Genomic DNA, 48,936 nt, shown 5'->3' with positions numbered 1-48,936 from the left:
AAGCTCGTGCTCGTCGTGATGTTCCTCGTCGCGATCACCCAGGTCTCCGCACCGATCGACGCCGACCTCGCCTCGGTCAGCGATCCCATCGCGGGGATCGTGCTGATGGCGATGGCCGCATTCGCGCCCTATCTCACGTACAAGTTCATCGCGTTCGTCGGATTCGACATGTACCACGCGATCGGCTCCGAGCAGGACGCCAAGAGCGCCCTCAACCGGCCGATCCCCGTCCCGTCCAAGCCGCAAGGCGGCGGCGATCCGAAGAAAGTGCTCGACGGAACCAGCAGCGGCGGTAGCGCGGGCGGAGGCTCTGGTGGAGGAAGTAGCGCACCGCCACCGCCGAAGACCCCGGCACCGGCACCCGCCGCGAGCGGCGGAGGTGCAGCCGGTGGTGGAGCTGCAGCAGCAGGCGGGGGTGGCGCAGCGGCGGCCGGTCCCGTCGCGGCGGGTGTGGTGGTCGGGGCGAGTGTCGCCAAGGGTGCCGCGACCGCAGGGCCGAAGGCCGGAACCGCGTTGGGAGCCCAGGGCGAGCACGCCGCCGACGCAGCCGCGCAGACACCGCCACCGCCCGCCGCCACAGCAGCGGCACCGCCGTCGAGCCCGGCACCACGCCCGCCGAGCACCGACCCGTCACCGCCGCCGAAGCAGCCCCCGCCGCCCGCGCCACGCTCACCGAAGGAGTAGACGATGAGCAGCACGAACCACGACCGTCCCACCGCGGGCGAACTCGTGCCGGTGAAGTTCTCCCGCCTCACCCGCCGCGGCGTCCTCCTCGGCCTGTCGCTGACCCAGCTCATCACGCTCGCCATCGGCGGTGCCACGCTCATCGGCGCGTTCTACGCCGGCGGCGGGATGCTCCTCGCCTACACCGCCCCCATCTGGGTACTCGCCGCCGCGCTGACCTGGATACCCATCGCAGGCAGGCCCATCGTGGAGTGGCTGCCCATCGCCTGCTGGTGGCTGTGGCGCACCACCGGCGGGCAACTGCTGTACCGGCGCAGGATCGTCGTCCCGCGCCCCGTCGGAACCCTCGCCCTGCCCGGCGACATGGCACGACTGCGCGAGTACACCGACCCCGACACAGGTGCCGGGATGATCCACGACCCCCACGCCGCAACCTTGACCGTGGTGTGCGAGGTCACCCATCCCGCGTTCGTGCTCCTCGATCCCGGCGAACAGGAACGCCGCGTCAGCTCCTGGGGCCGCGTGCTCGCCACCGTCTGCCGCTCCGGGCGGATCGCGACGCTGCAAGTCCTCGAACGCACCCTCCCTGACTCCGGCACCGGACTGGCCGAATGGTGGGCCACCCACGGCACCCCGGACTGCTCGTGGGCGGCCGACACCTACGCCGAACTCATCGACCGCGCCGGACCTGCCGGCGAACGCCACGCAACCACGCTCTCGCTGTCACTGGACATGAAGACCAGCGCTCGGCAGATCAGGACCGCGGGAGGCGGGATACGCGGTGCTGCCGCCGTGCTGCGGCAAGAGATGAAGACCCTCGTCGCAGCGCTGCGCTCTGCCGATCTGTCGCCATCAGGGTGGCTGACGCCTGGACAGATTGCGGTGATGCTGCGCTCTGCCTATGACCCCGCTATCGCTGCCACGTTGGAACGGCATGGGAGGCTTGGCCAGTCGCTTGCGACTGCGGGGCCGGTTGCGGTCACCGAGACCTGGGGCAGGCTGCGCACCGACTCTGCTCACCACGCGGTGCTCTGGGTCAGCGAGTGGCCCAGGTCGCTGGTGTATCCGGGGTTCCTGTCGCCGGTGTTGCTGTCCACCGGCATCCAGCGGTCGTTCTCACTGATCTGCACTCCGATGCGCTCCGATGCTGCTGCTCGCGACATCCGCAAGAAGAAGGTCGAGCACATCTCCGACCAGGCCCAGCGCGCGAAAATCGGCCAGATCGAAGACGCCACGCAGACCGCCGAGTACCACGACGTGCTCCAGCAAGAAGCCGACCTCACCGCCGGACACGGCATCCTCCGCGACACCGGCCTCATCGCCGTCTCCGCACCCACCATCGAGGAACTCGACGCCGCCGTCGCCGCCATCGAACAAGCCGCGATCCAGGCATCCTGCGAAACCCGGCTCCTCGTCGGACAGCAAGCAGCCGCGTTCACCGCCGCCGCGCTTCCGCTGTGCCGTCGGGTCTGACGATCAACCAACGTGGAAGTCTTGTACGTTCGGCTCGCCGTTCTCGGTCCAGCGGATACGGAGGATGTCAGGGTCGCCGCCGCCCATGTGGTGGAAGACATTGATCCTTCGTGTCTGGCCGGCGTGGATGACGGTGGGCGTATCAGCTCCAGCGAGCATCATGCTGGAGTCGTCACCAACAGACTCGAAGACGACGTCTGTGGCGTCCTTGTCACCGGAGTTGGTGACTTCGATCCAGTGACGATTCGAGTAGCGAGGTTTCCCCTTATTGTCGTAGCTCTTCACCTCGCGTTCCTGCTGCGGCTGCGCTGAGAATCGCACGCCACGGGTTCCTGACTGTAGGACTGGCACACCGAGGTCAAGCTGCGCGATGTCGTACTCGATTGCCTTCCACACCTCGTGTCCGAGCTGCGCAGTGGTGGCAAACTCACCCAGCAGTCCACGCTGGCTGATCTCGGCTCGAAACTCGCGGAGACCATCCAGCTGGCGCGTATCGACATCGTTAGGGAGCGCTGCCGTCGAGAAGTAGAGGTGCACGGGCTTGCTGCTATCCACCGCGCGCTCAACCTCCTCCACCGTTCCGGACACCGCATCCGGGGTCGGAGAGCCGAGCCGGCTGCCGAATAACGCGAACACGATGTCAGATTCGTCGACGCCCTGAGCGTTGATGAGTGACTGCGGGTGGTCACCGAGGACGGGGACCGAGGAGGTCTCCCACCGCCAAGGAAGCAGCACCACTTGCTTGCTCTTTGCGTTGGCATTGTTCCAATCGTTGATCGCTGCCTCAACGGCATCGCGGGCATCGGGGATGTCCGACGGTGAGGCGATCATGACGCGCAGCACGGAGGCAGAGAAACTCATGCCTTAAGGCTATGGGGCGGCACTGACATCGGCCTGGAGGGCGCACCTGGATGGTGACCCAACTCCGGCGATCCAGGAGGCCGACCATGCCCACGTTCTTCGATTCGACTGCCGATGCTGCTGAGGCGTCCGAGGCGCTGCGGGGCTTGGCCCACGCGAGCTGGGGGTTCGATCAGCCCGCCGAGATGTATGGGGTGATCGGTGATCTGTCCTCGGGGATGCGGTCGCTGCGGCAGGTGCTCGATCAGATCGCCGACGTTCATGAGCGCAAGGCCGCGCACGCCTTCAACGACGCTGGCAACCACGAGGCAGGAGTGCGGGACGCGCTCGCTGCTGCGGAAGAGCTACGGCAGGCGGCGAACCTCGTCGACCGGGCCTATGACCGGCTCGCGGAAGGCTTCGTCGCTGCGGGACGGATCGCCTGGCACCCCGAGCCCGCCGTCGAGGAGGCCGCGCCGTCGCGGTGGGTCAACGTGGTGTTCCTCCAGGGCGAGGAGGCCGACAGGCCGTTGCGCATCCTCGGCGAACTGGGGCATGTCGATGCGGTGGACTACCTCGCGCAGTGGGACTACGGCGACGAGACTACGCAGGCCGCGCTGGAGAACGGGTACGTGTACGACGAACCCGGCGAGGGCACCAACGACCGGGTGGCGCTCTCGGGCGACTACGCGCTGGTCGTCAACCCGCACGTCGGCTACGTCTCGCTGCTGCGTCGTTACACCGAACCGGAGGCAGAGTCCCAGGATGCTGAACAGGTCGAGCCCGAGCCGGTGCAAGGCTGGGCCGGAGCTGCTGGTGTCGTACTCGTCACCGGGTGCCCCGGAACGCGCCGACCTGCCGACGGCGAAGCGGGATGGGTCGTGGTTCGAGCCGGCCAAGATCACGGCGGTCAAGCAGGCGCGGGGGCTGGGACTGTGACCGAGGATCGGGAGCGGCTACACACCGCGGTTCTGGTGACCCCGTCGAAGGAACGGCGGAAGCTCCGCAAGCAGCGCCGCAAAGCACAGGCACGGCTCCACGCTGAGCAGCGAAGGACCGTGCTCGCCGTCGCGAAGGCGAAGGCTGAGGAGGAGCAAGCGGAGCGGCGCGCCACGGTCTACCTGCCGAAGGCGGGCGAGCCGGGTGCTGCGCGGTTGCGCACTCCGGGCCGGTTCCATCTGACGCGGCATCAGGACACGTCGGCGACGTTGGCGGGCGCGTACCCGTTTGTCGCCGAGGGCGGTCTCGGTGCCGATGGCGTGTTCGTCGCCAGGACCTCTACTCGGGTGGGAGCTTCGTCTACGACCCGTGGGTGCTCTACGCACGCGGCATCATTACCGCGCCCAACGTGGTGCTGGCCGGGATCGTCGGTTCCGGCAAGTCATCGCTTGCGAAGTCGCTCTACACGCGGTCGCTGCCGTTCGGGCGGCGCGTGTACGTGCCCGGAGACCCGAAGGGTGAACACACCGCGGTCGCTAATGCCGTCGGCGGACGCGCTATCGTGCTCGGGCACGGCCTCAACACTCGTCTGAACCCGCTCGACGAGGGCCACCGGCCCAGCGGGCTGCCGGACGAGCAGTGGGCCCCGACAGTCGCTGCCCGGCGGCGTGACCTGATCGGTGCGCTCGCGGAGACCGTGCTCGCGCGGGGTTTGTCGCCGTTGGAGCACACCGCGATCGACATCGCCCTGACTCAGACGGTGCGGGAGAACGATGTGCCGACCTGCCGATGGTCGTCGACCGCATCCTCGCCCCGAGCGCAGATGCCGACGGCAGGCTGGCCGAGGACGGCAGGCTCGTCGGCCACGCGCTGCGCCGTCTCGTGGCCGGTGATCTGGCCGGGTTGTTCGATGGGCCCTCGACGGTCGAGTTCGATCCGTCGTTGCCGATGATCTCGCTCGACCTCTCGCGGGTCACCGAGAACTCGACCCTGATCTCGGTGTTGATGACGTGCTCGTCGGCGTGGATGGAGTCTGCGCTGCTCGACCCGAACGGCGGGCAGCGGTGGGTGATCTACGACGAGGCCTGGCGGCTCATGTCCCATCCCGCGCTGTTGCGGCGGATGGATGCGCACTGGCGACTCGCCAGGCACTACGGGATCGCGAACATGCTGATCTTCCACAAGCTCACCGACCTCGACAACGTGGGCGACCAAGGCTCCGCCATGCGCTCCCTGGCCAACTCACTACTCGCGAACGCCGAGACGCGGATCGTGTACCGGCAGGAGTCCGACCAGCTCGGGCCGACCGCGACCGCGCTCGGCCTGACCGGCACCGAGCAGCAGCTCTTGCCGAACCTCGGCGTCGGCCAAGGCCTGTGGCGGATCAAGGCCAGGAGCTTCGTCTGCCAACACCAGCTCCACCCCGACGAACTCGCCCTGTTCGACACCAGCAGCCGCGCAGCAGGAGGCCACCGATGAACCTCACCGACCCGCGCCGATCAGGCCCAAGCGACGAAGATGCCGCGGCTCCCGTCGAGCTGCCGCACGTCCTCGTCACCGTCGCAGAAGACGGCACCCTCACCGCCACGGTCGATGGGACACCGTTCGCGTCGCCGGACGGGAGCGCTTGGACGCGGGCGACGTTCGGGCCGCTCATGGATGCCATCACCAAGGACCGCACCATCGCGGTCCGGGTCGAAGTGCGCGAGAACGATGGCAGCGTCTTCATCGAGATCCTCCGCACCCGCAAGCCCCGACGCGCAGCGGCACCGACCGAGAACCCGGTGCCGGAGACTCGTCGGAGCCGTCACGCCCGACGGATGCCGCGCTTGGCCGAGGTCACCGCGGGCGGGTTCGTCCCCGGCGAGGATGTCGCCGTCGCGACGATCGTCTCCCACACCGACGCCACCGGAACCGGCGAAGCCCGGACGCTCATTGACCTCGACGATCTGCCCGACGCGAGCACGTGCGAGGTGATCCTGTTCGGGCGCACCTCGGGCACGTTCGCGGTGCGGCCGTTGACATGAACCAGCGGCAGGCCGGGGGCATGGGCGACGAACTCACCAACGCCGCCCTGATTGGCCTGATGGGCATGTTCGGGATCGCTCTCGTTCTCCGCGCCGCTGGCAACGTCGCCGCGTTCCTTACCGGCACACCCCAGCCCGAGGCCGGCGCAGCGGCGGGGCTCGCTGTGTTGTTCAACCCGGGCGACCCGGCGACCGCGCTCGGTGCAGACGGGCTCAACCCGGTCGTCTACTGGCTCGTCAGCGCGGCGCTGCTCGGCGGACTCGCCGCCGGGATCGTCTGGGTATGGATCGTGCTACGCCGACACACGCGGAAGACAGAGACCGACCCGCACCGACTGGCCGGGATCGCGACCAGCCATGAAGTCAAGACCGCAGCATCCGCCAAGGCACTGCTTCACCGCGCGGCCACCCTGCGGCCCTCCTTGCAGTCGCCAGCACCACAGGATGTCGGCTACCTGCTCGGTGCCAGCCGTGGAACGAAGGTCTGGGCATCGGTCGAAGACTCGATCCTGCTGATCGGCCCGCCCCGCTCAGGCAAGGGCCTGCATGTCGCCATCAACGCGATCCTCGACGCACCCGGAGCGGTCGTCACCACCAGCACCAGGCCCGACAACCTCACCGCGACGCTTCGCGCCCGACGCCGCAGGGGCCCGGTCGCCGTGTTCGACCCCCAGCGCCTGGCCGAAGGCATCCCCGCCGGGCTGCGCTGGTCACCCATTCGCGGTTGCGACGATCCACTGACCGCGATGATCCGCGCCAACGGACTCGCCGCTGCTACGGGTCTCAGTGCTGGCGGGGTCGAGTCCGGCGGGTTCTGGGAAGGCAAGACCCGCACCGCGCTCCAGAGTCTGTTGCACGCTGCCGCGCTCGACGGTCGTCAACCGGCCGAGCTGTTCAGGTGGACCCTCGACCCCAGCGCTGCGTCGGAGGCCGTCGCCATCCTCAACTCACACCCGAACGCGGCGATGGGCTGGGACGACTCGCTGGCCGCGATGATCGACGCTGACCCCAAGACCCGGGACAGCATCTGGCAAGGCGTCTCCCTCGCCCTCGCCGCCCTCGCCGACCCGCGCGTGCTCGATGCGGTCACGCCGGGCCCGCACGAGCACTTCGACCCCGAGACCTTCCTCACCGAGCAAGGCACCCTGTACCTGCTCGCCACCGGCGCCGGAGCGGGAGCCTCCGCATCGTTGGTCGCGGCATTCGTCGAAGACCTCATCGAAACCGCCCGCCGACTCGCCGCACGCTCACCCGGAGCGCGGCTCGACCCGCCGCTATTGCTTGCGCTTGATGAGATCGGAAACCTCGCCCCGCTGCCGTCCCTGCCGACGCTCATGGCCGAAGGCGGCGGCACCGGGATCACGACGATGCCGGTCTTGCAGTCCCTCGCCCAAGCGCGCGACAGGTGGAGCGAGCATCAGGCCGGGGCGATCTGGGACGCCAGCATCGTCAAGATCATCCTCGGCGGCGCGTCGAACAGTCGCGACCTCCAAGACCTCTCCACCCTCATCGGCGAGCGTGACGAGTACACCGACAGCGTGACCCTCGGCGACCACGGCACCCGCTCCAACCAACGCTCGATCCGCCGCGTCCCAGTCCTGCCGCCCGACCGCATCCGCACCCTGCCGTTCGGCACCGGCATCACGATGCTTCGCTCCGCACCACCCATCGTCACCGATCTGCGCGCCTGGCCGACCCGCCCCGACGCCGCGCAGCTCCGCAGCGACCGCGACGAACTCGAAGCACTTCTGCGTCACCGCCCCGCGTCCTGACGACGCTTGGGAGACCGGGGCGCACCTGCCTGGCAGAGCGACCACACGCAGTTGGTCGCCCAAGTCAGGAGGAGGCCATCATGGCCATTCACACCCAGGAATCGCTGTCAGGCTTCATCGCGTCGGAGCCGTTGCTCACCGAGACGGCGAAGGGAGACGCTCGGTTCTTCGCCCGTATCGGCAAGGAGCACTTCCGTCGCGAGGACAACGGCTCGTTCACGCAGACCGAGACGACCTACCACCACCTGGTGATGTTCGGGCGTTCCGCCGAGCACGCGCACGCGAACTTCGCCCAGGGTGACAACTTCGTCGCCGAGGGCTACACGCGACCGGTGAACTACGAGCGCAACGGTCAGGCGATCGAGGGCGAAGAGTTCGTCGCCAAGAAGATCGGCCACGACGCCGCCCGGACCCGCTACGAGGTGGACCGGACGCCGCGCAATGGAGTCGGCCGGGACGCAGCGGTGTACGACCCGACGCAGCGAGCAGCAACCGCGGCGCACGCCCCGGTCAGCATGTGAGTTCGGGAGCCACAGCACCATGAAGGATCAGCATGAGATGGATGAGCCGGACGTCTTCGACGGGCCGCCCCGCGTCACCAACGCGGACATGCCCGAACCGCCGCACCCCGTGAACTGGAACCTGCTGACGGCGCACGAGCTGGAGCAGGAATGGCTCGCGCTGAACCGGTGGGTTGACTGGTTGCGACGCACCTACGGCCTCACCGTCGCGGTGGTGCCGCCGTTCTGGCACCACCACCCGGAGATGGTCTGGGAGCTGTCGGCGCTGCACCTGCATTGGCTCGGCGCCTACGACCCCGAGCAGAACGCATCAGCGCCGCTCGGCTGGCACCGCGACTTCGCCGACGCGCGCGAGCGGCTTCGCTACTGGGTCACCGCTTGCGGGACTCGTGGGGACCGCGACCGCCCGACCCGGCAAGCTGCATGGCCCGGTGAGGACCCAGCGCCCACCATCCAGGACTTCACCTTCACCGACCGCGACACCGAGTTCGTCGAGTTCGTCATCGCCCAAGTCCGCAAGCGCCAGGAGGCCGAAGACGAGTTCTACGCCAACCTGGCCGACGACGAGGGTCCGTAGACCGGTGAGCCGCTATGCCAAGAAGACCGACCGTCGCCCCTACGAGGAGCGGTCGTTCTCCGTCCGGGCCGTCCACCGCGAACGCGCCGACCTGCACAAGCTCGCCGAGGTTCTCATCCGGCTGACGTTGCAGGAGACCGGCGAAAGCCGCGCGGTCCGCGAGGCCGAGCGGGTGCCCGACACCTACCGGGCGGCACCGGATGGCCTGGCCGCCTCTGAAGCCGCCCGGTAGAATGAACCCTGCAAGCCTCGCGATGCGGGGTGTTGTGGCCCAAACCTCGCCGCTCGGCGGGCAACACGCACCGAGACCATCGGGTCTCGCCCTACAGCCTTCACAGGCTGCTCTCACGATCAACACTCCTCCCATCAACAGTGGGAGCGCGAGGGTCGAACCGCGTGAGAGTGAGCCCCCGATGACCACCATTGCCGACGATCCGGCAGCCAGCCTCATCGACCCGCCCAAGACTGCGGCTGCCGCCGTGTCGTACCTGCGGGTCTCGACCCGCGAGCAGGCAGAGAAGGGCGGGACCGACGAGGGCTTCTCTATCCCCGCCCAGCGCGAAGCGACCCGGCGTAAGGCCGAACAGCTCGGCGCCGGCATCGTCGAGGAGTTCGTCGACGCGGGAGCCTCAGCCAAGTCGTCTGACCGGCCCGAGCTGATGCGGATGATCCAGTACGTCAAGGCCAATAAGGTCGCGTACTGCATCGTTCACAAGGTCGACCGGCTCGCCAGGAACCGCGCCGACGACGTGAGCATCCACCTTGCACTCCAACAGTGCGGGGTCATGCTCGTGTCCGCGTCCGAGAACATCGACGAGACCCCCTCGGGGATGCTGCTGCACGGCATCATGTCCACGATCGCCGAGTTCTACTCCCGCAACCTCGCCACCGAGGTCGCCAAGGGTATGAACCAGAAGGCCATCGGCGGCGGCACGAACGGGCGCGCGCCCATCGGGTACCTGAACGTTCGCAAGCGCGATGAGCTCGGCCGTGAGGTTCGCACCATCGAGCTCGATCCCAAGCGAGCGCCGATGATCGAGTGGGCGTTCAAGGCCTACGCCTCGGGCAACTGGAGCGTCAGCCAGCTCCATGACGAGCTCACCTCGCGCGGGCTTCGCAGCCTGCCCACGCCGAAGAGGCCGGCGAAGCCGCTGGCGGTGTCCACCATCCATCGGCTCCTGACCAACCCTTACTACAAGGGCGATGTCATCTACCGAGGCACCCGCTACAAGGGCAACCACCCGGCGCTGGTGCCCGCCGAGGTCTGGTACCAGGTCCAGTCCGTGCTCACCGCGCACCAGTGCGCCGTCGAGGCAACCCAAGTCCACGGCCACTACCTCAAAGGCACCATCCACTGCGGCCAGTGCGGCTCCAGGCTCATCGTCTCCAACGCGAAGAACCGCCACGGCAACGTCTACTGCTACTTCGTGTGCTCCGGTCGGCACTCCAAGCGCACCGACTGCACACGCCAGGCGATGCTCATCGAAGATGTCGAGAAGCTCATCGAGGACTACTACACCCGCGTCCAGATCACGCCCGCCCAGCAGGACGCGCTCGCAGGGATGCTCCACCATGAGTTCGACCGGCTCATGGCTGCTGAAACCGAGGAACTCGAACGCCTCACCACCAACCGCGACCGGCTCGAAGGCGAGCAGGACCGCCTCATGCAAGCGCACTACGCCGACGCGATTCCACTCTCGGTGCTCAAGCGCGAGCAGGACCGCATCGTCGCCGAACTCGACCAAGTGACTCGCCGCATCGACGCCCACTTCGGCGACTACGCCGACGCCCGAGCCCACCTCGACGACGCCCTCGGCCTGCTCGCCAACTGCGCCGACATCTACACCCGCTGCGACGACACCAACCGGCGTCTGTGCAACCAGGCGTTCTTCACGAAGGTCTTCATCGACGAGGACAACGAGCTTCGCGTCGAGCACAACCGCCCCTTCGAGATGCTGCTCGATCCGCAGGTCAACGCCAACGCTCTGACCTGGGCCGCGGACGCGAACAAGGCCCGAACCTCGACCAACGTTTCCGTTGGCAAGGGTTCGAGCCTTGTGCGTGCGGTGGGCGCAGAGGGACTCGAACCCCCGACATCCTGCTTGTAAGGCAGACGCTCTAACCAACTGAGCTATGCGCCCGGGCGAGACAAGGTTAGCCAGTTCCCGACCGATAGGCCACTCAGGCCGCGCAGTACGGGACGTGATCCCGCAGATCTGTCGGCACCTTCACCCGGCCGACCCATTCGCAGATCGTCGACGGGTCCGCCCCCGCGTGTGCCGCGTAGGCCCACTCGCCGCCGCTGAGGCGGAAGAACGCCGTCGAGTAGTACTGCTCTCCGGACGGGTGCGTCACGACGAAGTCGGCGGCGGCCCACGTGTTGGCCTCGGCGGACCGCTCGCAGGACTGCACCACGGTGTCATTCACCCCGGTGGCGGTGCGGACCTGCGCCTGCGTCACCGGGCAGGCCACTGGGGTGATGTGGACGATGTTGTTGAACACGAACTTGTTGGTGGTCCGGTAACCTTCGGCGGTCTTCTCGACAACGGTGGCCACCAGCTGTGAGCGACACCCGTTGGTGCCGGTCCAAGAGCTGTCGCACTCGGTCTTCCAGGTCCGCCCGTCGACGATGTGGGTCCCGGGGGTGACGAGTGGATTCCATTCCTGCCAGGTTGCGCGGCTGCTGGGCTTGTAGGTGAGGTTGTTGAATGCCCAACCGGTCGACTCGACGTAGCTGCGGCCGTCGAATGCGACGGTCGTGGCCCAGATCTCGGTGCGGCACCGGTCGACATTCGAGGAGTACTTTGAGCACGTCGTCTGCCATTGCCGACCGTTGACAGTGTGCTCGCCCGGCGTGGTGTAGACGTCGACCTCGGCACTTGCCGACTGGGAGGCCAAGGCCCCGAGGAGGCCGAGCAGGACTGCCACAGACAGGTTCAACCAACGACGCGACACGTTCGAGATCTCCTTCGATCGGGGGTGTCGACGAGGCTAACGGACCCCTCACAGGAGGCGAAAGTCGGACTTGAAGGAAGGGTTGAGCTTTGGTGCGCTATCTCGACAGGCGCTGACGCACCAGAGTCGCGATCTCCTTGCCTTCGGCTCGACCTCCGGCCTTCGCGGTGACCGCCTTGATCAGCGTCCCCATCTGCTTCATCGTCGGCTCTTCGCCGAGTGCTGCGAAAGCCTCATCGACCAGCACCGCCAACTCCTCGGGGGTCAGAGGAACTGGCAGGTAGGCGGCGATCAGTCCCGCCTCGGCCGTCTCCTTCTCGGCGAGGTCGACCCGCCCGGCCGACGCGTAGGTCTCGGCCGAGTCTCGGCGTTTGCGCAGTTCCTTGGCGACGACGTCGAGTTCTTCCTCGTCGCTCAGGGCGCGGGGCGTAGCGCCAGCGACCTCCTCAACGGTGATAGCTGCCAACACCATGCGGATCGTCGACTTGGCGACCTCGTCCTTCGCGCGCATCGCTGCGGCGAGATCCTTCTTCAGACGGTCCTTGCTTGCTCCCATTGGCATGCCTTCCTCTCGGGCTCCATTGTGGCACCAGGGAGAAATCGTCGGGGACGGCTAAGATTGGCGATTGTGGCTAACGATGACCTGAACGCTCGCATCTCCGAACTCGATCACTCCCTGACGTCGATCGAGGCCGTCGCCGACCTCGACCGGCTCCGCGCCGAGATCGCCGAGCTCGAGGCGCAGGTCGCCGCCCCGGATCTGTGGGACGACCAGGACAACGCGCAGCGTGTGACGTCGCAACTGTCGGCCAAACAGGGCGAGGTCGACCGGATCGTCAACCTGCGTTCCCGGCTGGAGGATGCCACGGTCATGCTGGAACTCGCAGACGAGGAGAATGACGCCGATGCGAGGGCCGACGTGACCCGAGACGTCGAGAAGCTCGGTTCCGACATCGAGGCGCTCGAGGTCCGCACGCTACTCTCAGGCGACTACGATCCCCGCGATGCGCTTGTCACGATCCGCTCCGAGGCCGGTGGCGTCGACGCCGCTGACTTCGCCGAGATGCTGATGCGCATGTACCTGCGCTGGGCCGACCGGCACGGCTACAGCACCGAGATCTACGACACCTCATATGCCGAAGAGGCCGGGCTGAAGTCCGCCACCTTTGCGGTGAAGGCGCCGTTCGCGTACGGCACCCTCTCCGTCGAGCAGGGCACGCACCGACTCGTGCGGATCTCGCCATTCGACAACCAGGGCCGCAGGCAGACGTCGTTCGCCGGCGTCGAGGTCCTGCCGGTGACCGAAGAGACCGACCACATCGACATCCCCGAGGCGGATCTCCGGATCGATGTCTTCCGCTCATCGGGGCCGGGTGGCCAGTCAGTCAACACGACCGACTCTGCCGTCCGCATCACCCACCTGCCCTCCGGAATCGTCGTCAGCTGCCAGAACGAGAAGTCTCAGTTGCAGAACAAGGCCGCGGCCTTGCGCGTGCTGCAGTCCAGGCTCCTTGAGAGGGCGCGCCAGGAGCGCGAACAGGAGATGAACGCGCTCAAGGGCGACGGTGGCAACTCCTGGGGCGCTCAAATGCGCTCGTACGTCATGAACCCGTACCAGATGGTCAAAGACCTGCGCACCGAGTATGAGGTCGGCAACCCGGAGGCCGTATTCGACGGCGAGATCGACGGTTTTATCGACGCGGGTATCCGCTGGCGCAAGACCACACAGACGGGGCAGTAGCGCGGGGCAGTAGACGGTGGCGCCTTCAACACCTAGACTCTAGGACGGCTGAGAGTTTCTCAGTCGATCTTCCCCCCAGCTGTCGGAGTGCACCGCGTGATCACGTTTGAGGACGTCACCAAGTTCTATCCCAGGCAGGAACGCGCTGCCCTGAGGAACATCAACCTGGAGATCGCCAAGGGCGAGTTCGTCTTCCTCGTCGGGCAATCCGGGTCCGGTAAGTCGACGTTCCTCCGCCTGGTCCTGCGCGAGTACCGAGCCACCTCGGGAACCATCTATGTGGCAGGGAAGAACCTCGCCACGCTCAACCAATGGAAGGTGCCGACACTGCGTCGCCAGATCGGCACCGTGTTCCAGGACTTCCGGTTGCTTCCGGGAAAGACCGTGTACGAGAACGTCGCGTTCGCGCTGCAGGTCATCGGCCGCCCCGCCAAGGAGATCCGCAGCATCGTCCCCGAGACGCTGGAGTTGGTCGGGCTCGAAGGCAAAGAGGACCGGCCCTCCGATGAGCTCTCGGGAGGCGAGCAACAGCGGGTCGCGATCGCGCGGGCCTTCGTCAACCGCCCGAAGATCCTGCTCGCCGACGAGCCGACCGGAAACCTCGACCCGGAAACCTCCATCGGCATCATGAAGCTCCTAGACCGGATCAACCGGGCAGACACCACAGTCGTCATTGCCACCCACGACTCGTCCATCGTCGACCAGATGCGACGCCGGGTCCTCGAATTGCGCTCCGGGCAACTCGTACGGGACCAGGCCGAGGGCGTCTACGGCTCGGCGTAGTGACAAGGAGACTAGCAACAGATGCGACACACACTTCGTGAGACATGGTCAGGACTCAGGCGAAACCTTGCGATGACGATCGCCGTCATCGTCACCATGGCGGTATCCCTTTCCCTCCTGGGAGCGGGCGCCATGACGGCGCTCGAGGTCAATCTCGCCAAATCGAGCCTGTACAACCAGGTCGAGATCTCGGTGTTCCTCTGCACCGAGAACACCCAGGGCGGGCGCTGTGAGGAAGGCAAGGGGACCACGGCCGCACAGCGGGACCAGATTCAACAAACGCTTGAGGCGAACCCGGAGGTCAGCGAAGTCACCTACGAGTCCAAGGAGGTGGCGTTCGAGGAGTTCCAGCGGGTGTTCGCCGACTCTCCCGTCGTGGATTCCCGGACGGCTGAGGACATGCAGGACTCATTCCGCGTCAAGCTGGTCAACCCGGAGAACTATGCGGGTGTGGTCAGCGAGGCCAAGGGGCTCCAAGGCGTGCAGGCGGTGCAGGACCTCCACACCGTCCTCGACCCCATGTTCAAGTGGCTCAGCGCCCTGCAGTGGGCCACCCTGACGATGAGCGCGCTGCTGCTGCTCGCCGGTGCTTTGCAGATCGGCAACACCATCCGGATGGCGGCCTTCACCAGACGTCGCGAGATCGGCATCATGCGGTTGGTGGGTGCGTCCAACATCTACATCCTGTTGCCGTTCCTTCTTGAGTCGCTCGTGGCGGGGCTCATCGGAATCGGGGTCGCGGCCGCCGCGCTCACCGCAGGGTACTGGTTCGTCATCGTCCAGAACGCCCAAACCTCAATCACCGCCATACCGTGGATTGGGTGGGGCGACCTCGCCACTGCCATTCTTGTCATCGCTGCCGTCGGTGTCGCGCTCGCTGTGATTCCAACCCTGCTCGCCACGCGGAAGTATCTGCGGATCTAGCCCATGATCGGAGTCATCGCGTGACCCGGGAACCCTCACCCCTGCCCTTCCGTCGCTGGGCAACCACGCACATCTTGCGTGGCATCGTCGCCGCTGCTTGCGCGGTCACCCTCGTTTGCACCACCTGGACCCCCGCGGGTGCCGATGACCTCGACGACCGTAGTCGTGAATTGCAGCGTCAGATTGCCGCGCAGGCCGACCAGGTCGAAGAGGCACACGCCAAGCACGACGAAGCGGTCGCGGCAGCGGCCGAGGCCAGAGCCGAACTTGCCGATGCCCAGGCTGCACTCGCCCGCGCGGAGGAGGCCGAGAAGAAGGCGGAGGAGCTCGACGCTCAGCGTGAGGCCGAACTGGTCGACGCTGAGGAGAGGCTCAAGCAGGCGAAGGCTGACGTCGCGGCGGCCGAAGCGGCTCTCGACTCGGTCGACCGTCGGCTCAACGAGGAGATCCTCGTCACGACGCAGCAAAGCAGCGGACTGCTCAACCTGGCGCTGATCTTCACCGATGTCGACGCTTCGAACCTCAACCATCGCGCACAGTTGGCCACCACCTTGTTCGACTCCTCGACCAGGCAACTCGATGAGTTGGAGACGCGTCGCCTCGCGCTCGAGGAGGCGCAGTCGGAGGCGGACGCAGCCGAACGGGCGGCCTCCGAAGCTCGGGCGGCTGCCGCCGAACAGTTGGAGATCTCGCAGGAAGCCACGGACAAGGCCGAAGACCTCAAGGCCGAAGTGGCGCGGCTCTCCGACGCGATGGACGCCGCTGAAGTGGCGGTCGCGGACGCCGTCGCAGCGGAGGAGAAGCGCCAACGCGAGCTTGAGGCCGAGAACGCATCTGTGGAACAGCGCATCCAGGACCGGATCGCCGCAGAGCGAAAGGCCGAGCAGGACCGGGTGGCCACGGCAGCATCCAGGGACAAGGTCGCTTCCAGCCCCAGTTCGTCGGCCACCCGTCGACCCGCAACGTCAAACAACTCCACGTCGAGCAATGCGCGATTCAGCTACCCCTCGTCGGCCAGGATCACCTCGAAGTACGGCATGCGGTTGCATCCCGTCCTCGGGTACTGGAAGCTGCACGACGGCACCGATTTCGGTGCATCGTGTAACTCGCCGATCCGGGCGGCGGCCGACGGCGTCGTCTCCGAGAGGTACTACAACGGTGGCTACGGCAACCGGTTGATGATCGACCATGGCAGGGTCAACGGCACGTACGTCACAACCGGCTACAACCACGCGACCCGCTACATCGTCGGTGTCGGCCAGACGGTGACCCAGGGCCAGGTGATCGGCTACGTCGGGTCGACCGGGTACTCCACAGGCTGCCACCTGCACCTGATGGTCTGGGAGAACGGGAAGGTCGTCGACCCGATGGCCAAGTGGTTCGGCTGACACGACAGGTGACATAATTGGCGGATGCCCAGGGAAGTCGGACGCAAGCTCGTCGCACAGAACAAGAAGGCCCGGCACGACTACCAGATCGGTGACGTCTACGAGGCCGGGTTGGTGCTCACCGGCACTGAGGTCAAGACGCTGCGCGCCGGCCGGGCGACCCTGACGGACGCGTATGCCAGCGTCGATGACGGGGGAGAGGCGTGGCTGATCAATGCCAACATCCCCGAGTACGAGTTCGGAACCTGGCGCAACCACTCGGCACGCCGCACCCGAAAGCTCCTGCTGCACAAGGCGGAGATCAACAAGCTGGTGCGTGCCCTCGACAACTCCGGCCGCACCCTGATCCCGCTGTCGATCTACTTCAAGGACGGCTACGCAAAGGTCGAGATCGCCGTCGCCACCGGCAAGAAGGACTGGGATAAGCGCAGGGACCTGGCCGAGCGGGACGCCAAGCGTGAGGCCGAACGGGCGCTGGCAACCCGGAACCGTTACAACCGACGCTGACCTCCGGCTCCGGGGACATTCAGGGGCAGCCCTCGTTGGCTGGCGCGGTGGGACAGCGCACAATTGAAGCCATGAGCGTTCCTGGCCAGTCCCCATTCGGCGGTGTAACAGATGAGATGCGTGACCGCGCCGTCGCACACCTCACCGATCTCTATGCAAGGAACCTCATCGGCGAGTCTGAGTTGGACAGCCGCCTCGACAAGGTGCTGGGTGCACGGGACCGGGTCGAGCTTGGGCGCTCCCTCCAGGGTTTGGCGCGGATGGCGCCCGCCATGCTCACGCCGCGGGCGCCGGGGCAGGCGACGCCTGCGGAGAACGTCGGAGCCGGGCTGGTGAACCTCTCGGGGCTGGTGACGTCCTTCGTCGGGCCTGCGATCGTGAGGGCCGCGAGCAAGCCTGGATCCAGGATGTGGTGGGAAGCTGGCCGGGCATTGAGCCTTCAGGTCACGTTCCTCGCCCTCGGGTTGGTGCTTGCGGTGCTCAGCTTTGTGCTGGGTTTGAATGGGCTGATGTTCATCGCGTGGGCGGCTTGGGCCGGGTCGACCATCTGGTCGTCGGTGCGGGCGTTCAACGGCAAACCTTCGACTGGCGCCGTCGAGCCGTTCCTGCTGGCCAGGCCCAAGCTGCCCGATGCTGGGGCTCCCCGGATCACGCGCTAGACTGGGTAGGCGACAACTCAACAGGGGGTGACTGGTTTCGACTTGGGGCGGTAGTCCCAGGAGAAGCGGGCCGAGGATCCACGTTTATCTCGTTAACGCTGCGTGGAAACCAATAAGTGCCGAAAACAATCGCACTAACTTCGCTCTCGCTGCCTGATCAGCGATCGAAGGGTCAGCTCAGGGGTGCCTTCCCTCTGATTCCTGGCCTCATTTAGAAGGCTTGCTGGGCGGCCTGTGTATCAGGGGCCGTCCGGGACTTTACTGGTACTGGGTCTGTCTGCGACATGCTGACGTGAGTGCAGAGACCGAGTAAAACGCCTTGTCAGCTGCGCCCGGAGAAGCCCTGGTTCATCTCTCAAGGACGCGGGTTCAATTCCCGCCACCTCCACCTCGGGGGGAAGTGTTGAACTCCACGTTCAGCACTTCCCCCGTCTGCTTCATCTCGTCCAGATCGGCGAGGGTGAACTCTGCGCCGTGGTCGAAGAACCACGACGCGATGGTCAGCGTCGTCGCGCCGACGAAGATCTTGTCGACGAAGTACTCGAACAGCAGTTCCCTGGTCTCGCGGGTGTCCATCGTCGCGTGGGCGAAGCGCTGGTAGAACGCCCCGATCGACGCCTCGTCCTCGAACAGCGTGGCCTTGACGTGCTCGGCTTGGATCGCTGCGTCCAGCTCCTTCTTCTGCTGCTCCAGCGATGACATGGCCTCGGCCGTGGACTCGTTCATGATGCCCATCGCGATGGCCTTGACGAAGTTGCCCAGCTTAGCCTCCACGTCCTTCCTGCGGGCCTCCAAGCCCTCCAGGACGTCTCTGCCGCGCTCGTGGGTCTCCCGGTAGTGGGAGGCCATGTCGACTGCCAGGGAGGCCAGCATCTCGGTGTCGTCGAGGAAGGACTCGACGACAGCGGCCACCCGCTCCTCGATCTCGTCCTTGCGCACCGACTTGGCGGTGCACTTCTTCTTCCGCTGGTTCAGGCAGCGGTAGTACCGGTACTTCCGCCCGGTCTTCGACGTGCCCGAGACGCCCTCCATCGACGCGCCGCACCGCTCGCAGAACAGCCGACCGGTCAGCCAGTAGTCGGGCGCCTCGTCGCCCAGGGCGGCCAGCTCGGCCTTCGTCTTCGCGCCGCGGCGCTTGTTCACCGCGAACATCTTCTGGACCTGCTCGAACATCTCGTCGTCGACGATCTGCGGCATCCCGCCCGGGACCACGTGCCCGGCGTAGGAGTACTCGCCGATGTAGGCCCGGTTCTTGAGCAGCTTGTTCAGGGTCTTCGGAGTGAACTGCTTGCCGTAGGTGGTGCGCACTCCGAGAGCGTTGACCTCGTCGGCGATTCTCTGCATCGACTTGCCCCGCGCGTAGTCGTCGAACATCTGCGCCACCACGGGAGCCGTCTGCGGGTCCAACTCGTAGCGCTTGTCTGCGCCGATCGTGAAGCCGAAGATCTTGCGCCCGTTGCTCAGGGCGTTCTCGGCGTTGTACTGGACGCCCCGGCGGATGTTGGCCGACAGCTGCCGCGAGTACCACTCCGCGTAAGCATCGCTCATGCCCTCCACGAGGATGGAGTCCGGGTCGTCGGTGGGGGAGAAGCCTTCGATGTAGTGCAGCCGTGCCCCGACCAGCCGGATGTGTTTCTTGACCTTGAGCAGGTCCATCCGGTCCCGCCCGAGGCGATCGTTCTTCCACACAGCCACATAGGCAGGCTTGATCGACGTCAGTTCGCGCAGCATCCGCTTGAACTGAGGCCGGTCGGTGTTGGTGCCCGTCCTGGCCGCGTCGGTGTACTCACGCACAACCTGGAGACCCTGCGCCTCGGCCCACCGATGCACCAGCTCGCGCTGCTGCTCGATGGAGGCCTCGTTCTGCGAGGACGAGGAGTACCTGTAGTAGCCGACGACCAGGTCGTTGTCGTTGAACTCCGGCTTGCCCCTCATGACGCGACGCCTTGCTCCGCGTACCGTCCCTCGCCCTTGAGTGCCGCGTACAGCGTCTGTCGGGCCACACCCAGGTCTCGGGCCACCTTCGCCTTCGGAACGCCCCCAGCGACCCGCTGACGGGCCTCTCGGACCTGTTCAGGGGTCAGCTTCGGCCCCCGGTCGTAGACGCCCTTGCGCTTGGCGATGGCGATGCCCTCGGCCTGCCGCTCGCGGATGACCCGACGCTCCATCTGGGCGATGCCCGCCAGCACCGTGAGCATGAACTCCCCGTGCGCGGTCTCGGTGCTCAGCTCGGGGTTGTCGACGAACTCCACCGCGACCCCCTTGTCGCGCAGCTGCTGCACCAGGGCCAGCAGGTCGGTCGTCGAGCGCGCCAGCCGGTCCGGCGACTTGACCCTCACTGTGTCGCCTTCGCGGACGTAGGCGAGCAAATCCGTTAGCTGCTCCCGGTCGACCATGTTCTTGCCCGAGACCTTCTCCTCGAACAGCCGGTCGACCTCGCCGATGCCTTCGAGCTGCCGCGCTGGGTTCTGGTCGGCCGCGCTCACGCGCACGTACCCGACCACCTGGCCCTTGTGTCCGACCATGCCTGGACCACCTCTCCACTCCTGTCCAACAGTACACGTGACCGATGCTGTTAGACGCAGGAAGTCGCGCATCAGGCTGTGACAGTTTGGGTAGACCCTGATGGACGTTGCGTCGTTACTCTGATGGTGCGAACTATCCGGGCAGAGCCGGGGCGGGGTCAGCGAACCGGCCACCGGGTGGTTGAGGTCCGCACCACCTCACCCACCTGTGCCCCTGCGTGCCCGATCGTCGACCGTGTGAGTGTTCGCGCGGCGCGCCGCTTGAGCGTTCGCCGCCCCGCCAGGGGGTGATCAGGTAAACTATCTGATACATCGTCCCCCGACTGAAGCGAGCCCATGACCAGCGGAACCACCCCCGTGCTCCAGCAACGCCGCCAGGTGGTCGTCAAGGGTGACCAGGTCGAGGTGCTGGTGAAGTCGCGCGACCGGGTCAAGGCTCACGGCGAGGTGTTCACCCCCGCGCACATGGTGGAGCAGATGCTCGACTTGGTCCGCCCTGAGCTAGAGACTGGTCCCGGCTTCGTCGACAAGACGTTCTTCGAGCCGGCAGCTGGTGACGGGAACTTCCTCACCGCGATCTTCCGGCGCAAGCTGGCAGCCATCGAGAAGCACTACGCACCGCCCATGTTGCCGACTGAGTCGCTGTTCGCCCTCGCGTCGATCTACGCCGTCGAGCTCCTGCCCGACAACCACGCCGACGCCCAGGCCAACATGCTCGGGGAGTTCGTCGATTTCCAGGTCAAGCACCGCACCAAGTGCACGCCCCGGACGAACCTCTTCAAGGCTGCCCAGTACCTCATCACCGCCAACATCCAACAGGGCAACACCCTCACCGGCCTCGACGCTGCGGGGCAACCCCTGGTGTTTTCCTGGTGGCACCGCATCCTCAATGCGCCCCCCACCGTCCAACGCGAGGCCTTCAAGTTCTCCTCACTGCGCTACGCCGACGAAGGCCTCCTGGACTTCGACGTGCTCCCCACCTACCCGCCCTGCCGCATCGACCACGTCCACAAGGGAGCCTGACCCGATGAACGCCCCCCATCTCAGCACCTACCGCGAGATCAAGCCGGTCATCTACTCGTGGTCGACCCCCGACGTCCCCAAGTACAACGGCTGGGAGAAGATCGGCTACACCGACCAGCAGACCGCGGCCGACCGGATCGCCCAGCAAGCCTCCCAGATGAACGTCACCAAGGACATCAACTGGACCCGGAAGGCGTTCTTCACCAGCGAGGGTGCCGACGGCTCGTTCACCGATCACGAGTTCCACCGCTACCTCAAGCAACAGGGGGTGGAACGCGAGCTGAAGCCCAAGCGCAGCGAGTGGCACCGGTTCGCCGACATGCCGCGCCGGTCCATCGACTACTTCAACGACTTCGCCGGGCAGGACTTCACCGACCTGCAGGTCGAGAGCCAGGACCTGTACCAGCTGCGTCCCGAGCAGGAGGATGCCGTGCAGCAGGCCATGGAGGCCTTCGGCAACGGCGCCACCGACGTGCTGTGGAACGCCAAGCCCCGGTTCGGCAAGACGGTGACCACCTACGACCTCATGCGCCGACTGGGTGTCACCAAGGCCCTCATCGTCACCAACCGGCCCGCCATCGCCAACTCCTGGTACGACGACTTCGTCCGCTTCATCGGCCACCAGACCACCTTCAAGTTCGTCTCGGAGTCACCGGCCCTGGCCAATCGCAGCCCGATGACCCGGGCGCAGTACCGCTCGCTGCTGGCCCAGGAGCCCGACGCCACCATGATCGAGTTCCTCTCCCTGCAGGACCTCAAGGGCTCCCAGTACTTCGGCGGCGAGTACGACAAGCTGCGCCACGTGGCCGACCTGGAGTGGGACCTGCTCGTCATCGACGAGGCCCATGAGGGCATCGACACCGACCGCACCGACGTGGCCTTCGACCACATCCACCGTGCCCACACCCTGCACCTGTCGGGCACGCCCTTCCGTGCACTGGCCTCGGGCAAGTTCACCCCCGAGGAGATCTACAACTGGACCTACGCCGACGAGCGCGAGGCCTTGCAGGCCTGGGCCGACGAGGCCGAGGACAACCCCTATGCGGCCCTGCCCAAGCTGAACATGTACACCTATCAGGTGTCACGCATGATCAGCGACCAGTTGGAGGTCGGCGTGGCCCTGGCCGAGGACGAGGCCAACATCGACTACGCCTTCGACCTGGGCGAGTTCTTCGCCACGAAGGACAACGGCTTCTTCGAGCACGAGGCCGAAGTCATCAAGTTCCTCGACTGCCTCACCGCCAACGAGAAGTACCCGTTCTCCACCCCCGAACTGCGCGACGAGATCCGGCACTCCTTCTGGCTGCTGGACCGCGTGGCCTCCGCAAAGGCCCTCGAACGGCTGCTCAAGAAGCACGAAGCCTTCAAGGACTACACGGTCGTACTGGCTGCAGGTGACGGACGCAGCGCCGACGCTGATGTCGCCCTCGTCGGCAAGTCGCTCGACCGGGTCCGGTCGGCGATCGCCGAGGCCGAGAAGACCGGCGGGAGGACCATCACACTGTCGGTTGGCCAGCTCACCACCGGCGTCACCGTGCCGGAGTGGACGGCCGTCATCATGCTGTCCAACATCGCTTCCCCGGCGCTCTACATGCAGGCCGCCTTCAGGGCCCAGAACCCCCACGCGTTCGAGCGCAACGGCCAGCTGCTGCAGAAGCAGAATGCCTACATCTTCGACTTCGCCCCCGAGCGCACCCTCACCATCTACGACCAATTCGCCAACAACCTCAGCCCCCGCCCCTCGATCACCACCACCGGGCGCCAGGACAACATCCGCACGCTGCTCAACTTCTTCCCGGTCATCGGCGAGGACTCCGAGGGGCGCATGGTTGAGCTCGATGCGTCCCAGGTCCTGACTTTCCCGCAGGTGTTCAAGGCCCGTGAGGTCGTGCGCCGAGGCTTCCTGTCCAACCTGCTGTTCGACAACGTGGCAGGCATCTTCCGCTACTCCGAACACCTGAAGGACATCCTCGACAAGCTGCCCACTGCCAAGGCTGGGAAGCTCAAGAAGGAAGAGTTCGCCAACCCCGAGCCCCCCATCGTCACCGACCCGGACGGCAGCGTCCAAGTCGACGCTGAGACCGTCATCAACCCCAAGATCGAGCACCTCGGCAAGCCGGTCTGGGATGTCCAGGAGCTAGCCGCCATCACCCCCGACACCCCGCGCAGCGAGGCCGTCAAGCATGTCGTCGGCCTGGTCACGCAGAAGCTCCAGCCCACCCGCGACGAGCTCAAGGAAATGTACGGCCTCTCGGCCAAGCAGGTCGAACGTGACAAGAAGGCCATCGCCGAACGTACACGCGCGGTCGTCGAGCGCAAGATGACCGAGCAGAGCATCGCCGACAAGCACCTCGAGGCTCGACTCGCCGAGGCCGCCACCGAGGCAGAAGCAAACGCCATCGAGGTAGAGCGCGAGAAGCAGCAGCACGCATTCAGTACCGAGCTGTTCGCCGCCATCGAGGAACTCACCGGCACGGTCCCCACCGAGTTCGTCACCCGGGAGGAGACGAAGAAGGAGCAGACCCGCGCCAACACGGCCATGGAGGATGCCCGCTCCCACCTTCGAGGGTTCGCCCGCACCATCCCGATGTTCCTCATGGCCTACGGCCAACGAGGAGTCAGGCTGTCCAACTTCGACGAGTACACCCCCGACGACGTGTTCGAGGAGGTCACCGGCATCACCGAGGAGGAGTTCCGCGTCCTGCGCGACGGCCAGGTGATCACTGAGGACGACGGCACCACCACGACCATCCCCGGGCTGTTCGACGAGGCTGTCTTCGACCAGTCGATCCAGGAGTTCCTCGACAAGAAGGAGGAGCTGGCCGACTACTTCGACCCAGCCCTCACCGAGAACATCTTCGCCTACATCCCGCGCCAGAAGACGTCGCTGGTGTTCACCCCGCAGTCCGTGGTGACCCTCATGATCAACGAGCTCGAGACCCAGAACCCGGGCATTTTCAGCGACCCCGACAAGACGTTCGCCGACCTGTTCTCCACCGCAGGCCTGTTCCTGATGGAGCTGGTGCGGCGCTTGGACGCCGGCCTGGCCGACCAGATCGCTGACCCCCACGAGCGGCTCCGCCACATCCTGACGACTCAGCTGTTCGAGATGAGCCACAACGAGATCCTGCACGAGATCACTCTGGAGGCCGTCTCGGGCGGCGTCAAGGAACGCAAGCAGTGGATGGAGGACTCCGGCCACTACCGGGTCGGCAACCTCGCCAAGATGACCCCCGACGAGCGCCAGGCGCTGGTCGACGACATGCTCGCCGGAAGGAACTGAGATGACCAAGAAGTTCGACGTCGTGATAGGCAACCCGCCGTATCAGGAGGATTCCGAGACCGCTCCCAACAGGAGAGAGCCTCTTTACCCCAAGTTCATGGACGCAGCCTTTGAAGTGGGCGAGAAGGCTGTGCTCATCACCCCTGCACGCTTCCTCTCTAACTCAGGACAGACCAAGGCAGCGTGGAACAAGAAGATGCTCGCCGACAAGCATCTCCAAGTCGCTTATCATGCCCCAGACTCATCGAGCCTGTTTCCGGGAACAGACATCAAGGGCGGCATCGCCGTGACGTACCGCGACAGCGCCCAAGAGATTGGCCCCATCGGCACCTTCTTGGGAGGTGCCACCACAGGAATGGCTAGCGTGATTGGCAAGGTTGATGCGCGGGGTGAGGAGTCCTTCTACAAGATCGTGAGCTCGCGTGCCTTGTACCGATACTCCGATCTAGCCATTGCTGAACGATCTGAAATCACTGACGTGGTGCCCAAAGGTGCGGGCAACCAAGTCACGCCCTCCAGCTTCATAGCGCTGGATGAAGTCATCTTCTTTGACGCCGAGCCTTCAGATGGCAGGGACTACGTTCAGGTTGTTGGTAGCTCAGCATCCAAACGAACCATTCGTTGGCTTCGATCTGACTACATCAGTGCACCGGATTCTCGAAGTCGGTTCAAGGTGCTTGTCGCAAAGGCGAACAACTCGGGTGCCTTTGGCGAAACTCTGAGCTCGCCGTTCGTTGCTGGACCAGGTGTGACTCACACAGACACGTTCTTGACCGTGGGGCCATTCGACTCCGATCAGGAAGCCGAAGCCTGCCTTGCCTATCTGAAGACGAAGTTCGCAAGAGCACTGCTCAGCGTCTTGAAGACAACACAGAACAACGCGCGCTCCGTCTGGAAGCTGATCCCCCTCCAGGACTTCACCTCGTCCTCCGACATCGACTGGACCAAGCCAATCCCCGAGATCGACCAACAGCTCTACGCCAAGTACGGCCTCGACACCGAAGAGATCGCCTTCATCGAGGACAACGTCAAGCCGATGGCGTGAGCGTGATGACCGACCCACTCGACCCGATGCAAAGCATCGCTGGCCGTGTGCGGGCCGCCCGCGACAACCTGGGTTGGACCCAGACTGAGCTGGCCACCCAAGCAGGCCTGTCACGTCCCACAATCGCCCGGATCGAGCGGGGGGATGATGTCTCCACCGTGACCCTGGCCAAGGTCGTAGATTGCCTTGGACTGACGCTCACGGTGGTGTCTGCAGTAGCAGATCAAGGTTAGGGGCGCTGTCACACAATCGGTCGATCTCGGACACCTGTCCAGCTCGGAGCCGTTCGGCCTGCCGAAGCCTCCACCAGTGTCTCATAATCCCTGTCCAGATCAGTAGGTGTACCAAGCCGTGCCTCGTGGCCATTTCGGACACCTACCCTGTGGATGTGATGGCTTGGTGGCGGGCTTCTGTGATCGCTCAGTGGCGGTGCAGGCGCGGTCAGGTGTCCGCCGTGGTGCGGCGCAGCTCGCGGTAGATGGTGGTTCGGGAGACGTTGAACAGCTCGGCGAGCTCGGCCTGGGTGTGCTCGCCAGCCGCGTGCAACGTCAACAGATGCTTGCGCTGAGAGGGCGAGAGCTTGGGCTTCTTGCCCTTGAGCTTGCCCTTGGATCTGGCGATGGCCATGCCCTCGCGGGTGCGCAGGCGGATGAGGTCCGCCTCGAACTCGGCCACCATGCCGAGCACGTTGAACAGCAACCGGCCGACGGCGTCGTTGGGGTCGTAGACGCTGCCTCCGAGACTGAGCGCCACTCCCTTGATGGTGAGCTCGTCCGCGATGTCCCTCGCGTCCGGGAGCGAGCGGGCCAGCCGGTCGAGCTTGGTCACCACCAGGGTGTCGCCGTCCCGGGTCGCGGCCAGCGCTTCGCGCAGCCCGGGCCGGGCGCGGGTCGTTCCCGTCAGGCCGTGGTCGAAGTAGATGTTCTTGCTCTCGACTCCGAGGCGCTCAAGCGCTTCCCGTTGGGCGGAGAAATCTTGCTCGAGAGTCGAGACGCGCGCGTAGCCGACATGCATGTCCCCATTGTTGCAGTTAGCCTCCCTTTACCGCCCATGTCACCGTACGGGTCTTGCGTACATGGCGATCCATCGTAAGGAGTCGTCGAGGAGGAAGCTCTCTCGACGTACGGTGAAGGTTCCCCTTACGGGCATGCGATCTGGGCTGACGCCTGTGACCGAGTGTTCAGTGCGCGCTGTATAGTTCAGTCCATGCTGACTATTGCTTCGCGTCTCGACGTGATGAACCGCCTGGGTCGTGCACTGGCCGACCCCACTCGATCCCGGATCATCTTGACCCTGCTCGACCATCCCGCTTACCCGGCGGAACTGGCCCGAGATCTGGACCTGACACGCCCGAACGTGTCCAACCACCTGGCATGCCTGCGCGATTGCGGGATCGTCGTCTCCGAGCCCGAGGGTCGTCGGACACGATATGAGATCGCCGATTCGCACCTGGCGCAGGCGCTGACGGCACTGGTCGATGCCACCCTGGCAGTGGACGAAGACGCCCCGTGCATCGATCCCGCCTGCTCGCTTCCCGGATGCGACGCAGCTGGGGAGGGCGCATGATCCTCACCTCGGTCTTGCAGGCGATGGGCCTGTTCGCAGCGACCAACATCGACGACATCATCGTGCTCTCCCTCTTCTTCGCGCGAGGGGCAGGCCAGCGCGGCACTACCGCCCGCATTCTGGCCGGCCAGTACCTCGGATTCGCCGGCATCCTCGGTGCCGCGGTCCTGGTGACCATCGGTGCCGGAGCATTCCTGCCCTCGGCAGCCATCCCGTACTTCGGTCTCATCCCTCTGGGTCTCGGCCTCTGGGCCGCATGGCAGGCCTGGCGCGGAGACGATGACGACGATGACGACGAGGCCAAGGTTGCCGGCAAGAAGGTCGGCGTGTGGACAGTCGCAGGCGTCACCCTTGCCAACGGCGGCGACAACATCGGCGTCTACACCCCTGTCTTCCTCAGCGTGGAACCTCTCGCAGTAGTCGCCTACTGCATCGTCTTCCTCGCGCTCGTCGCGGTCCTGGTGGCCCTGGCAAAGTTCGTCGCCACCCGCCCCCCGATCGCAGAAGTGCTCGAACGCTGGGAGCACATCCTCTTCCCCATCGTTCTCATCGGCCTCGGCATCGTGATCCTCGTCAGCGGCGGAGCCTTCGGACTCTGACGTAGCGGCAGCGATCCAAACGGCCCCGACCGGGCGCACCCCTCTCGGTTCAGACCGCGACACCTACCTGCAGCCAGTCCTGAGTGATCGCGGCAACAAGACCGCCACGGAGCGCTGCAAAAACCCCGCCACCAAGCGAACGAAGCCACACCTACCCTGCATGCGCCGCTGACGCGGCGCCGGGCCTCCTGGCGAGGACCCGGCTGCGCCCGCAAGCGCCGATTCACCCGAGCACGGCTGCGAGGGTGCGCTGGGTCCTCCCTGACACCGAGGAGGACCACCATGGCCTGGACAACGATCCGCACCGCCGTCACGCTCGACCTGCCCGCCTTCGCCGAGCCGGTCGAGATCCACCACGACCCCGCGCAGCACGCCCTGCTGGCCCTGGACCCCGCCACCGGCGAGTCCGAGGTCCTGACCACCCGCTTGCCCGACTTCCCGCTGCTGCCCGACGAGGCCGTCGTCAAGGACTGGTCCGAGCACAGCGGGCGCCCCCGCGCCCTGGCCGAGGTAGGCGTCGTCGAGCTGCTCGACGCCATCGCCGTCGGGCCGTTCGCCGCCACGGCGCACCGCGTGCGCGTGCTGACCGCGGGGGATGCGGCATGAGCACGGCGACCCCCACGGACACTGGTGCTCCCCGGGTATGGCTCGGGTGCCTGGGCTGCTACAACGACGGGGCCCTGGCGGGCCGGTGGGTCGACTGCACCGACGTCGAGGACGTCACCCTCGCCGACCTCCACGCGGGCTCTGGGAGGCCGTACGCGGCCTGTGAGGAGGTCTGGGTGCTCGACCACGAGTTCGTGCCCGTCGAGGGCGAGTTCGGGCCTCTGGAGGCCGCTCAGTGGGGCCGGTGCTACGAGGAAGCCGGCTCCGACCGCTGGACAGCCGTGTGCGCGTGGGTCCGGTCGGGGATGCACGTGGTCGAGGGCACCGGCGACATCCCGAGCTTGGGCGACTTCGAGGAGCGCTTCTGCGGGCACTGGGAGGGCTTCCGGGAGTACGCCGAGCAGCTCGCCGACGACACCGGGATGACAACCGGCTGGCCGGAGGAGGCCGTGCGGTACTTCGACTGGGCGAGCTGGACCCGTGATCTCGCGTTCGACTTCACCGTCGTCGACGCCCCGGCGGGCGAGGGCTACGGCGTCTACGTGTTCCGCGACCTATGAGCCGCCGATGAGCCCGCGAGAGCGGGTTTCTCGGTTCGCTCAGAGCTCCAGGTCGTACGCGCCACTGTGCTTTGCCTCCTGGCGGACCTCGTCGAGCAGGGCGGCCCTGCTCGCTCTGCTCGCCCACACCGGAGCCATGGCCCGGTTGTACACATCCCGCATGGTCTTGCCGTCCTTGCGCGGCGTGTCGAGGAACCGCTTGAAGTCCGGTGGCTCCTCGACGACCCTCGCCAGCTCGGCCTCGAGCCGTTCTTCGGTCTCCTCAAGGGCCCGGCGGGCGACCCGTGCCGCATCAGCCTGTCGTGCAGCCTCGGCGCGCTCGCCCTCAGCGAGGCGCGTCATCTCGGCGAGCTGAACCTGGGCCTCAAGCCGACCATTTTCGTAGCCCTCTCGGTGCCCGTCGGCCTTCGCCCGTCGTTTGATCTCGACGGCCTCTTCCAGCTCGGCAGTCGCAGCTGCGCGCTCCTTCTCGGCAGCCGCGAGCTCGGCCTTGGCCGCTTGCTTGTACTCCCAGGCAGCCTTGCTGTCCTTCTCCGCGACCGAGATCTTGGCCGCGAGCTTGGTCTCGACGTACTCCCGCTCGGCGACCGCGACGCGCTCGGCATCCATCGACCTGCCGAACTCTTCCTTGCCCATCCCGGCGAGGTGGCGCTCCTCGTCGAAGTCCGGCGAGATGTCGTAGCCGCGTTCGATCAGATGCTGCTTGAGGCCCTCGTGGTACTCCCGCATCTTGGCCGGCCCACTCTTCACCTTGCCCTGTTCATCGCGCACATCCCGGTGCGAGAACCACGCCCGCGAAGTGTCGACGCGCAGCCGCCCCGGCTTCCTCGGATCGGCGGCGAAGGTGTCGGCGACGATCTGAATGTGCGGCGTGGACTCGGAGAACTGAATGTCGTACCCGAGCACAGCATCGCGGCCACCAGGGATCACGTTCTCCGCGAGATAGTCGACCACGGCCTCGAAGTACTTGACGGCTTCATCGCGGTCCGCCGCGATCCAGCGGCTGCGCCGCATCGGCTCACCCGTGTTCCTGTCGACGACCGGCTCGCCGGTCGTCGAGTCGAGCACCGGATAGAAGTCCTCGATCTCCTCGCACATCGACTTGGGCAGGTGAGAGACCAACAGGCTCGTGGTCACCGTGCCGCCGGTCATCTTCCCGTTCTTGTCAGGAGCATCCTCGCGCAGCTTCCGACTGAGCAGCCCCACCCGCGACTCGCCGTAGTCCAGCACCTGCCGACGATCGGTGCAGCGAGCAAACCCACCACTGCTGTCATTGACCATCGCCATGTTCAACGGCTCGTCGGCGACGACGATGTTCGGGTTGCGCGCCGCCCAGTACGCGATGCTCTGCTGGTCCAGCTCGCGCATCGCCTCGTGCAAGATCGCCGAGCGCTCACTGACCGCCTTCGTGTGCTTCGCGTGGAACCCAGCGCGGCCCACTACTTCCTCGCTCATGATGCCTCCGTTTCTCTCCCCGAGCCTCGGGCTGCGCCACTCGGGGAGAGCACCTCCGGCGGATCCCATCCGTGCTGCGGGACCCTGCTTCGCCGCCCACAGCACGGCCGTGCCGCAACAAGTCCTTCTCGTGCGGGTCCCTGCTTCGCCGCCCACCCGACAAGGACTTGTCTTAACCCCGTAAGACAAAGTGATCGAGCTGCGCTCGACCGGGCTGCGCCCTTCACTTTGTCCGGGGCCCTCCGGGGGCCGCTGCGCGGGGCTCCGGCCGCTGCGCGGCCGGGGAGCCCGGCACCTCCGCCGACGCCCCACTGGGGCCTCGGCTTCGGTGCGGGCGGCAACGCCGGGTGGCCGGGATCGAGGTCCCGGTGGGGCCTTGCGACAGTCGCCATCTCGACCACTTCAGGACCCGTAGGGGTCCGTCGAGGTGGTCGAGATCCCGACCTCGCCGTAGCCGTCGGTGGCCTCATACGATGGCGAATAATCGACCACCGAACCATCGCCCGAGGTCGCCTCCTCGTGCCCGTCCTCGGCACCGCCCTGGGCGGTGAGCCGCTCCCGGGTGTGGTCGAGATCGACGGCCCGCCGAAGGGCCTCGACCTCCTCCGCCGAGGTCGCTCCGAGCGAGTCCGCCAACCACTCCCCGAGGGAGTGCTTGGCGTCGATGAACGCCCGCGCTGCCGCCTTCTTCTCGGCCCGCTCGGCGGCCCGAATCTGGGCGTTGAGCTTGGCGCGCTCGGCCTTGAGTTCTGCTGCGGTCTTGGTCTTGATCATGATCGTCTCCTTCGGTTGATACAGTCCGGTGCCCATCTCCGGGGTGGGCAGATCTGAAATCAGTGCCGCGACTCGGGCACGTCAAGCACGAGTCCGTTCTTGCGAATCTCTGCCAGCCGTTCGTCCGCGATCCGCTGCTTCTCGCCCGCCCGCTGCTCGCGCTCCTCGGCGGACAACAAAGGACACTCGTCCTCGTGTGCATCCCAGGCTGAAACGGGGAACCGCTCGCAAGTGCAGACAGACCGCATCCGCTCGTGCTCTTCGACCTCCGCCGCACGCCTTGCTCGTTCGGCCTCCTCCCGGCGCTTGGCGCGCTCGGCATCAGCGAGCTCCTGCTGCATGCGCTCGATCTCGCGCTGCTGAGCCCGCTCCCGAGCATCCCCTTCGATCTGTGCGTGGCTTGTCGCCAGTTCGTGCATCTGCTCGACAGGGATGGACTCCGCGACGTCCTGATTGCGCTCCTGGATGATCGAGATGGCGAGGAACCGCGCGGCCTCAGTGCATCCCTTGATCACGGCGACCGGCTCCAACTCATGGCGGGTCCATACGTTCCCGATCCAGTCGCCGCCGCGCGTGTAGGCCCGCTCGATCCGTGGCTCCCCAGCCGACTCCCGTACCCGGAAGATCGACACCAACATGCCCTCACGAATCCGATCCACGTCGTCCCCGGCGTCGTCAGGCTTGGAGACTTCCAGATACCACCCGATGCGGAAGAGGAACTCGTCGATGTCCACGGCGACCCTCGGTGCCGTCTTGTGATCGCTCGCCAGCTCAGCCAGATGTTCGGAACTGGCACGACGCTTCATCGTCACGCCCAGCGAGAGCAACGTCTCACTCGTCGACGCCATGATCGCCCGCGGCGTCGGAGCGGCGGTGTTCCGGAACCGCGTCGCGGCCTCGACGGCCTGGTTCGGATCGAAGTAGCGCAACCCCTCGTCATAGTCAGGCACCAGCTTGTGGCGCATATCCTCGTGGTGCACCACCTCAGCACGACCAATACCCTCCAAACTGTTGCGACCAGCGGGCTTGACCACGCGCCAATCACATCCGGCGAGACCGGCCATCCACACGAGCTGCGACCCCAACTCGCCGAGCACCAAGTCCTTCCCCTGGCGCGTCGGCCCAGCCGCCAGAACAAAGCTCTTGCGCCACACGGGGCCGATCTGCTCGGCAACCTTCTTGCCGCTGAGCTCGGCGTACTCACGAGCAAGCTCCCGGAGCCGAGGAAGATCATCAGCGTAGGCATCCCGGTCCTTCTCCCGGGCCTCGACCAGCTCCATCCCGTCCATCACGGCACGGCGCAACTTGATCTTGCGCTGGCGCAAGGTCTGGCCGCCGTCGGCCGCCCGAACCCGACCCGCCATGTGGGCGTCCAGTGAAGCGCTGAAGTCGAAGTTCGCCACCACCCGGCCGCGCCCGTACTGGTACTTACCGGGCTTGCCCGGCTGGGCACGATCGACCAGGTAGTAGCGCTCCGGCTGGTTCACACCCTGGATAGCGTTCGCGCCCCTCGACTCATGAGTCAAGTACTCCGCGAGGTCGAAAAACGCCTTCTCCGCAGCGTTCCGACCCTTGTGCAGCTCCGTTCCCTCCTGAGCGGCAATCTCCTTCGGCGGCTGCACCCTGGCAGACGGCACCCACAACGCATCGGAAACCGCACGGATCGTCGGCCGATCCTCGGTGAACCAGATCACGATGTGAACATGCGGGCCCTTGAGTCCGCAGCAGACCGGCTGCTCGGTGCCTTCGTCCACATCCACGAGCCGATCGAAAAGGTGCCAGATGTAGGCCACCCGGTGGATACAGGGCCCGAGCGTCCTCAGCCCTGCCTCGATCTGCTCCTGAGTCATCATCACCTCGCCCGTCTTGGGGTGGGCGCGGTACTGCATGATCGACACCACGCGAGAGCGCATCCGGGCGCGAGCCTTCTGCTCGCGGGTCTCCTTCTCCTTCGCCGCCTCGAAGAAGACCTCCGCCTCGGCCACCTGCTCCGGCGTCGACTCGATAACGAACGGACTCACGTCGTCGTTCTCGTCGGCCCCCGGGATGTCGAAATCGGCGTAGTCGACTGCCTCTACGAGGGCAGCGTCCGTATCGGAGAACACTGCGCCCAAATCTGCGTCCGTTTCCGAAACGGACGCGCGCGAACCCAAGGAGTCGCGCGCGTCTAATGCCTGGTCAGAGAGTGATTCCTGGGGTTGGTCGAACACCGTGCGTCCGTTTGTCCGTTTTCCATCAGCAAGAAGCGCCCCCTCCAGGACCGGGTTTTCGACGACAGCGTCGGGAGAGCCCACTCCCTTTTGGGGGGTCGTAGTCGTCCCCTCCAGGTCGGGGGAGGGGGTCGGGCCCAGAGGAGTCACGACGACGCACCCCCGAACAGGGAGGCGAGGTGACGGCACTGCTCGTCGGTCAACGGGGGAGCGCTTGCGACGATCCGCTCGACCGCAGCCTCGACATCGGCGAACGTGGGCTCCGCCGGTTCGATGGGGACGACCAGAGCGGAGAGGTCCTCGCGGCGGACCTTGATGAGATTGCCGATCTTGGCGGCAGCCAGCTCCCCGCGCTTGATGCGCTGACGCAGCGTCCAATGGGAGCCGTAGCCGAGTTCGACTACTTCGGTGAGGGTGAGCCACTCCCGCTCGGGGAGGGGCCGACGGACAGGTTGACGGTCGTGAATGGGCTGTGACGCCACGGTGGCCTCGCTGATGCGCAAGCGAATGCACACCGCACGTCCCGGCTCAGGCCAATCCGGAATCTGCCTCCACCGTCAGGGAGGCTCACCGCCTGCCACGCAGATCAGCTCGCGGCTGCTCGGTCACCAACCGAGGGTCTGCGCCTCCGCCCGTGTGCTCCATGAGCGGCACCTCCCATTCTAGCGAAAATCGCCACGAATCAACAGGCTGCGTTCGCCGGATCATCGCGCACCGGTCGCCACTCACGCCGCCAGGAGCCAGCCCGTCATCACCAGGTGATTCCTGAAGGCGCGGAGTTCGACACGTGCCCCCTGAGCTCCACCAGATGTTCGTTGTTCAAACCCACGACGAACGAAGTTTGAGTTCCCGACTCGTCCTCTGCCAACAGGTGGAGGGCGAGTCGTTGCACGTCTGGGTTGAAGAAGACGTTGAACGGCTCGCCTGGTTGGCCGTCGATCTGGTCGTCGGTGGTGACGTAGAGCTTGTCGAAGAAGGCCTGGTTGGCGGTTCGCCGTAGGGAGTCGTCGAGGCTCATGCAGAGCGCGTGGCAGTCTCCGGCGAGGGCCAGGCAGTCGTCCAGGTGTGCCTTGGCGCGGTCGTACTCGATGTCGCCTGTTTCGATCTGTGTTTCGAGGAAGGCCAGCCGGCGGGCGATGCGGTCCTGCTCGGTATTGAGCAGGTCGAGGAAAAGTGACCCCTTCGGCAGTCCTTGTGGTGAGAGCGCGCAACGTCGCCCGAGTCAACGAGAACTCGTCACTGGCACATGGCCTGTGAGAGCTGGACTGACAACTGGATGAGAACTGGTAGCTGACAAATGCGTTTAGCCTTGTGACCTGATTGTCGAGTCGCAACGACTCGCGTAGGTGAGGTATCAAGGTTTCGCTGGTGTCGCGCCCACTTCGCTGGTGTCGAGCGTTTTCGCTGGTGTCGCGCCATACTGCTGGTAACCGCGAAGCCGTAGCATGGCGCCCATGATCGCTCCAGTCGTCAGCCAGGAATGGCTCGTGTCCCATCCCGACGTTGTGGTCGCCGATGTCCGCGCCTACCTCGACGGGCGTTCCGGGGCCGACGCCTACCGTGCCGGTCACATCCCAGGAGCGGTGTTCGTCTCCCTCGACGTCGTTCTGGCCGACCCGCCGTCGAAGGAACGCGGCCGCCACCCGCTTCCCAACCCTGCACGTTTCGCCTCCGGGCTCGCCGCCTGCGGGATCGGCGACGACACCACGGTCGTCGCCTATGACGACGCCGGGGGAGCGATGGCCGCCCGACTCGTGTGGCTCCTGCGCATCCTCGGCCACGATGCCGCCCTCCTCGACGGGGGGATCCAAGCATGGCGAGGAGCACTCAAGACCGAGTCGCCGATGCCAGCCTCCACCCAGTTCACCCCCCGTCCCTGGCCGGCCGAGGCGCTGGCTGACATCGACGAGGCGGCCACCGGGGTTTTCGTCATCGACGCCCGGGCCGCGGAGCGCTACCGCGGCGAAACCGAGCCACTCGACCCGCGGGCCGGACACATCCCCGGGGCGCGCAACTTCCCCTACCTGGGCAACCTGACAGACGACCTGCGCTTCAGGTCCCGAGAGGAGTTGCGCGGGCGGTTCGCAGACATCGCCGACGCCGGATCGGTGATCTCGACGTGCGGATCAGGCATCACCGCGTGCCACAACCTGATAGCCCTCGAATACGCCGGGCTTGGACGCGGACGCCTGTTCCCAGGCTCCTGGTCGCAGTACAGCGCGACCGAGCGACCCGCCGCCGTCGGCGACGAACAGGGGAGCTGAGCGGAACCTCTGGTTGTGTGAGCGAACACGCACGCGAAATGATCATTCCAGTTTCGCGATTCGCTCAGGAATGCGGCCATCACGGTAGCCGGTTGGGAGACTGAGGAGTCGAAGTTTCACCGTCGAAGGACCATACAAACATGAACGTGCGCGGACGCGTCACCCTGCCGATCGAGCAGGGTATGGACGACCAGCTCCCCCAGATCCTGGATCGGCTCGGCGCCGATGCGGTTCGCAACTCGGACGGCACCTGGCTGCCCGAGATCACCTCCCAGCTCGGGGTCAAGGTGTACGAGACGTACTTCCCGGCCCGCGGCAACCAGGAGTTCGCCCTGGCACACCTGGACGCCAGGCCGCGCTTCTACCTGATGTCCGACCGGGTCACCGCGCCCGCCGAGGGGCCGCTGGCCATCGACATCATGAACGGCTACTACAAGATGCAGGTCGAGCCTGACCAGGGTGACCTGCAGCGCTGGTGGGAGGTCATCGACCGCACCACGGGCGAGGTCGTCCCCGTCGAAGGCTGGAGCGTCTCCGGCGAGGGCGCGGACGTGACCGTCACGATCGCCGCTCCGGTCGCCTTCCACGTCTACACCGTCAGCTTCCTCGCCTGGCAGGTGTGGGACTCGACGCAGATGTACAACTACACGACCAACAACTGGGAAAACGACCCAACGCGTGTCCGGGAGATCGGCTACGACGCCCGTCACCCCGACGCATGGGAGTTCATGACCTCCTCGATGCGCAAGTGGTGCGAGGAGCGCCCCGAGGTCGACGTCGTGCGCTTCACCACGTTCTTCTACCACTTCACCCTCGTGTTCAACGACCTCGGCAAGGAGAAGTACGTCGACTGGTTCGGCTACTCCGCCTCCGTCTCCCCGCTCGCTATGGAGGCATTCGAGGCCGAGTACGGCTACAAGCTGCGCGCCGAGGACTTCATCGACGAGGGCTACTACAACAACTCGTTCCGGGTGCCGTCGAAGGTGTTCAGCGACTGGATGGACTTCCAGAGCCGCTTCGTCAGCTCCCGGGTCAAGGAACTCGTCGACATCGTGCACAGCTTCGGTAAGGAAGCACTGATGTTCCTCGGCGACACCTGGATGGGCACCGAGCCCTACGGCAAGTACTGGCCCGAGATCGGCATGGACGGCGTCGTCGGCTCGGTCGGCTCGGCCGCCACCTGCCGGATGATCTCCGACATCCCCGGCATCCGGTACTCCGAGGGCCGGTTCCTGCCGTACTTCTTCCCGGACGTGTTCAAGCCCGGCGGTGACCCGCTCGGCGAGGCCAACGAGTCCTGGCTGCAGGCGCGCCGCGCCATCGCACGCAAGCCGCTCGAGCGGATCGGCTACGGCGGCTACCTGTCGCTGGCCGTGCAGTTCCCCGAGTTCATGGCCCGCATCGAGCAGATCGCCGACGAGTTCCGCTCCATCCACGAGGTCGGTGAGGGGCATCTGCCGCAGTCGTCGACCATCCGCGTCGGCCTGCTCAACGCCTGGGGCGCCCAGCGCAGCTGGCAGACCCACATGGTCGCCCACGCCCTGTGGTACAAGCAGATCTACTCCTACCTCGGTGTGCTCGAATCGCTGGCCGGCCTCCCGTTCGACCTGCAGTTCATCAGCTTCGACGACGTGCGTGACGGCAAGCTCGACGACCTCGACGTCGTCCTGAACGTCGGCGCCGCCGGCACCGCGTTCTCCGGCGGCGAGCAGTGGCTCGACAACGACCTCATCACCGCGCTGCGCGGCTTCGCGGCGAACGGCGGTGGCGTCATCGGCATCGGTGAGCCGAGCGCCGTCCAGCACCAGGGCGCCTACTTCCAGCTCTCCGACGTCCTGGGCGTCGACAAGGAGCTGGGCTTCTCGCAGTCGACCGACCGGTACCCCGTCGAGCGTCCCGAGCACTTCATCACCGCCGACCTTCCGGGCGCCCTCGACGTCGGTGAGGGCGCGGGCGACATCTTCGCCACCGGCGACGCGACGCAGATCCTGCGGCTTCAGAACCGTTCGGTGGAGTTGGCGGCCAACCAGCAGGGTGAGGGCCGCGGCGTCTACATCGCCGGGCTGCCCTACAGCCACGAGAACGCCCGCGTGCTGCACCGCGCCATCTTCTGGGCCGCGGGTCGCGAGGCCGACTTCGACGCGCAGTGGGTGCCGAGCAACGTCGGCGTCGAGGTGTCGGTGTTCCCGGAGGCTGGCAAGGCGTTCGTGATGAACAACCTCACCGAGGCCGCCGCAACCACGCTCCGCGGCCGCGCTACCGGGCTCGACGGCGACGGCGCGATCACCGAACTCCAGCTCGACCTGGAGCCGATGGAGTCGCGCTGGATCGACCTGCAGGGCTGAGCCGGCAGCTTGCGCGACGCCCCCGGCGACCCTATGGTCACCGGGGGCGTCGTCTGTCTTGGACGCCGATGGTCAGGCGCAGGCCCGTCGGGGGCTGGCGGGTAATCTTGGTTGCGCACCAATTCTCTGGAGGTTTCCATCATGCCGGCGCTTCGGTCCCGCACCACCACCCACGGCCGCAACATGGCGGGCGCACGCGCCCTCTGGCGGGCGACGGGCATCACGGACTCCGACTGGGGCAAGCCGATCGTGGCGGTGGTGAACTCGTTCACGCAGTTCGTCCCGGGCCACGTGCACCTGCGCGACATGGGCAAACTTGTCGCGGAATCCATCGCCGAGGCCGGGGGAGTCGGCCGCGAGTTCAACACCATCGCCGTCGACGACGGCATCGCCATGGGCCATGGCGGCATGCTCTACTCGCTCCCCAGCCGCGAACTGATCGCCGATTCCGTCGAGTTCATGGCCAATGCCCACTGCGCCGACGCTCTGGTGTGCATCTCGAACTGCGACAAGATCACCCCTGGCATGTTCCTGGCCGCGCTACGGCTCAACATCCCCGCCGTGTTCGTCTCCGGCGGCCCGATGGAGGCAGGGAAGGCCGTGATCAAGGAGGGCGGCGAGGTCACCTCGCTCGACCTCGTCGACGCGATGGTCAAGGCCGTCGACCCGAACGTCACAGACGACGAACTTGGCCGCATCGAGGCCAGCGCCTGCCCGACCTGCGGTTCCTGCTCCGGCATGTTCACCGCGAACTCGATGAACTGCCTGCTGGAGGCGATCGGCCTGGCGCTGCCCGGCAACGGTTCGACGCTGGCGACCGCGGCAGCCCGGAAGGGCCTGTTCCAGGAGGCCGGGCGACTGATCGTCGAGTTGTGCAGGCGCTGGTACGACGAGGATGACGCCTCGGTGCTGCCCCTGTCGATCGCGACCAAGCCCGCGTTCGAGAATGCGATGAAGCTCGATGTTGCCATGGGCGGCTCCACCAACACCGTCCTGCACCTGTTGGCGGCCGCGCAGGAGGCCGGGGTCGACTTCACGCTGGACGACATCGACGCCATCTCGCGGGTCACGCCGTGCCTGGCGAAGGTCGCGCCGAACTCGGCGCGCTACTACATGGAGGACGTGCACCGCGCTGGCGGCATCCCGGCGCTGCTCGGGGAGCTGAACCGGGGCGGCAAGCTGAACGATTCCGTCCACTCGGTCCATTCTGCGACGCTCGCGCAGTGGCTGGCCGACTGGGACATCCGGGGCGGCACGGCCCGTCCAGAAGCCATCGAGTTGTTCCATGCGGCGCCCGGAGGCGTTCGCACCACCGAGGCGTTCTCCTCCTCGAACCGGTGGGAGAGCCTCGACACGGATTCCGAGGGAGGCTGCATCCGCTCCACCGACCACCCCTACACCGTCGACGGCGGGCTTGCCGTCCTGAAGGGCAACATCGCGGTCGACGGCGCCATCGTCAAGACGGCAGGCGTGCCGGAGGAGCAGTGGGAGTTCACCGGCAAGGCCATCGTGACCGAGTCCCAGGATGAGGCCGTGCTGGCGATCCTCGGGAAGAAGGTCCAGCCCGGTGACGTCGTCATCGTCCGCTACGAGGGCCCGAAGGGTGGGCCGGGGATGCAGGAGATGCTGTACCCGACGTCGTACCTGAAGGGCCTCGGCCTCGGGCCGCAGTGCGCGCTGGTCACCGACGGTCGGTTCTCGGGCGGGTCGTCGGGCCTGTCGATCGGGCACGTCTCGCCGGAGGCCGCCTCGGGCGGCACGATCGGGTTGGTGGAGGACGGCGACCAGATCACGATTTCGATCCCCGAGCGCCTGATCCGGCTCGATGTCGACGACGAAACCCTCGCCGAGCGTCGCGCCGCGCGTGAGGCACAGGGGTGGTTCCCGAAGGATCGGGAGCGTGAGGTGTCGACGGCGCTGAAGATCTTCGGGATGCTGGCCCAGTCTGCCGACAAGGGAGCCGCGCGCAAGCTCCCCTGAGGCGCCATGTTCGCCTGACCCGCACCGAGCAAGGGTGCGGGGGAGCAGGGGGGTCGCTACGATCGGTGCGCGAAGGGGGAGATGCGCCGATGGATATCCCGACGATCGTAACGACTGTCATCCTGATCGTGGAATACGCGATGAAGATCATCGCCGTCGGCGTCGTGCCCGAAAACCGGCGACCCTCGTCATCGTCCGCCTGGCTCCTCCTGATCCTCTTCCTCCCGCTGGTCGGGTTCCCGCTCTACTGGCTGATCGGCAGCCCTTATATGAGCGGCCGACGCCAGAAGGTGCAACAAGCCGCCGACGAGGTCCTGAGGCAGCACACCGGGGACCTGCCCATGCTCCCGGCAGACACGGAGGCATCCCGGTCGCTGGAGCGCATCATCCAGATGAACCGGACCCTGACAGGCATGCCGTGCATGACCGGCGAAGTGCTCGACATGCTGGACGACCCCGCCCAGACCTACGCCGCCATGGCGGCAGAGGTCGACAAGGCGAGCCGATACGTGCATGTGCAGTTCTACATCATGGCGTGGGACGACACCACCGACGTGTTCTTCCAGGCCCTGGCGCGTGCCGTCCAGCGCGGGGTCAGGGTGCGGCTCCTAGTCGACGACATGGGCTCGCGCAAATACGCGGGTTGGAAGCAGTTCAAGAAGCGGCTCACCGAGGTCGGTGTCGACTGGCATCTCATGCTGCCCATCGACATCCTCAGGGGACGGTGGCGCCGACCAGACCTGCGTAACCACCGCAAACTGCTGGTCGTCGACGGCGACATGGCACTGGTCGGCTCACACAACCTCATCGACCCGCACTACGCAAGCAAGAAGAACCTCAAGGTCGGGAGACGCTGGCACGACCTGTCTGTGGTGGTCTCGGGCGACATTATCCTGGAGATCGAGGCCGTGTTCGCGATGGACTGGTATGTCGAATGCGGTGAGGTGCTCGACCCGGAGGAGCACTTTATCGACAAACCTGACCTGGTTCCGGGCGGGGCCGCCAACGCAATGCAACTGGTACCGTCCGGCCCCGGTCACCCCACCGAGCCGAACCAACGGATGTTCGTCGCACTGATGCATCTGGCAAAGGAGTCCCTCACCATCGTGAGCCCCTATTTCGTGCCGGATGAGGCGCTGTTGGGCGCCATCACCTCGGCGGTCTTCCGTGGGGTGGACGTTGAGCTCTTTGTGGGAGCCGAGGCCGACCAGTTCATCGTCGGGCACGCGCAACGGTCCTACTACGCCGCGTTGCTGGAGGCCGGGGTGAAGATCTACCTGTATCCCGCACCGACCGTGCTGCACTCCAAGCACATGACGGTCGATGACCGCATCGGTGTGATCGGCTCATCCAACATGGACTACCGCTCGTTCGCACTCGACTACGAGATCATGCTGATGGCTTTCGGCGGCAACCTCGTCGACCTACTGCAAGCTCAGGACGCGGCCTACCGCGAGGTGTCGCACCTTCTGACGCTCGACGAATGGCGAGGCCAGCCTTGGCCGTCGCGCTATCTGGACAACGTCTGTCGACTGACTTCCGCGTTGATGTAAGCGACGTCTCCCTGCCACGATGAGAGACGCGCCACCGGGGTGTAAACCAGCCCCGCGCGGAAGCGCGGGGCCGGTGCTCAAACAACCGCAGAGGGGTCGACTACGAGCAGCTGGCAGCCTCGTAGGCCACAGAGCTCTCCGCCGTCGACAACCCATCCTCGGTGGCAGCCGAGACACTGAGCGTCCCGGCTGCCAGGTCACCGGAACGGACGGTGAACGCGGCACTTGACGAGCGGCCAGCCGCCACCGTCAGCGTCTTCGAGCCGAACGGCGCGGCCAGCGCGACGGCGACCGGGACCGATTCGCTGTTGGTGACCCGCACGACCGGGGTGACCCGTCCGGCGACGCAGCGCGTCGTGACGCTCGCCTCGACGTCGAGGGCGGTGCCCGCCTCGACGACGACCGTCACCTTGACCGCCCGGTTCCCGGGCGAGACCTCCTCGTTTGCTTCCAGATCGAAGATCGGCAGCCCGTCTGCGGCGAAGTGGACCCGCCGCACGAACGTGTCGCGTCCTGACAGCCCGTTGTGGTTGGTGCGGGCGTGGAACACGTAGAGCAGGTTGCCGTCCTCGTCCTCGGACCACATGCCGTGCCCGGTGCCGAGTTGCCAGGTGCCGTTGAAGATGCCGGACTTCTGGATCGGGTAGTTCAGCTTCGTCCAAGCCGACGGCGAGGTCAGGTCGACCCCTTCGCCCGCGTCGGCCATCGCCAAACCGGTGGTGTACGAGTCGCCGACAGTCGAGCCAGAGTAGATGAGGTACAGCTTCCCGTCACGGACGTGGACGTTCGGGCCCTCCGCGATGGTGTTGTCCCACGCGTATTCCGGCACCACGATCCGCACTGGCTCCGAGGTGAGCCTCGTCGGGTTCGCCGGATCCATCTTCGCGATGAAGATCGACCCGAGCATCTGCCACGAGTAGTACGCCTGGCCCGAATCCTCGAAGTAGGTCATGTCGAGCGAGATGTTCTGGATCGGGTTGAGGATCGACCCGTCGGCCTTCACGACGCGCTCTGCCTTGGTCCAGTTCGTGGCGACGCTCGGATCGAGATCGTTGCCGGCTGCGTCCTTCTTGAGCTGGATGATGCTGGCGCGCCCCGTCCACATGTCGGGTCGGCCGTTGGAGCCGTTGTAGCAGGGCATGAACAGGATCGAGAGGGTGTCGTCGATCACGTGGAACTCCGGCGCCCAGAAGCAGCCGGTCATCGCCGCACCGTAGGCGTCGGTGTCGCCAGCCTTGAGAAGGTCGACCTCCGTGTTGCGGCCCGCGGCGATGGCGTCGTCGGAGAGGTCCTCGATCGTGTCTGCCCAGCGGAACGGCATGTGGGGGCCGTTGGCGGGGTCGATCGGGTTCATGTTGAGGTCCTCGGTGGCGATCATCAGGAACTTCTGCTGGCCGTTCCAGTCGAAGCTGAACACCGAGGGGTCGGCCCGCTCGTCCGCGAACGGCGTCGGGTAGGTGGGCTGCTTGACGGTGCCGGTCACCTCATAGCTGCCGGGGGTGGACGTGTCGACCGCCGCGATGTCGGCCGCGTCCCATTCGACGGCGCGGGTGTCGGTGGAGCCGTCGCTGTAGGTGAGGTCCGCCCGCTCGGGTAGCTCGGCCGACGTCAACGCCGACCCCTTTGCGATGCTGACCTCGTCGAACGCGTCGACGGTGGTGTTGGTGACCCTACCGAAGCGCACCTCGAGCGCGGCCGCCGCCTCGTCGGAGACCACGACCCGGTTGCCGGAGCCGAAGTTGGCGATGCCCGAACCATCGACGGTGAAGGAGGGGAGCGAGCCGCGCTGCGGCACACCGCGGGTCGACTGGTCGGCGAGGTCGCCGAAGGTGACATACATCGGTGCCCCGCCATCCGAGGTCCAGCTGACGACGTAGTGCCCGGCCGCGGAATCCCAGACGGCTGCAGGATCGTTGACGCCGCCGCTCACGCCGACGTTGACCATGGCGACCTCGCGGTAGGAGAGCAGGTCGGAACTCGTGGCGAACAGGACCTGCGAGGCCTGGGTGCCGTCGGCGGCGCCGCCGCGGGCGGTGCGGGTCGCCACGACGCCGAAGGTGCCGTCGGCCAGGCGGAACAGGTGGGGGTTGCGCAGGCTACGCAGGATCGCCTCGGTGGTTCCGCTGGCCGGCGGCGTTGACGCGGTCTTCGGGAAGAAGATGCCGTAGTTCTCGTTGAGCGGCGCCCAACTCTCGCCGTCGTCAAGGGCGAGATGCATGCTGAGCGCGACGTCGGCGTTGTTGGCCTCGGCGACCGTCGTGGGCACCCGGTCGTAGGCCAGGAGCGTGCGAGCCCCGGATGGATGGACGTCGACCTGGAACTCCCGCTCCGTGTTGGCGGTCGTGGCGGGATCGGTCACCCGAACCCTGACGGTGGCCGGCACCGCGGTGTCGCCGTCGGTGGTCAACGCGCCGTCGCTCAGGACGGCTCCGGTGACGGCCAACACGGCGACGGTGGTGCCCTGTGGGGCGGTGGGCAGCTCGTAACCGGAGGCCACGACCGGCTCGACGACGTACTGCTGCGCCAGCCGCTCAACCCTCTGCTGCGCGGTCTCGGTCGACGGCTCCACCGTCACGACGATGCTCTGGCTGGCCGACTGGCCTCGCACGGACGCCGTGGCCGTCAGCTCGACCTCGACGCCCGGCTGGCCGGCGACCGGCGCGTTCACCGTCCCGTCGACGGCAACGACCGTCGGGTCCGACGAAGACCAGGTGACCTTTCCACCGGCGGTCGGGAGGTCGAGGTGTGTGCTGGTGGTGATGTCGACCAGATTGAGGCCGGTCAGGACCGCCTGTGCCTTGGTCGCGATCTCGGCGGTGTTCAGCGCCGCGTCGGTGGCGGAGACCGCTTCGATCTCGCTGGCCGTGAGGGCACGGTCGTAAACGCGGAAGGACGCGATCGAGCCCGCGAACAACGGATCCGGCCAGGGGGCACGGCCGATGGTGTTCAGGGACTGGTCGGCCACGTCGGCAGGGGTCGAAGCCACGGCACCGGTGGCCACGCGCACGCCGTCGAGATACAGCGAAGCGGTGCCCGCCTCGCCGTCGACCACGGAGGTGACGTTGGTCCAGGTGTCGGCCGTGACGCCGCAGGAGCCCTGCGCGAAGAGCCGCTCGACACCCCCGGTCTTCAGTCCGACGAGGGGGGAGCGGCCCGACCCGCAGTTCAGCGACGCGAATAGGTACTCGGTGGCTGCTGAGTCGTTTCCGATGTTCCAGAGGAAGTGGAACGTGTTCAGCATCGCGGCCGAGGCCTTCACCTCGGCGGTCACGGTGGCGCTGGTGGCACCGACGAGCAGGTCGTCAGGAAGCTCGACCCAGTCGCCGGTCGAGGTCTTGGCTCCTCCTCGCAGCCTGAGCGACGTGCCGGTCCAGTCGCCGGCCTGCAGGTTCTGCACGGTCGCGGGGCCGAAGGACGACCCGTCGGCCCGGTTCGGCACCGAGGCGCCGTCGCTCTGGTTGAACAGGTACTCGGCCACGAGGCCGTTGTCGGGGGCGGCTGCGCTGGCTTGTGGTGGCGCGGTTCCCAGTAGCAGCGCGCCCGCGGCCAGCGCCGCCACGACACGTTGGCGTCCAACTCTCATCGTCTCTCCTTTGAGTTCGTATGTGCCACGTTGGTGATCCGCAGGGCGGGAGCGGCCCCTCGAAATTGAGGGGAGACATGTGACCGGTAACACGCTAGCCTATAGCCGAGCCCCAGTGAAGGGGAATCGACACGTTGAACCAGACGAAGCAGTCTCGGGAGGTCGCAGAAAAGATGAGAGCAACAAGGAAACGCACGGCGCTGGCCTGTGCTCTGGCGCTGCTGGCGGGGGCGTTCGTGTCGCCCCCGGCCGGGGCGGACCCGACAACCACTGACCCCAATATCCTGGCGCACTACACGTTCGAGACGGCCGGGGCCGTCACCGACGTGTCGGGCCACGGCAACAACGGCACCCTGCTAGGCACGGGTGCCACCGTCTCGAACGGCGTCCTGACGCTGCCCGGCGGCTCGGCCACCAGCGGCGCAGGCTACGTCCGCTTTCCGAACAACATGTTCGACAACCGGGACACGTTGACGATCTCGACGTGGCTGAAGAACACCACCGGGGCCGGCAACTACTCGGCGATGTTCTTCGGGTCGGCCACGGGTACCTACCCCGCGCAATACTGGCTGCTCAACCCGCGCAACGGTTCGAATCAGTTCAAGTCGGTGATCACCAACGGTTCGGCCCCGTCGTCGCCGTGGTCCACGGAGTACGGCATCTCGCCGACCAACGCGTCGCAGGGCATCGCCGGCCCGGTGACCGACGACCAGTGGGCGATGTACACCACCGTCATCACCCCGACGTCGATCACCGGCTACTACAACGGAAGCCTCATCGGCACGGTCGCCACCACCAGGACGGTCAGCCAGTTCGGCACCGGGCTCGCCGGCTTCATCGGCCGCTCGACGTATTCCGACATCTACTACAAGGGCAACGTCGACGACGTCCTGGTCTCGACCGGCGCATACAGCGGCGCCCAGGTCGCCGACCTCTACCACTCGAACGGGCGGGTCACCGACGATCAGACCCGGACCGTCCTGGCCGCCGACGCGGACAAGGTGACGCTTCCAGCCGAGGCGATCGCCGACCTGTCGCTCCCCGCAGGCGGGGCGAGCGGGTCGATCGTCACCTGGGAATCAGACCTGCCCGGTGTCATCTCCGCAGCCGGGGCCGTGACCCGACCGGGCGCAGGCTCGGCCGACGCCACCGTGACCCTGACCGCCACCTTCACGCTGGGCGGCGTGTCTTACGCGCGTGACTACGCCGTCACCGTCCCCGCTGTCGACGACCAGCGCGACCTCGCGCGCATCGCCGATGCGTTCACGCTCGGCATCGAGGTGGTCTCCGACGACATCAACCTCGCGGACGCGACGGGCGACTTCGACATCAGTTGGGCGAGTTCCGCTCCGGCCATCATCGCCTCCGATGGCGCGGTCACGAGGCAGGAGGCGGAGACCGAGGTCACGCTTACGGCGACGTTCGCACGGGGCGACCTGAACGTCACCCGGGACTACCGCGTGACGGTGCTCGCCGCTGCGACGGGTGACGTCGTCAGCTATGTCGCCACGGGTGGCACCGCCCGAACCGAGGCGCTCCACCTCGCGATCGCCACCGACGGCGACCCGTTGGTCGCCCTGAACAACAACAAGCCCGTGCTGTTCCCGCGCTACGGCACCGGTTCGTCCCGGTTCGCCAACCCGACGCTCTTCCGCAAGCCGGACGGCAGCTTCGGGCTGATCGCCACCGACAATGCGGCGAACGGCCACGTCTTCGTCTACGACTCCTCGGATCTGGTGACGTTCAGCAACCAGCGCTACGTGTCGACCAACTCGCAGGGCATCGTCGTGTCCCGCGCCGATGTCGCCTACGACAACGCTCTGGCCGCGTACCGCGTCGTCCTTCTGGCCACCAACGGGCAGGCCTGGGAGGTAACCACCTCCGACTTCACGAAGTTCTCGGCCCCCGTCCAGGTGACCGCGCCCGCGGTCGTCCCCGTCCCCGGTCTCCCTGGCAACGCCATCGAGGCCTCGGCCCTGCGCCTGACGGCCGAGGAACTCTCCAACCTGGACAAGCGCCTCGGCCGGATCACCAACACCGGCATCTCCGTCGGTGAGGACGTCACCATCCAGGCGGGCGAGAGCCTCGACCTCCCGGGAAAGGCGACCCTGGACTACTCCGACGGCTCCACGAAGCAACTCGGCGTGACCTGGGACACTAGCACCGTCGATGCCACCCGGCCCGGCACCTACACCGTCACCGGCACCGTCAACCAACCCACGTACGGCGACGCCGACGGCATCCTGGTTCCCGAGCGGGCCGACCCCTGGGTCTTCCGGGACGATACCCGCACCGGCAGCACGGAGTACTACTTCACCGGCTCGTACCCCACGACACAGCAGGTCCCGGGCGTCGGCTATGACCGGGTCGTCCTGCGCCGCTCCGACACGATCAACGGCCTGACCACCGCCAAGGAGGAGGTGCTGCTGTGGTCGCGCAACGCCGCCTCGCCCGACACATCGAACGGTTCGAAGGTCGCCTCGGGCGCCTACCGCTACTTCTGGGCGCCCGAGTTCCACAAGATCAACGGCGACTGGTACATCCTGTTCACCTCCAGCCGCAGCACGAACGTGTGGGACATCCGCCCGGCGATCATGCGCTGCGATGGTGACCTCGACCCGATGGTCGCCTCCAACTGGGAGGAACTGGGCTACATGAAGGCCGCGGCCGGTGACACCGCCGCGTTCGCGAACTTCTCGCTCGACATGACCTACTTCGAAAACGGTGGCAAGCACTACATGATCTGGGCCGAGAAGCCGGGCAGTTCAGACCTGCGCATGGCGGAGATCGACCCGTCCAACCCGCAGCAGTTGATCAGCAGGTCGATCCTGCTCTCCACCCCCAACTATGCGTGGGAACGCACCTCGTCGCAGGTGATCAACGAGGGGCCCGCCGTCATCAAGTCCGACAACGAGGTGTTCGTCTTCTTCTCCGCATCCGAGGTGAACGAGACCTACGCGATCGGCATGCTGCGTGCGCCCACCGACGGCGACCTGATGGATCCTGCGACCTGGCGGAAGACGGGGTTCCCGCTGCTTACCTCCGATGACTTCGGTGGCGCACAGGAGGGGCCGGGGCACAACTCGTTCACGCTGGACGCGGACGGGAACCCAGTGATCGTCTATCACGCGCGCCCGGCCAAGAGCGAGTGGGCACCCGGAGCCGACGGTGGGCTGAACGACCCGAGCCGCCACGCCCGGGTCAAGACGGTGCACTTCGCGGCCGACGGTTCGGCGGTGCTGAACCAGACGCGCGAGGAGGAGTTGGCGCCGTCGAATCGGACGGTGACGCTCACGGTCACCGTCGAGGGCGCCGAACCGAGCCTCGACGTCAGCGCCGCGGTCGTGATGAGGTGCGTCGTGGGTCGCGTGACACCCACGGTGCGGGTCACCAACGGTGAGGGTGTCGCCGTCGCGGCCGACATTGAGGCGCCGTTCGGCTCCAGGTCGCTGTCGGTGGCGGCCGAGCGCTCCGGCTCGGCGGCGTTCACCGTGCGCAACTCGACGTTGGCGGCGGGCACCGTCGAGGTGACGGCGAGGGCCACCGTGAACGGGGCGCCGGTCACCGAGGAGTTGAGCGTCGCCTATGACGCGGTCAGCTGCTCCTGAGGGTCAGGTGAGTTGATGGGTGGGGAGGGTCGGCCCGTGGGGTCGGCCCTCCTTGGGGGGTCCGCCCCGGCGTGCCCGCGAGAATGGGCCAGTGGTCGATTCTGATCCGTCTGGGGTCGAGTATCGGCCACTGTCTGGTGTTTCGAGGGCATGGTGAACGGTCCGGG

41 protein-coding genes, 1 tRNA gene, 1 other RNA gene and 1 pseudogene are annotated in these 48,936 nt (G+C 66.4%); 31 read left to right on the top strand and 13 right to left on the bottom strand.

The window, feature by feature from the left end:
* Both BUC15_RS08340 and BUC15_RS08335 read left to right on the top strand, forming a co-directional pair.
* Positions 1-684: pseudogene (locus BUC15_RS08340) on the top strand (conjugal transfer protein TrbL); the annotation flags it as partial.
* A 3-nt stretch (positions 685-687) separates the two neighbouring features.
* The gene (locus tag BUC15_RS08335; protein ID WP_073187048.1) at positions 688-2,157 is read left to right on the top strand and encodes a PrgI family protein; all 1,470 of its coding nucleotides are present in this window, start codon (positions 688-690) and stop codon (positions 2,155-2,157) included.
* 3 nt (positions 2,158-2,160) lie between these two features.
* Here BUC15_RS08335 and BUC15_RS08330 read toward each other — a convergent pair whose 3' ends face one another.
* Positions 2,161-3,000 carry a DUF4062 domain-containing protein gene (locus tag BUC15_RS08330; protein WP_245787927.1) on the bottom strand — a complete coding sequence of 280 codons (840 nt, stop codon included), beginning with the start codon at positions 2,998-3,000 and terminating at the stop codon, positions 2,161-2,163.
* Positions 3,001-3,104: 104 nt separating this feature from the next.
* Between BUC15_RS08330 and BUC15_RS21215 the strand changes: the two genes are divergently transcribed.
* From BUC15_RS21215 to BUC15_RS08290, 8 genes are all read left to right on the top strand, one after another.
* A complete protein-coding gene (locus BUC15_RS21215) occupies positions 3,105-4,529 on the top strand; it encodes a hypothetical protein (protein WP_425443338.1) in 1,425 nt (474 codons plus the stop codon).
* Between the two features lie 196 nt (positions 4,530-4,725).
* On the top strand, positions 4,726-5,415 hold the full coding sequence (locus BUC15_RS21210) for a hypothetical protein (RefSeq protein WP_425443337.1): 690 nt from the start codon (positions 4,726-4,728) through the stop codon (positions 5,413-5,415).
* A complete protein-coding gene (locus BUC15_RS08315; protein WP_073187046.1) occupies positions 5,412-5,963 on the top strand; it encodes a hypothetical protein in 552 nt (183 codons plus the stop codon). Before BUC15_RS21210 ends, BUC15_RS08315 begins: the two co-directional genes overlap by 4 nt.
* Complete coding sequence (locus tag BUC15_RS08310; protein WP_073187045.1) at positions 5,960-7,735, top strand: type IV secretory system conjugative DNA transfer family protein; 1,776 nt, start codon at positions 5,960-5,962, stop codon at positions 7,733-7,735. Before BUC15_RS08315 ends, BUC15_RS08310 begins: the two co-directional genes overlap by 4 nt.
* Positions 7,736-7,815: 80 nt before the next feature.
* The gene (locus tag BUC15_RS08305; RefSeq protein ID WP_073187044.1) at positions 7,816-8,256 is read left to right on the top strand and encodes a single-stranded DNA-binding protein; all 441 of its coding nucleotides are present in this window, start codon (positions 7,816-7,818) and stop codon (positions 8,254-8,256) included.
* Between the two features lie 37 nt (positions 8,257-8,293).
* Positions 8,294-8,833, top strand: a complete 540-nt coding sequence (locus BUC15_RS08300; protein ID WP_073187043.1) for a hypothetical protein — start codon at positions 8,294-8,296, stop codon at positions 8,831-8,833.
* A gap of 4 nt (positions 8,834-8,837) precedes the next feature.
* Positions 8,838-9,065 (top strand): hypothetical protein, encoded by a 228-nt coding sequence (locus BUC15_RS08295; RefSeq protein ID WP_073187042.1) that lies wholly within the window; start codon positions 8,838-8,840, stop codon positions 9,063-9,065.
* Positions 9,034-10,941, top strand: a complete 1,908-nt coding sequence (locus tag BUC15_RS08290; RefSeq protein ID WP_342741720.1) for a recombinase family protein — start codon at positions 9,034-9,036, stop codon at positions 10,939-10,941. The genes BUC15_RS08295 and BUC15_RS08290 overlap by 32 nt, the downstream gene beginning before the upstream one ends.
* On the opposite strand, the gene BUC15_RS08285 is transcribed toward BUC15_RS08290, so the two are convergent.
* The 3 genes from BUC15_RS08285 to BUC15_RS08275 all read right to left on the bottom strand — a co-directional run bounded on the left by BUC15_RS08285 (position 10,901) and on the right by BUC15_RS08275 (position 12,344).
* Positions 10,901-10,974, bottom strand: a tRNA-Val gene (locus tag BUC15_RS08285). The genes BUC15_RS08290 and BUC15_RS08285 overlap by 41 nt on opposite strands.
* 40 nt (positions 10,975-11,014) lie before the next feature.
* Complete coding sequence (locus BUC15_RS08280; RefSeq protein ID WP_073187041.1) at positions 11,015-11,788, bottom strand: hypothetical protein; 774 nt, start codon at positions 11,786-11,788, stop codon at positions 11,015-11,017.
* 97 nt (positions 11,789-11,885) lie between these two features.
* A complete protein-coding gene (locus BUC15_RS08275; protein WP_073187040.1) occupies positions 11,886-12,344 on the bottom strand; it encodes a GatB/YqeY domain-containing protein in 459 nt (152 codons plus the stop codon).
* A gap of 72 nt (positions 12,345-12,416) precedes the next feature.
* Between BUC15_RS08275 and prfB the strand changes: the two genes are divergently transcribed.
* The 7 genes from prfB (at position 12,417) to ssrA (ending at position 18,181) form a co-directional block, all read left to right on the top strand.
* Complete coding sequence (gene prfB / locus BUC15_RS08270) at positions 12,417-13,529, top strand: peptide chain release factor 2 (RefSeq protein WP_073187039.1); 1,113 nt, start codon at positions 12,417-12,419, stop codon at positions 13,527-13,529.
* Between the two features lie 96 nt (positions 13,530-13,625).
* On the top strand, positions 13,626-14,312 hold the full coding sequence (gene ftsE, locus BUC15_RS08265; protein WP_073187038.1) for a cell division ATP-binding protein FtsE: 687 nt from the start codon (positions 13,626-13,628) through the stop codon (positions 14,310-14,312).
* A gap of 21 nt (positions 14,313-14,333) precedes the next feature.
* The gene (gene ftsX, locus BUC15_RS08260; protein WP_217652177.1) at positions 14,334-15,236 is read left to right on the top strand and encodes a permease-like cell division protein FtsX; all 903 of its coding nucleotides are present in this window, start codon (positions 14,334-14,336) and stop codon (positions 15,234-15,236) included.
* Between the two features lie 20 nt (positions 15,237-15,256).
* Positions 15,257-16,624: a M23 family metallopeptidase gene (locus tag BUC15_RS08255; RefSeq protein ID WP_073187036.1), complete on the top strand. Its 1,368-nt coding sequence runs from the start codon at positions 15,257-15,259 to the stop codon at positions 16,622-16,624.
* 24 nt (positions 16,625-16,648) lie between these two features.
* Entirely contained in the window at positions 16,649-17,131 is a 483-nt protein-coding gene (gene smpB / locus BUC15_RS08250) for an SsrA-binding protein SmpB (protein ID WP_073187035.1), read from the top strand.
* Between the two features lie 71 nt (positions 17,132-17,202).
* Positions 17,203-17,790 (top strand): magnetosome magnetite crystal formation protein family, encoded by a 588-nt coding sequence (locus BUC15_RS08245; protein ID WP_139280163.1) that lies wholly within the window; start codon positions 17,203-17,205, stop codon positions 17,788-17,790.
* A 23-nt stretch (positions 17,791-17,813) separates the two neighbouring features.
* Positions 17,814-18,181, top strand: a transfer-messenger RNA (tmRNA) gene (ssrA, locus tag BUC15_RS08240).
* On the opposite strand, the gene BUC15_RS19040 is transcribed toward ssrA, so the two are convergent.
* Complete coding sequence (locus tag BUC15_RS19040) at positions 18,160-19,725, bottom strand: recombinase family protein (protein WP_175558276.1); 1,566 nt, start codon at positions 19,723-19,725, stop codon at positions 18,160-18,162. The genes ssrA and BUC15_RS19040 overlap by 22 nt on opposite strands.
* A complete protein-coding gene (locus tag BUC15_RS08210; RefSeq protein ID WP_073187031.1) occupies positions 19,722-20,315 on the bottom strand; it encodes a recombinase family protein in 594 nt (197 codons plus the stop codon). Before BUC15_RS08210 ends, BUC15_RS19040 begins: the two co-directional genes overlap by 4 nt.
* A 336-nt stretch (positions 20,316-20,651) precedes the next feature.
* On the opposite strand from BUC15_RS08210, the gene BUC15_RS08205 reads away from it, so the two are divergent.
* The 4 genes from BUC15_RS08205 to BUC15_RS21205 are packed head-to-tail and all read left to right on the top strand — an operon-like array spanning position 20,652 to position 25,899.
* Entirely contained in the window at positions 20,652-21,338 is a 687-nt protein-coding gene (locus BUC15_RS08205; protein WP_073187030.1) for a DNA methyltransferase family protein, read from the top strand.
* Between the two features lie 4 nt (positions 21,339-21,342).
* Positions 21,343-24,621, top strand: a complete 3,279-nt coding sequence (locus BUC15_RS08200) for a DEAD/DEAH box helicase (protein WP_073187029.1) — start codon at positions 21,343-21,345, stop codon at positions 24,619-24,621.
* A gap of 1 nt (position 24,622) precedes the next feature.
* Positions 24,623-25,666, top strand: a complete 1,044-nt coding sequence (locus BUC15_RS08195; protein ID WP_073187028.1) for an Eco57I restriction-modification methylase domain-containing protein — start codon at positions 24,623-24,625, stop codon at positions 25,664-25,666.
* 5 nt (positions 25,667-25,671) lie between these two features.
* Complete coding sequence (locus tag BUC15_RS21205) at positions 25,672-25,899, top strand: helix-turn-helix domain-containing protein (RefSeq protein ID WP_073187051.1); 228 nt, start codon at positions 25,672-25,674, stop codon at positions 25,897-25,899.
* Between the two features lie 208 nt (positions 25,900-26,107).
* Here the strand turns inward: BUC15_RS21205 and BUC15_RS08185 are convergent, their stop codons facing one another.
* Positions 26,108-26,680 (bottom strand): recombinase family protein, encoded by a 573-nt coding sequence (locus BUC15_RS08185; protein ID WP_073187027.1) that lies wholly within the window; start codon positions 26,678-26,680, stop codon positions 26,108-26,110.
* A gap of 192 nt (positions 26,681-26,872) precedes the next feature.
* On the opposite strand from BUC15_RS08185, the gene cmtR reads away from it, so the two are divergent.
* The 4 genes from cmtR to BUC15_RS08165 all read left to right on the top strand — a co-directional run bounded on the left by cmtR (position 26,873) and on the right by BUC15_RS08165 (position 28,997).
* Positions 26,873-27,232, top strand: a complete 360-nt coding sequence (cmtR, locus tag BUC15_RS08180; protein WP_006590980.1) for a Cd(II)/Pb(II)-sensing metalloregulatory transcriptional regulator CmtR — start codon at positions 26,873-26,875, stop codon at positions 27,230-27,232.
* Positions 27,229-27,831, top strand: a complete 603-nt coding sequence (locus BUC15_RS08175) for a cadmium resistance transporter (RefSeq protein WP_016997609.1) — start codon at positions 27,229-27,231, stop codon at positions 27,829-27,831. Before cmtR ends, BUC15_RS08175 begins: the two co-directional genes overlap by 4 nt.
* Before the next feature lie 282 nt (positions 27,832-28,113).
* On the top strand, positions 28,114-28,437 hold the full coding sequence (locus BUC15_RS08170; protein WP_073187026.1) for a hypothetical protein: 324 nt from the start codon (positions 28,114-28,116) through the stop codon (positions 28,435-28,437).
* Positions 28,434-28,997, top strand: coding sequence for an antirestriction protein ArdA (locus BUC15_RS08165; protein WP_073187025.1), 564 nt, complete (start codon positions 28,434-28,436; stop codon positions 28,995-28,997). The genes BUC15_RS08170 and BUC15_RS08165 overlap by 4 nt, the downstream gene beginning before the upstream one ends.
* A gap of 39 nt (positions 28,998-29,036) precedes the next feature.
* Here the strand turns inward: BUC15_RS08165 and BUC15_RS08160 are convergent, their stop codons facing one another.
* The 5 genes from BUC15_RS08160 to BUC15_RS08140 form a co-directional block, all read right to left on the bottom strand.
* Complete coding sequence (locus BUC15_RS08160) at positions 29,037-30,452, bottom strand: plasmid recombination protein (protein ID WP_139280162.1); 1,416 nt, start codon at positions 30,450-30,452, stop codon at positions 29,037-29,039.
* Between the two features lie 402 nt (positions 30,453-30,854).
* A complete protein-coding gene (locus tag BUC15_RS08155; protein WP_139280161.1) occupies positions 30,855-31,226 on the bottom strand; it encodes a hypothetical protein in 372 nt (123 codons plus the stop codon).
* Between the two features lie 59 nt (positions 31,227-31,285).
* Positions 31,286-33,331, bottom strand: a complete 2,046-nt coding sequence (locus tag BUC15_RS08150) for a hypothetical protein (RefSeq protein ID WP_139280160.1) — start codon at positions 33,329-33,331, stop codon at positions 31,286-31,288.
* Positions 33,332-33,582: 251 nt separating this feature from the next.
* Positions 33,583-33,951: a helix-turn-helix domain-containing protein gene (locus tag BUC15_RS08145; protein WP_245787926.1), complete on the bottom strand. Its 369-nt coding sequence runs from the start codon at positions 33,949-33,951 to the stop codon at positions 33,583-33,585.
* 236 nt (positions 33,952-34,187) lie between these two features.
* Positions 34,188-34,454, bottom strand: coding sequence for a hypothetical protein (locus tag BUC15_RS08140; RefSeq protein ID WP_073187021.1), 267 nt, complete (start codon positions 34,452-34,454; stop codon positions 34,188-34,190).
* 9 nt (positions 34,455-34,463) lie between these two features.
* On the opposite strand from BUC15_RS08140, the gene BUC15_RS19890 reads away from it, so the two are divergent.
* The 5 genes from BUC15_RS19890 to cls all read left to right on the top strand — a co-directional run bounded on the left by BUC15_RS19890 (position 34,464) and on the right by cls (position 41,578).
* Complete coding sequence (locus BUC15_RS19890) at positions 34,464-34,613, top strand: hypothetical protein (RefSeq protein ID WP_175558275.1); 150 nt, start codon at positions 34,464-34,466, stop codon at positions 34,611-34,613.
* A gap of 277 nt (positions 34,614-34,890) precedes the next feature.
* The gene (locus tag BUC15_RS08135) at positions 34,891-35,700 is read left to right on the top strand and encodes a sulfurtransferase (RefSeq protein WP_073187049.1); all 810 of its coding nucleotides are present in this window, start codon (positions 34,891-34,893) and stop codon (positions 35,698-35,700) included.
* A 140-nt stretch (positions 35,701-35,840) separates the two neighbouring features.
* On the top strand, positions 35,841-38,045 hold the full coding sequence (gene gnpA, locus BUC15_RS08130; RefSeq protein WP_073187020.1) for a 1,3-beta-galactosyl-N-acetylhexosamine phosphorylase: 2,205 nt from the start codon (positions 35,841-35,843) through the stop codon (positions 38,043-38,045).
* Between the two features lie 141 nt (positions 38,046-38,186).
* Complete coding sequence (gene ilvD, locus BUC15_RS08125) at positions 38,187-40,025, top strand: dihydroxy-acid dehydratase (RefSeq protein WP_073187019.1); 1,839 nt, start codon at positions 38,187-38,189, stop codon at positions 40,023-40,025.
* Positions 40,026-40,114: 89 nt separating this feature from the next.
* A complete protein-coding gene (gene cls / locus BUC15_RS08120; RefSeq protein WP_073187018.1) occupies positions 40,115-41,578 on the top strand; it encodes a cardiolipin synthase in 1,464 nt (487 codons plus the stop codon).
* 100 nt (positions 41,579-41,678) lie between these two features.
* Here cls and BUC15_RS08115 read toward each other — a convergent pair whose 3' ends face one another.
* Positions 41,679-45,161 (bottom strand): family 43 glycosylhydrolase, encoded by a 3,483-nt coding sequence (locus BUC15_RS08115; protein ID WP_084189453.1) that lies wholly within the window; start codon positions 45,159-45,161, stop codon positions 41,679-41,681.
* Between the two features lie 173 nt (positions 45,162-45,334).
* Between BUC15_RS08115 and BUC15_RS08110 the strand changes: the two genes are divergently transcribed.
* Positions 45,335-48,769 carry a family 43 glycosylhydrolase gene (locus BUC15_RS08110; RefSeq protein WP_073187016.1) on the top strand — a complete coding sequence of 1,145 codons (3,435 nt, stop codon included), beginning with the start codon at positions 45,335-45,337 and terminating at the stop codon, positions 48,767-48,769.
* The last annotated feature ends 167 nt before the right edge of the window (positions 48,770-48,936 follow it).

This window comes from Tessaracoccus bendigoensis DSM 12906 (assembly GCF_900141915.1).
GTDB lineage: Bacteria > Actinomycetota > Actinomycetes > Propionibacteriales > Propionibacteriaceae > Arachnia > Arachnia bendigoensis.
Note: the sequence above shows the minus strand (reverse complement) of the source record. Positions and strands in the feature narration are given on the sequence as shown.

Bases quoted from the DNA above. Each gene is read 5' to 3' on its own strand.
- BUC15_RS21205 (WP_073187051.1), top strand. From the start codon at position 25,672: ATGACCGACCCACTCGACCCGATGCAAAGCATCGCTGGCCGTGTGCGG.
- cls (WP_073187018.1), top strand. From the start codon at position 40,115: ATGGATATCCCGACGATCGTAACGACTGTCATCCTGATCGTGGAATAC.
- BUC15_RS08110 (WP_073187016.1), top strand. From the start codon at position 45,335: ATGAGAGCAACAAGGAAACGCACGGCGCTGGCCTGTGCTCTGGCGCTG.
- BUC15_RS08245 (WP_139280163.1), top strand. From the start codon at position 17,203: ATGAGCGTTCCTGGCCAGTCCCCATTCGGCGGTGTAACAGATGAGATG.
- BUC15_RS08175 (WP_016997609.1), top strand. From the start codon at position 27,229: ATGATCCTCACCTCGGTCTTGCAGGCGATGGGCCTGTTCGCAGCGACC.
- BUC15_RS21210 (WP_425443337.1), top strand. From the start codon at position 4,726: ATGGTCGTCGACCGCATCCTCGCCCCGAGCGCAGATGCCGACGGCAGG.
- BUC15_RS08290 (WP_342741720.1), top strand. From the start codon at position 9,034: ATGGCCTGGCCGCCTCTGAAGCCGCCCGGTAGAATGAACCCTGCAAGC.
- BUC15_RS08335 (WP_073187048.1), top strand. From the start codon at position 688: ATGAGCAGCACGAACCACGACCGTCCCACCGCGGGCGAACTCGTGCCG.
- BUC15_RS08200 (WP_073187029.1), top strand. From the start codon at position 21,343: ATGAACGCCCCCCATCTCAGCACCTACCGCGAGATCAAGCCGGTCATC.
- ftsX (WP_217652177.1), top strand. From the start codon at position 14,334: ATGCGACACACACTTCGTGAGACATGGTCAGGACTCAGGCGAAACCTT.
- BUC15_RS19040 (WP_175558276.1), bottom strand. From the start codon at position 19,725: ATGAGGGGCAAGCCGGAGTTCAACGACAACGACCTGGTCGTCGGCTAC.
- BUC15_RS08195 (WP_073187028.1), top strand. From the start codon at position 24,623: ATGACCAAGAAGTTCGACGTCGTGATAGGCAACCCGCCGTATCAGGAG.
- BUC15_RS08140 (WP_073187021.1), bottom strand. From the start codon at position 34,454: ATGAGCCTCGACGACTCCCTACGGCGAACCGCCAACCAGGCCTTCTTC.
- BUC15_RS08315 (WP_073187046.1), top strand. From the start codon at position 5,412: ATGAACCTCACCGACCCGCGCCGATCAGGCCCAAGCGACGAAGATGCC.
- BUC15_RS08160 (WP_139280162.1), bottom strand. From the start codon at position 30,452: ATGAGCGAGGAAGTAGTGGGCCGCGCTGGGTTCCACGCGAAGCACACG.
- BUC15_RS21215 (WP_425443338.1), top strand. From the start codon at position 3,105: ATGCCCACGTTCTTCGATTCGACTGCCGATGCTGCTGAGGCGTCCGAG.
- BUC15_RS08205 (WP_073187030.1), top strand. From the start codon at position 20,652: ATGACCAGCGGAACCACCCCCGTGCTCCAGCAACGCCGCCAGGTGGTC.
- smpB (WP_073187035.1), top strand. From the start codon at position 16,649: ATGCCCAGGGAAGTCGGACGCAAGCTCGTCGCACAGAACAAGAAGGCC.
- BUC15_RS08115 (WP_084189453.1), bottom strand. From the start codon at position 45,161: ATGAGAGTTGGACGCCAACGTGTCGTGGCGGCGCTGGCCGCGGGCGCG.
- BUC15_RS08170 (WP_073187026.1), top strand. From the start codon at position 28,114: ATGGCCTGGACAACGATCCGCACCGCCGTCACGCTCGACCTGCCCGCC.
- ilvD (WP_073187019.1), top strand. From the start codon at position 38,187: ATGCCGGCGCTTCGGTCCCGCACCACCACCCACGGCCGCAACATGGCG.
- BUC15_RS08210 (WP_073187031.1), bottom strand. From the start codon at position 20,315: ATGGTCGGACACAAGGGCCAGGTGGTCGGGTACGTGCGCGTGAGCGCG.
- BUC15_RS08300 (WP_073187043.1), top strand. From the start codon at position 8,294: ATGGATGAGCCGGACGTCTTCGACGGGCCGCCCCGCGTCACCAACGCG.
- BUC15_RS08185 (WP_073187027.1), bottom strand. From the start codon at position 26,680: ATGCATGTCGGCTACGCGCGCGTCTCGACTCTCGAGCAAGATTTCTCC.
- BUC15_RS08135 (WP_073187049.1), top strand. From the start codon at position 34,891: ATGATCGCTCCAGTCGTCAGCCAGGAATGGCTCGTGTCCCATCCCGAC.
- BUC15_RS08155 (WP_139280161.1), bottom strand. From the start codon at position 31,226: ATGATCAAGACCAAGACCGCAGCAGAACTCAAGGCCGAGCGCGCCAAG.
- gnpA (WP_073187020.1), top strand. From the start codon at position 35,841: ATGAACGTGCGCGGACGCGTCACCCTGCCGATCGAGCAGGGTATGGAC.
- BUC15_RS08275 (WP_073187040.1), bottom strand. From the start codon at position 12,344: ATGGGAGCAAGCAAGGACCGTCTGAAGAAGGATCTCGCCGCAGCGATG.
- BUC15_RS08165 (WP_073187025.1), top strand. From the start codon at position 28,434: ATGAGCACGGCGACCCCCACGGACACTGGTGCTCCCCGGGTATGGCTC.
- BUC15_RS08310 (WP_073187045.1), top strand. From the start codon at position 5,960: ATGAACCAGCGGCAGGCCGGGGGCATGGGCGACGAACTCACCAACGCC.
- BUC15_RS08305 (WP_073187044.1), top strand. From the start codon at position 7,816: ATGGCCATTCACACCCAGGAATCGCTGTCAGGCTTCATCGCGTCGGAG.
- cmtR (WP_006590980.1), top strand. From the start codon at position 26,873: ATGCTGACTATTGCTTCGCGTCTCGACGTGATGAACCGCCTGGGTCGT.